This is a genomic window from Ancylobacter sp. (assembly GCF_965279025.1).
In the GTDB taxonomy this organism is placed as follows: Bacteria; Pseudomonadota; Alphaproteobacteria; order Rhizobiales; family Xanthobacteraceae; genus Ancylobacter.
In genome coordinates, this window is the sequence record NZ_OZ257132.1 from 676,816 (window position 1) to 732,608 (window position 55,793).

A 55,793-nucleotide genomic window follows, 5' to 3' on the forward strand; every position below is an offset into this window, starting at 1 on the left:
CGGCGACCACGGCGCTGGTGCCGGGCCCGCCGGCTTCCACCGTGCGGAAGGAGACGTCGCCGGTGCCGCCCGCCACGTCCAGCAGGCGAAAGCCGCGCTCGTTCCGGGGCGGGCGCAGGCGCGAGACGAGGAGGTCCTTCCACACCCGGTGCAGGCCGAGCGACATCAGGTCGTTCATCAGGTCGTAGCGGCGCGCCACCGAGTGGAACACCTCGTCGACCATGCGCTGCTTGTCGCCGAGCGGCACGGTGCGGAAGCCGAAATGGGTGTCGGCGCCACCGCCTTCGCCATGCGTCTCCGCAGCCAATGTCTCGGCAGCCAATATCTCCGCAGCCATCTGCTCGCGGCTCCCGCGTTCGATCTGAAATCGGGCCGGACCATAGCGGAGAGGCAGCGCCCCTCCAAGCGGCCGGCCGGGACGCCGCGTGCGACCCAGCCCTGCGTGAAGGTCAGGCCTCCGGGACGGCGCGGCTCAGGCCGCCCCGCCGCTCACGGACAGCGCACATAGACCATGGTGCCGTAGCGGCTGGAGACTTCCTGGTCCATCCATTTGAGCACTAGGATCTGACCATCGAAGCTGATCACCTGGCGGTCGGACTGGGCGCCCGGGGGCTCGTCCGGCAGGCCGATATAGATCGGGCCGTTGCCCACCTGCTTGGACACCACCTCGGAAGGCTGGGCGTCGTCGGCCAGATACATCATGAAGCCGCCGGAGGGGCCGGCATTGATGATGTAGGGCTGGCGGCAGCCCTGGCGGGCCTGCGCCTCGGTGCGCGCCGCGTCCTCGGGGCGGTGATAGGCGGCGAGCCCCCATTTGCCGATGACCTGCTGCGGCGTGATCGGCGACGTGAACTGGGGCCGGGCCGGCTCGATGCGCTGCGGCGTCGGTGAGCTGGCGCAGCCGGCAAGAACGGCGGCGAGAACGGCGGCGAAGGCCAGGCGGGCAACACGGTGGGGCACGTTCATTGAGCACTCCGGAACGGAAGGCTGGCGGGCGGGTGGGCTAACACTCACGGATCAAGCACGAGCCTGCCGTTTCGGATCCATGGATAGGCATAATGAATGGTCTTTACGCCAGAAGGCCAGCCGAACATAGTCCGCCCGCGCCCCGCCGTCGAACTCTCCCAGACTTCCCCGTGAGAAAATGGACCGCGCCGGGCCGGAGTGAGTGACGTGACCGATTTCCTGATCCGGCCGGCGACCGATGCGGATGGCGACGCCATTGCCGTGCTGATCGCCGCCGCCTTCGCCGAATATGAGGGCTGTGTGTTCGACCGCGCCGCCGAATTCCCCGAGCTCGACGCCATCGCCAGCCATTTCAACGCGCGTGGCGGCACCATCTGGGTCGCCGAGGGGGCGGATGGGGTCATCGGCTCCATGGCGCTGGCGCCCACCCGCGATGCCGACGCGCCCGCTGGAGCGCAGGAGATCTTCAAGGTCTATGTGGCCGCTGCCGCCCGCCGGCGCGGCGTCGCCCGTGCCCTGTTCGACACCGCGCTTGCAAGGGCGCAGGCCGCCGGCGCGCCGGAAATCCGGCTGTGGACCGACACCCGATTCGCCGATGCGCACCGCTTCTACGAGCGCTGCGGCTTTGCCCGCCTCGGCACGGCACGCGAATGCCACGACCTTTCTGCCACCTGGGAATATTCCTACCGCCTGCCCCTCGGGGCCGCCCGGCACCGCGAAGGCTGAGCCATGTTCCAGGCGATCGCGCGCCGCGCCGTTCTCAACGGCCCGGCGCTGGTGACCATCACCGCCATCGGCCTGCTGTCGGTCATGGACGGGCTCATCAAATACATGACGGTGGAGCACAGCGCCGGCCAGATCGCGGCGCTGCGCTATGCGGTCGGCTCGCTGGCGGCCGGCGCGGTGTTCTACGCCACCCGCACAGCCCTGCCGGGCCCGGCCATGCTGCGCCCGCATCTGTGGCGCTCGGTGCTGGTGTCGGTCACGGCGGTCACCTTCTTCTATTCGCTCTCCGTGCTGCAGCTCGCGGTGGCGCTGGCCCTGTCCTTCACCTCGCCGCTGTTCATCGCGCTTTTTGCCGCGCTCTTTCTCGGGGAGCGGCCGGGCCGCTCCATTCTCATGGCGCTGGGCCTCGGCTTTGCCGGCGTGCTGGTGGTGCTGTGGAACGAATTGGATGTCAGCGCCGGCGGCAATCTCGCCAATGGGCCGGGCATCCTCGCCGCCCTGGTCGCCGCCGTCACCTATGCGCTCGCCATGGTGACGCTGAAGAGCCGTGCGGCGCGCGACCCTATCCCGACCATCGTGCTGCTGCAGAATGTGTTCTCCTGCCTGCTGGTGTCGCCGCTGGGCCTGCTGCACTGGACCCCGCTATCGAGCGGCGATCTCTGGATGTTCGCCCTCATCGGCGTTCTCGGCACGGCGGGGCATCTGTGCATGGCGTGGGCCTATGGGCGGGCGGATGCCAGCCGGCTCGGCGTGTTTGAATACACCGCCTTCATCTGGGCGCTCGCCATAGGGCTGGTGGCGTTCAGCGAGATTCCCGCGCCCAGCACGCTGGCGGGGGCGGCGCTCATTGCCGGCGGCGCCCTCCTTGCCTCGCGCCGCAGCCGCCTGCGCGAAGCGGAGGTGGAGATCGGGCCCTGATCGCCGGCGCGGGGCTGGACCCCGCGCCGCAAGGCGATAGGTTAGGCCGCGAAACGCCCCCCTCGACGCCCCCTTCGTCGATCCATTCGGAGTTCTGCGATGCGCCCCCACAAGCGCCTGCGCGCGGCCCTGTTCACCGCCGCCGCCCTCGCCGCCGCGCTCGTGCTGCCGGCGCACGCCGCCGACCCGATCCGCATCGGCGAGCTCAACAGCTACAAGGCGCAGGCCGCCTTCCTCGATCCCTACCGCAAGGGAATGGAGCTGGCGCTGAAGGAGATCAACGATGCCGGCGGCGTCATCGGGCGGCCGCTGGAACTCGTCTCGCGCGACGACGGCGGCAATCCCGGTGACGCGGTACGCGTCGCCACCGAGCTGCTGACCCGCGACAAGGTGGACGTGCTCACCGGCACCTTCCTCTCCCATGTCGGGCTGGCGGTGTCCGAACTCGCCAAGCGGCGCAAGGTGTTCTTCCTCGCCGCCGAGCCGCTGACCGACAAGCTGACCTGGTCCGACGGCAACCGCTACACCTATCGCCTGCGCCCTTCCACCTACATGCAGGTGGCGATGCTGATGCCGGCGGCGGTGAAGGCGAACCGCAAGCGCTGGGCTATCGTCTATCCCAATTACGAATATGGCCAGTCCGCCGCCGCCACCTTCAAGACCCTGCTCAAGGCGGCGCAGCCGGATGTCGAGTTCGTTGCCGAGCAGGCCACCCCGCTCGGCAAGATCGACGCCGGCCCGGTGGCGCAGGCCATTGCCGATGCCAAGCCCGACGCGGTGTTCAACGTGCTGTTCGCCGCCGACCTCGCCCGCTTCGTGCGCGAGGCCAATACCCGGCGGGCGCTTGAGGGCACCTTCGTGGTCAGCCTGTTGTCGGGCGAGCCGGAATATCTTGATCCGCTGAAGGACGAGGCCCCGTCCGGCTGGGTGGTCACCGGCTATCCCTGGTATTCCATCACCATTCCCGCGCACCAGACATTCCTCGACGCCTACCGCGCCGCCTATGGCGATTATCCGCGCCTCGGCTCCATCGTCGGCTACGCCACCATCAAGTCCCTCGCCGCCGGTATCGCCAAGGCCGGCAGCACCGATACGGAAAAGCTGGTGGAGGCCTTTGCCGGGCTGGAGGTGGACGGCCCCTTCGGCCCGTTCGTCTACCGCGCCAGCGACCACCAGGCGACGATGGGCGCCTTTGTCGGCACGCTGGCGGTGAAGGACGGGCGCGGGGTGATGGTCGATCCCATCTATGTCGATGGCGCCAGCGTGCTGCCCTCTGATGCGGACGTAGTGAGGCTGCGCCCGGCGGCGGACTGAGCGCGGCGCGAGGCGGGAAGACGCGATGTCGTTCGAATCGCTGCTGTTTCAGGCGGTCAACGGCCTCGCCTCGGCCTCCGGCCTGTTCCTCGTCGCGGCGGGGCTGTCGATCATCTTCGGCGTCACCCGCATCGTGAACATGGCGCATGGCTCCTTCTACATGCTGGGGCTCTACCTCGCGGTCACCCTCGCGCCAAGGCTGGGCGAGGCCATCGGCGGGCCGCTGGGCTTCTGGGGCGGCATTCTCGGCGCGGCGCTGGTGACGGCGGCGCTGGGCGCGCTGGTCGAGATCGTGCTGCTGCGGCGCATCTATGCCGCACCCGAGCTCTACCAATTGCTCGCCACCTTCGCTTTGCTGCTCATCATCAACGATGCCGCGCTCTATCTCTGGGGGCCGGAGGACATTCTCGGGCCGCGCGCGCCGGGGCTGTCCGGCTCGATCGAGTTCCTCGGCCGCCGCCTGCCGCAATACGACATTTTCCTCGCTCTCATCGGCCCCATCATCCTCATCGTCCTCCACACCATCCTCCTGCGCACCCGCTTCGGCCGGCTGGTGCGGGCCGCGACGCAGGACCGCGAGATGGTGGCGGCGCTGGGCATCAACGAGGCGTGGCTGTTCACCGCCGTCTTCGCGCTCGGCACCGGCATTGCCGGCCTCGGCGGGGCGCTGCAGATGGCGCGCGAGCCGGCCAATCTGGCGCTCGACCTCTCCGTGCTGGGCGATGCCTTCGTGGTGGTGGTGGTCGGCGGCATGGGCTCGATCCACGGCGCCTACCTCGCCGCCCTGCTGGTGGCGGAGGTGAAGGCGCTGTGCACCGCGCTCGGCATGGTTGAGGTTGCCGGCCACGCCTTCAACATGTCGCGGCTGACGCTGGTGGCGGAATTCCTGGTCATGGCCGTCGTGCTGGTCTTGCGCCCGCACGGGCTGTTCGGGCGGCCGCAGCCACTGGTCGCGCGGCACGGGGAAATCGCCGTGCCGCTGGTCCCGCTAGGTCGGCAGGGCCGCTTTATCGTGCTGGCGGTGCTCGTGATTTTCGCCGGCGTGCCCCTGTTCGGCACCTTTGCCAGCTATGCTCCGGTGCTGGCGCTCGACATGGTGATCGCCGCGCTGTTCGCGGCTTCCCTGCATCTGTTGATGGGCCCCGGCGGGCTCGCCTCCTTCGGCCACGCCGCCTATTTCGGCCTCGGCGCCTATGGCACCGCCTATGCGGCCACCGTGCTGGGCCTGCCGACGCCGCTCGCCTTCGCCGCCGGCATGGCGACGGCGGCGGCCGGCGCGCTGCTGTTCGGCTGGTTCTGCGTGCGGCTGGAGGGGGTGTATTTCGCCATGCTGACCCTCGCCTTCGCGCAGATCGTCTGGTCGATCGTCCACCAGTGGGAGGAGGTGACGGGCGGCTCCAACGGGCTGTTCGGCGTCTGGCCGGACGCGCCGTTCGACACCGCAAACGGGCTCTACCTCGCGGCGCTGGCCATCACCCTGGCGGGGATATTCCTCATCCGACGTCTGGCGTTCTCGCCCTTCGGCCTCGCCTTGCGGGCCGGGCGGGACTCGCGCATGCGGGCGGAAGCCTCCGGTATCGCGGTGGAGAAAGTGCGGTGGCTTGCCTTCGCCATCGCCGGCACGCTCTGCGGCGCGGCCGGCGGGCTGTTCGCCTTTGCCAAGGGCTCGATCTCGCCGGAAGCGATCTCCGTGGGGCGCTCTATCGACGGGCTGGTGATGGTTCTGCTGGGCGGCGTGCATAGCCTGATGGGGCCACTCATCGGCGCCGGCGGCCTCACCTTGCTGCAGGACATGGTGATGCGCGAAAGCACTTATTGGCGCGCCTTGCTCGGCCTCCTCATCCTCATCGTCGTGATGCTGTTTCCCGCCGGCATCGCCGGCGGCCTGCGGCAGGTGAGGCGCGCCGCATGAACCCGCCCGTGCTCGGCGTCACTGCACTCACCAAACACTATGGCGGCGTGCACGCGCTCGACGGCGTGAGCTTCCAGATCGCGCGCGGCGAATTGCTGGCGCTCATCGGCCCGAACGGCGCCGGCAAATCGACCTGCTTCAACATCGTCAATGGCCAGATCCGGCCGGATTCGGGCCATGTGCGCCTCATCGGCCGCGACATCACCGGCCTCCCCCCGCGCCGCATCGCCCGGCTGGGCGTCGGGCGCACCTTCCAGGTCGCCACCGTTTTCGGCTCGATGACGGCGCTGGAAAACGTGCAGATGGCCCTCATCGCCGCGCGCGGGCGGGTCTTCGGCCTTTGTACGTCGGCCCGCGACGTCGCCAGCGAGGAGGCGCTCGCCCTGCTGGAACAGACGGGCATGGCCGCGCAGGCGGGGCGGCCCGCCGCCACCCTCGCCTATGGCGACGTCAAGCGGCTGGAACTCTCCATGGCACTCGCCGGCGATCCTATCCTGCTGCTGATGGACGAACCGACCGCCGGCATGTCGGCCGCCGAGCGGCAGGACATGATCGTCCTTGTGCGCCAGCTTACCCGTGCCCGCGGCCTTGCCGTGCTGTTCACCGAGCATTCGATGGACGTGGTGTTCGGCCATGCCGACCGGGTGGTGGTGCTTGCTCGCGGCCGGCTCATCGCCGATGGCAGTGTCGAGGCGGTGCGCGACGACCCCGCGGTGCGCGAGGTCTATCTGGGCGCCATCCCCGCCGCCGGGAGCCGCGCATGATGACCGCGACCGCGCCCATGCTGGAGATGGACGGCCTCGACGCGTGGTATGGCGAGGCGCAGATCCTGTTCGGCCTGTCGCTGAAGGTCGGGGCCGGGCAGGCTGTCGCGCTCGTCGGCCGCAATGGCGCCGGCAAGTCGACCACGATGAAGGCGATCATGGGCCTGATTCGGCGCCGGGCGGGCAAGCTGGCCCTAAGCGGGGTCGACCTCGGGGCGCTGCCGACCCACGCCATCGCCCGCCTCGGGGTGGGTTATGTGCCGGAGGACCGGCGCATCTTCGCCGAGCTGACCGTGCTGGAAAACCTCGATCTCGGGCGTCGCCGACCCCCGCCCGGCAGGGCCATCGCCGAGTGGACGCTGGACGCCGTGTTCGATCTCTTCCCGCAACTGGCTGATCTGCGCCATCGCCCCGGCGGCCAGATGTCCGGCGGCGAGCAGCAGATGCTGGCGGTCGCGCGCGCCCTCGTCGGCAATCCCTCTCTGCTGCTGCTGGACGAGCCGTCCGAAGGCGTGGCGCCGATCGTCGTCGCGCACATGACGCTCGCCCTATCAAGGCTCAAGGCAAGCGGCCTTTCCCTGCTGGTGTCCGAGCAGAACGCGCATCTGTGCGCCGCTATCTGCGACAGCGCCTACCTGATCGAGCAGGGCGAGGTGCGCTGGCAGGGCCCGATGGCCGCTCTGGCGGAGCGCGCCACGGCTGGCCCAGGCGGCAGCCTCGATTCACCCGCGCAATCGACGCCCTGACCGCGAATATCCGGATCGGGCACTTGCGAGCCGGCGCCACTGTGTTCTCATGGACGGCGGTATCATGAGAGGCTAACGGCCATGACTACGGGCGATCGCCATCTGCCGGAAAATGCCGGGCGCGAAAGTGCCTGGCGGATCGAAGGGCAGGTCGGTTTCCTCCTGCGTATCGCCAGCCAGCGCAACACCGCCCTCTTCGCCGCCCGCATGATCGAGGGGTTGACGCCGCCGCAGTTCGCCACGCTCGCCAAGCTCCGCGAAATCGGCCCCTGCTCGCAGAACCGGCTGGGCCGACAGGTCTATCTCGATGCGGCGACCATCAAGGGCGTGGTCAATCGGCTGCAGGCACGCGGCCTCATCGTTACCGCCGCCGACGCGCTCGACCGTCGCCGCCTCGCCGTCGATCTCTCCGAACGGGGCCGCGCGGTCACCGATGCCGCGATCACGGTGGCGAAGGAGATTGCGCAGGCGATGCTCGATCCGCTCACGCCGACCGAGCGCGAGCAGGTGATACGGCTGCTGCGCAAGCTCGGCTGAGACGGCGTCAGCTGTCGCGCGGGGCGAAATCGGCCAGCCGCCCGGCATAGGCCTTGGCGCGCGGCGGCGCATAGGCGCCCGCCTTCGAGGTCATGAGACCAACCCGCACCAGCCCCTCCGCCAGCGCCACGGCGCTGGCCACACCATCCACCACCGGCACGCCGTGCTCCTCGCCCAGTGCCCGGGCGAGATCCGCCATTCCCGCACAGCCGAGAACCACGGCTTCGGCCCGGTCATCGCGCACGGCACGGCCGATCTCGGCGGAAATACGCGCCCGCGCGTCGGAGGCGGGGTCCTCCAGTTCCAGCACCGCGACTTCCGACGCCCGCACCCGCGCGCAGCGCCGGTCGAGACCCGAGCGCATGAGGTTGGCCTCGATCACCGGAATGGAACGCGACAGCGTCGTGACCACGGTGAAGCGATGCGCGATGAGGCTGGCGAAATGAAAGCCGGCCTCGCCAATGCCCACCACCGGCGCGCGGGCAAGGCTGCGGGCGGCGTCCAGCCCGGTATCGTCGAAGCAGGCGATGATGTGGGCATCGACGCCGGACGCCTCAGCCTGCCCGATGGCGGCAAGCAGACCGGGCAGGGCCAGCGCGTCGTCATAATGGCCCTCGATAGAGGCCGGTCCCATTGTCGACGTCGCCTCGACGATCTCGGTGCCCGACGCCGCCACGGCCCTCGCCGCCGCCGCGATCTTCTCGGTCATGGAACGGGTGGTGTTGGGATTGACGACGTGGATGCGCACGGAGCAGCCCCGCATTCGAGGGTGGGATCCCGCTTCTAGAACATATTCCACGTGAACTGAATGATGCGCCGCTGCGGAAAACCCGCTTTCCTGAGGGCAGGCGGCACCCCCCATCTGCCGGCGGCGCCGCGCGAGCGCCAACGCGCCTCGCATGAACACACCCGTCTTGGCGCCGCCGCGAGGAGTCCAGAAGGTGTATCCGACGGGTGAATTCTCGTTTCCCCATCCGCCCCGAGCGACCAAAGCTGCCGCACCGACAGCAACGCAGGGGCACACAGATGTCGCCCGCCCTCCGGGGCAACCGACCCTCACTCGGGGAACAGGCTTTCCCCGCAAGTATCAGACCCGCCAGCCCCCGCGCGGGACGCGGACGAGACTCTCCGGGACAATGCCGCTCCCCATAGAGGAGGCGTCCTTTCCCAAGTGAAGGGAGGATAACAAAAATGGCTGGGGCGGGAGGAGCCCAAGCACGAGCACACTCAAAAGACCAGATATCAACATCTTCATGGCCTGCCAAGTCTCGCCTGTACTAGAAATGTGTACTAGATCAGCTCCACTGAGGAGCGGTCAGAATGGCAAGGCGTGGAAGGTGGCTCAAGCAGCGGGGCGCGGTCTGGTGGTTCCAGCTCGCAGTGCCCACGTCGGTCCAGTCGATCATCGGCAAGGCCGTGATCCAGGAGAGCCTCCGCACGTCGGACCGAAAGCTCGCTGAGCATCTCGCGCTTGAGAAGGCCGCAGCCTGGAAGCGGACCTTCGACCTGCACCAGGGCGTCATCCGGGGCAACGAGGCACCGCGCAATGTCTTCCTCGAGGTCCAGCAGCGCATCACGTGGCTCAAGGGCCGCTTCCGGGAAGACGCCGAACTGGACGTCCAGCTGGACCTCCTGTGGGATGAGTACGCAGCCCCCGAGATGCACCGCCTGCACGTGGACGATCTGTCAGAGGCAGACGAGGACGACCTCGCCCCCGAGGTGGTCGCCGCGTTTGAGGCTATCCGGCGCGCGCGCGAGGGTCGCCAGGACGTGCCCAAGGAGTACGGCACCCCCTTCTCCCAGGTGGCGGCGGACTTCATCAGCGACCGCCAACGTGACAGATCAAGCAGCCTGACGCTGCAAACGGTCTCGCAGATGGAGGTCGTCTACCGTCTCTTCCGCGATCACATCGAAGACGCCCCGCTGGTGACGGTGAACAGGAAGACGGTCACGACCTTCTTCGACAAGGTGAAGCGACTGTCGCCGAATTGGGGCCGTTCTCCTCAGACCAAAAGCCGGACCCTGGACCAGCTCCTCGCCACCTACGGCACCGCAGGAGGGTCGAAAGTCTCCAACAGGACCGTGAATCGCTACAGCTCCGCCCTCTATGGGCTGTGGGAGTGGGCAAGGAACCGGGACGACGCACTTGGCGAGAACCCCTTCGATGGGCAGTCGCTGAAGGTGAAGACGCCCAAGGACGCCAATGCCCCCTGGAGCGAGGAAGCCTTGAAGGCCGTTCTTGCCCTGGAAAGCTCCCCAGGCATCCCCGGAGAGCCCAGCCCACTCCACTGGCTGCCTCGGATCGCGCTGCTGTCCGGCATGCGCCTCAACGAGATATGCTCCCTGGAGGCCGCAGATATCCAGGAAGCCGATGGCGTCCGGTACTTCAACATCCCTGCTGGCAAGACAGAAAGCAGCGTCCGCGTTGTGCCGATCCACAGCAGCCTGCAGGCCTTCCTGGAGCTGTGTTCGCCGTCCGGCTTCCTGTTCCCCCACCTCAACGCCGGGGGCCCGGACAGAAAACGCAGCTGGTACATCGGCCGCGACTTCGGCCGCAGCACCAAGAAAATAGAGGGGCGATCCACCTTCCACGGCTTCCGGAAGAATGTGGTCGAAACCTTCGAGCGCCGCCGCATCCCGGAGACGGAAGTAGCCCAGCTTGTGGGGCACGGCAAGAAGGGCCTCACCTACCGGGTGTACTCTCCCAACGGCCTGACGATTGGGCAGAAGCGGGAGCTGATGGAGTTGCTGAAGCTGCCGGTGTGACAAGTTGCTGAAGCTCACAGGCCGCGAGCAACCCGAGCGCTGCAGCCGAGCAACGATCGCAACCACTGCGAAGATCCATTCTCATCATAAAGCTCAGGGACGACGTTGACTCCAGTAGAGATGGATCACTGGGCTGATTCCTCAGCGGCATGTTGCGTGTGCTTGGTAATGATGTCCTGTACGTCACTCGGCTTAAAGGCGACATCCCAAGCCCACTGACCGAATCCTCCAGTGCCGTTGATTGCTCTGACCCACTCGTCCATTGCAGCGCGCTTGGCTTTGTTCTGGGGGCTATCGGTTCCCTTGATCTCAAGCGCGAGCGTCTTGCCGCTCGACAGTTTTACCAAGAAATCAGGCAGATACCGGCGGCGTGATCCGGCCCATAGATATTGGACCTGGAAGCCAAGATGATCGTTCTTTGCATAGGCGTCGACGTCGCTCCGCGCCTCGAACACATTCGCCGCGTGCCCCTCCCAGGATGAGTCTCCGACAAGGTGACTGATGTGGGACTTGATCGCAGGAAAGCAGGGCTTGGTTGTATACCACGTTCGCATTTGGCCCGTGGAGCCGATTGGGCTTTCTTCATCGAAGACGGGAGTGAGCCGCTCGGTATTCTGTTCGCTCACATGACGCATAACATGCTGGACAACGAGGTCGATGTTTAATGCGATCAGAATCCGTCGACGCAGGGGGTCCGAGTGGAACAGTGACGGAATGTTGAGAAGCTTGGAATTAAGAAACTGCTCGACGATGCACACTAACTGTGCAGCAAGGTACTCCTCTGTTCCAGAAAATCCGTGCCTGAATTCCGCGAAACCCTTTCGAGCAGCTTGAAAGACGATCCTTTGCAGGCGGAAGCCATCGGGAAGGCGCTCGAGATCAATCGAGGTGACCTTCTCCATGTCAGTTGCCCCGCCCAGGGCTGGCGCCAGCTCGGCACTAATTGGCGTTGAGGCAGGATCAAGAACCAGAGGGGGCACATGGTCCCAAGCCATGGCCAGCTTCGGCCGAACCACCGTTTCGACGCGCAGCACGTTGGGCCACTTGATTTCGAGGTGCGACCGATCCTGAATAACCTCGATCTGGGTGGTCGGCCTTGGAGGCGGGGGCGCGTCACCACCTTCACCGGTCTCCGAGATGGAAAGGGGAACGCCGAACACGTTCACATATTCCGGTATGAACAGCCCATTATCGTCCTTGTCGTAGGAGACGCGACGGAGGCCGCGTCCGACCACTTGCTCGCACAAGAGCTGCGAGGTGAAGGCACGCAAGCCCATGATATGGGTAACGTTCTTCGCGTCCCAGCCTTCCGAAAGCATGGCGACCGAGATGACATTCTGCAGGTCCTGGCCAGCCGCGCCGCGCTTGCCGACGTTGTCGACGATCTCACGCAGCAGCTCTTCCTTTTTCATTCCCTGAAGCCGCTGCTTTCTGGTCTCCGGCAGGTCTGCGGCCTCGATGATGGACTTCAGCCTGCTCTCGTAGCCCTTGTCAGAGGTGGCGGCTTCACCGATTTCCGCCTTCTCCAGTACCTTGGAGTCGACACGCAAAGTCCTGTCGGGGGCGTGCATCTCCGGCCAATGCGCGTCACCCTTATTGAAGTAGTGCTCGACCCGCGCCGCCGTCTCGGTGCGGTTGCAGACGGTCAGCATGACCGGAGGCGAATGATGCCCGGCTTCCCGCCACTTCCTTTGCGTCTCCCGCCAGTCGGCGCCCAGAAGCGTGTAGGCATCCTGCACCAGCTTGGGCAGCGCCTCGTGGGGCTCGGCCTTCGCTCTGTTCAGGTCCTCGGACACGGAAGGGTCGCGGTAGATGTGGTACAGCTTCGACCGCAGCGTTCTTGCGTCTGGCAGGGCGTCGTCCCGCACCACCACACGCGGCGTCTTTACAAGTCCCGCCTCAATCGCGTCGTTCAGGCCGAAGTCGGAGATGATCCAATCGAAGAGCGCGGTATCGGTGCTCTTCTTGCCGGTCGGCGCAAACGGCGTCGCCGAAAGGTCGAAACAGCGCTGAATACGGCGTGTCTTATGGATTCGGTCCAGCCCTTCGATCCAACGAGTTGCCTCGTCGAGATCGATCCCTTGCTCAGCTGCTATCTTTCGGCTGATCTTTACCTCAGGTGGCTGGCGATAGGCGTGATGAGCCTCGTCGTTTATGACGATGATGTCCCGGTGAGCGGCCAGCTTGCCCAGCACCCGTCGAGTGAAGGCTTCGTCCGATTCACGGCCCTTCTTGACGACGGAACGCTCTTGCTCCTTCAGCGGCATCAGGGTGTGCCAGTTCTCGATCAGAACGTCGGCCTGGTTCAGCTTCTGGCGCAGCGCCTCGGATGGGCAGAGGTTGAATTCGTCGTAATAGCTTCCCTCGCGGGGCATGAGCACCTGGAGGCGTTCCTTCACCGTCAAGCCGGGCGCCACGATGAACACGGCGCGACTGAAACTCTTGTTCCGCTTCGGATAGGTCAACGCGTTCAGGACCTGCCATGTGATGATCATCGCCATCACCGTCGTTTTGCCGGTGCCGGTGGCCATCTTGTTGCAGAGCCGCTCCCATGCCCCGCCGTCCCAGGGAATGGCGATGCCCTGCTTGAAAGCCTCCGCCCCCTCGGTCCACCAGATCAGCGTTTCAATCGCCTCGAGCTGGCAGAAGTAAAACGGATGCTGACGGGCATCCGTATCGTGCCAGTGTTCCAGCAGCTTGCGGGTGACGATGGTCACGCCGGGCCATCCAGCCTCGCGCCAGGCATCGACCCGGGCGCGGATGGTGTTGACGAGTTCCAGCACCTCGGTCCGCTTGGTGTTGTTGCGGGCGTCGAAGACTTCGTAGCTCGCCGGACGACGCTCGGGCTTGATCTGAAGCTTGCCGCCTTTGCCCTCGACCCAATGCTGAGCCGGGCAGACGAATGGCGTGTTGATAATGAGGGACATGGGTTCAGCCCTCGAGCGGCATGATTTTCAGGGACTCGATCCCGCGATCATCGACGATCTTCACCGCGATGCGCCGGTTGTCACCGGCCGCAAAGGGTAGCGAGACGGTTCCGTGGAACTGCTCCAGCAGGTCCTCGTCCAGTTCCGCCCGCACCGTGGCTTTCAGCCGGTTCCAGCCACCCTTGTCATCTGCCATGGGAAAGAACACCTGATGCGGCATAAGGGACCGACGATCGTAATCGGTGTCGAGCGACCACATTGCGATCTGCTTCTTGCCGCCCGACATCAGATCTCCCGCCCGAGGATCGAAATAGTCGAAGCCGTTGACCTCGACCTCCCACATCCCATCCTTGCGCCTGCGCAGCTCCACATCGGGCTGCCCCATCAGCCAGAAGGACTGGTTTGACGATCGGGCCTTCTTCAGGTCCTCCGTCAGAAGGTCTGTGTTCATCTGGGCTTTCAGCAGGGTCACGCCGGGCCAGTTGACCTCGTCAATGTCCTTGGCGGCTTCGGGATCAAAGGTGAAGGCGCAGAACAGGATGAACTTGGGCGCCGGGCGCAGGGTTTCAGCCTCCGACAGCGCCAGTTCGACCTGCCGCTGCTCGAGGGCGGCATGTTCGGGGCCGAAGCTGACGACGACGCGCTCGCCCGTGTCGGCGAGTGAGCCGCTGGCGTGAAGATGGCGCAGGCCGGGCAAGGTCTCGAATTCGGCAAAGCGCAGGATTGCCCCGCCCTTGGCACGGACACCGGTCTTCAACAGTTCGTCGCGCCAGAGCGACTGACGCGAGGTCTCCCCTGTGCGGGCTATGCTGTCATCGGCCTCGGCGGGCGGCAAGCTGTCATCCAGCGACAGGACGGTCGGCGCCGGCACCGCCTCGACCGAGAAGGGGCCGGTGATGCGCAGCTTGGACTTGTCGATGCGGGGCTTGTCGTAGAGCGTTTCCTGCTCGGCATGATCGGCGATGGACTGGTCCATGCGACGCTGCATCGTCTGCCGCGCGTTGTGGAAGGTGTCAAATGGCGCACGGGCGGCGGTGGGCCAGCCCTCGGGCCAGCCGAAAGGTACCTCCCATTCGTGCAGCGCTTCGCCCTTGGCGAAGTCCACGAGCTTTCCCTTCCGCACGCCTTGGGCAGACTTGAGCGGCTTTGGCGGATTTACGGCCAGCGCGGCGTTCAGGTCTGTCAGCGCCGCCGCGATCCTCTGGTGCTCATCGTCGTAGATCGTGTCCACATCGGGATTGTTGGCGATGCTTTTCAGCGTGATGTGCGGCACGGTCTCGTAGTCGAAACCGCCCTTTAGGCCCTCGTGGGGATAGCGCAGGGCGTAATAGTCAAAACTGGCGGTCATCAGCCGCTGCTTGGCCAACGTGATCGCGACGCGCGAAGTGTCGCAGGTGATCCAGCGGCGCCCCCATTTTTCGGCGACGAAGGCGGTGGTGCCGGAGCCGCAGGTAGGATCGAGCACCAGATCGCTGGGATCGGTGGTCATCAGGAGGCAGCGTTCGATAACTTTTTCTGAAGTTTCAACTACATATCGTTTATCAGAAGTGAAACCTGCCACCCCCGTGTCACCCCAATAGTTGCTGATTGGGAAAACGGGGAAATCTTCATGAAATCGGACGTAGTAAATGAGCGCTGACGATGCTTCGATACGAGATGACCGTGAAAGTCGACGAAATCCTTCTAAATGCGTTTTCCAGTATCCCTTGCTTGGTATGTGGTCCTTCCCACGAAATGGAACAGGAAAAAATCCCGGAGGTTTCTGGCTGGTGAAGTCGCTGATTCGATAAACTTTAGATCCTTCCGGAATTTCGACGGATCCAAATTTCTCTTGCTTCGTAAGTCTTCGAGCATCTCCGTTGAGAAGCCGCAGCTTTGAATAGGCGCCACCTCCAGCCCCCCCGACCACCTTTTCAGAGTAAAGCATCCGAAATTTAATATTGGCTTTAGCTTTAGCATACCAGACAATGTAATCAGCGACGTTAGATACTAGTTCGCTTGTCTGGCCGGAGGTTTTTGCGAAGGCGATGTTCGAGACGAAGTGCTCAGCTCCGAATATCTCATCCATCATTTCCCGCACATGGTGCAGGTTCTCATCCGAAATCTGCACGAACACCGACCCGCTATCGGTTAGCAGCTCCCTCGCCAGCATCAACCGGTCACGCAGATAGGTGAGGTAGGAGTGGATGCCGAGGTCCCAGGTGTCCCGGAAGGCCTTGATCATCTCGGGTTCCTGGGTGAGGTCGTCGTCCGAGCGGTCCTTTACGTCGCGCTTGTTCGTGAAGGGCTGGAAGTTCGACCCGTATTTGATGCCATAGGGTGGGTCGATGTAGATCATCTGCACCTTGCCGCCCATGCTTTCCTTGGTCAGCAGCGAGTTCATGACCAGCAGGCTGTCGCCCGCAACCAACCGGTTCGACCAGCCCTTTTCGTGGTGGTAGAAATCCAGCGCCTGGCGCAGCGGCAGGTTTTCGAACGGGGCCGCGAACAGGTCTGGCTGCTGCCACTGTGCCGCCGCATCCTTCCCCCTCAGCCGCTTTGCCGCGTTAGCCAGGATCGTCGCTGGGTCTACCCGTTCATGGACATGGAGCGAGACGGTGTCGACCTCAAACGACGTCCGCTCCGCCTTGCCCGTCCAGTTGAGATAGGGCGCCTGCAGCCGCTTGAGCTCCACCAACGCATCCTTCATCATCTCCGGATTATCGCTCGCCAGCGCGTCATCGATCAGCTTTTCCAGCCCTGCGCGGGCGCTGTCGAAGTTGAGCACCGGGTCCAGATGCGGGTCATAGGCCCAGCGAGTGCGTGCGCCATCGGGGTCCGTCCCGGCGTGGACCATCCCCACCTCTGGGTTGTTCACCCGGGTCTCGCCGTGGCGGTAGGAAAGAACCTGCGCCGGCTCACCCGACCGGCGTGGCGCGGACTTTACCTTGCGCACCGTTCGCTGCTGCCGGTCTACTTCTTCGGGGGCGGTCAGCGTGAAATCGCCGTCCTCCTCGTCGCCGTCCTCCTCTTCGTCGGCCTCGTCTGCGCCGATCCGATAGATCGCCCCCCCGCGCGCCCTGCCTCGGCCCAGGACGCCCTCGTTCACCAGCGCATCGCGTGCCGCCACGTAGGCCTCGTCCGCCAGCCCCGGCACATGCTCGCGAAGAAGGGCAAGCATGGCCCCATTGCCGATGGTCGAGCCGTCCTCGGGCGTCAGGGACAGGATCAGATCGGCAAGGCTGTCGGACATGGGTGGCGTTCCACTTTTGGCAGAAAGAGGTTGTTTTCTGCGACCCTATCGCGCGTGCATTGCGTTGGCACGCCCGAAACTGAATTCTGGCTGGTGATCCGCGAGCAGGATTACCACAGGAAGCGTTTGCGTCTGCCCCCGCATGCCGCCTCCAAATTCAACGCTGTGAGGGCATCCATCCAGCACCTGCCCGCTTCTCCAGTCATCAGCGGAGCACCTCACTCCTGCCCATGAGACCATCAATGGACGTTTCGAGATGGTAGTCCCTCCAAAACCGAAGGCATCCTCAACCAGCCTGAGAGGAATGACAGACCTGCAAGCCACCACAGCAAGCCGTTTGGTAAACAGCGGGATCAGAAAATGGCCGCGCATTTACAGACACATATGCCCCACCGCGAAGTCGCGCGCGTCCCCCGTGACCCCCTGCCGAATGCTCAGCGGGGCAAGCCCGTCCATGAATGCGGCAGGGGTGGTGTAGAGGGCGCATCTCGCAGCGTCGACTGAGAACCCAGCGACCTCTTGGTTTCGCCGTCTCAGCTCTCGCCTGCCTCGTCGGGTTTCGGCCCTGCATCGCCCGCGTCGCGTCCAGATGACCCTGCCCATGTGGACGTGTCCGCTTTGGTGCTCAGAGGCGTCCATTGGGGTGGGTATTGACATTCTGGACGCGCGCGACTCTCATGCCTTGACCTTTTGGACACTCAGGGCGACGACATGAGCACGACCACTCACCCCGCTGGCCAGCTCGTTGGCTATGGCCGAACCTCCACCGCAGAACAGGAGGCTGGTCTGGACGCCCAGCGGCGCGACCTTGAAGCAGCTGGCTGCGGCAGGGTGTTCGTTGAGCAAGCCTCCTCGGTCGGCGTGCGCCCTGTGCTGGCACAGGCCCTCGACTACGTTCGGGAGGGCGACACCCTTGTCGTCACCAAGATCGACCGACTGGCACGCTCCACGGTCAACCTGTGGGAGCTGGTGAAGGAGCTAGACGCAAAGAAGGTTGCTCTCAGGGTGCTCAACCTCGGGGGCGAACCCGTGGACACACGCAGCTCCACCGGCAAGCTCATCCTCAACATCTTCTCCGGGTTCGCCCAGTTCGAGCGGGAGATGATGCTGGAACGCCAGCGGGAGGGGATCGCCAAGGCCAAAGCTGAAGGCCGCTACACGGGCCGCAAGCCCACCGCCCGCCTCAAGGCGGACGAGGCGCGGCGTCTGTATGCCGAGGGCAAGACACCCACCGAGATCGCCAAGGCGCTGGGGATCGGCCGTGGCAGCGTCTACAGGGCGATCCAGACCCTGGATGCCGGTTAGATCTCTGAAAGTACTAGATATTTCCTGGACGCATCTGAGAGGGAACTGCCGGTCTGCATTTCTTGGACGTATCTGCCCAGGCAAATTCGCCAAGGCGTCATGTCAGCAACCAATGGCAGGTAAAAAATGGATAATGTGACCACTCTCTCCCCGGCACGGTCTGCGCGCGCCGAACTCACGGCGGCGGGCTTTACGGCCGATCAGTTCGACGTTGTCATGGACAATGGTGTTGCCAAGATTGCCCTCACCTCGGAAGGTCTTGTGGATTTCTGGAAGCGTTGCGGCACATCTCAGGCAAGAAAGGCGCTTCGGTTCTATGATCGGGCGCTGAAGGATATGGAACGTGGCGGACATTCGTCGGCATATGCGAAGGCCGCAGCGATCAATTACGCCCTCAGAGCGACTGGCATGACTCCAGAAAGGTGGGGCCGCTGAGTGATCAAGGTATCTCCCGGCCGTTGTACAGCAGCGACCGCTGACGCGATAAGTACAATCCATATCGCGGGAGGACTTGAAGCCCTTTCGGCAGGCGAACTTTTACGGAAGCAGTTCTCGCACCGCCCCTTTATCGTCGACCCTTGGCTTCGCCGGGGCGAGACAGCCCTCATCTGGGCCGCGTCTGGTGTCGGGAAGACGATGCTCAGTCTCAGCCTCGCGATGGCCATGGCGACCGGCGGAAGCGTTGGTCCCTGGAAGTCTGGGCGGGCTTGCCGTGTCCTCTACATCGACGGTGAGATGCACGAGGAGGACGTGAAGGATCGCCTTGTCACCCTCCGAGACACCGGTGCTGTGACCTTGGGTGACGCGGCGCTTCTCGCGGACAACCTCGTCTTCGTCAACAGGCAAGGCCAGCAAGCCGACACGGTCTTCTTCGATCTGACGTCGGAAGAGGGTCGTGCGGCGATCCTGCGGGCGGCGGACAAGCTCGAAGCCGACGTCGTCATCCTCGACAACTTCACGACGCTCAGTGAGGGGCTGGAGGACGAGAATGCAGCCACGTCGTTCAAGAAAATCCAGAGCTTCCTGCTATCGACCAAGCAGAGGAACCTCACGACGATCCTGATCCATCACGCCCGTAAGGACGGCAACGCCCTCAGAGGCAGCGCCTCGATCGAGGTCACCTTCGAGAGTGTACTGGAACTCAGGAAGCCCAAGCTGCCCCGCATGGACGCCGCCAGCTTCGTCCCTGTGTTCGGCAAGTTCCGCCAGAAGCGGTCAGAGGCGCTTCTGCCTCGGCAGTGGTCGCTGACGGAAACAGGGTGGCAGATCGACGACGAGATCGTCCAGGAGGGCGACAGTGCGGTCGTCATCTGTGTGCGGTCGAGGAAGTTTGTCAGTCAGCAGGACATCGCGCAGCACCTTGGGCTGTCGAAGGGCACGGTCAGCAAGCAGCTGGCTGCTGCAAAGCTCGCCAAGCAGATCACCGACAAGGAAATCAGCGGGTGCTTTGATGACGCTCGGCAACTGCGGGATCACCCGGGGGATGCCGAAGACGGCACCGAGGAGATGGACGGCCAGAACGATGAGGCCGACTACTGACCCCCCATAAGGACACTTCCGGGAGAGCGTAGCTCCCTGCAGTAGGGGAATGGAGATCGGTCGGTCGAGTTTCCCTGTTTCCTCTCTTAGGGGAAACGAAACCAGAAACCGGGGTGTGGACGACCGTGTGGCTCGATGAGAGCTGTGCGCGTCGATCCACGCCCCTGTTTTTTCGCAAACGCTGGCAAATCAGTCGCAGCCCGACGATGAAGGGCAAGCCCACGTGGCACCCCGACAGCGGGATGACTGCAGCCATCAGTCTCATGCGCGATGCTGTACTAGAATTCTGTACTAGAACCAGCCGCACCAACCCACATAAGTCATTGAAAAACAACAAGTTATAGGCGGTGGCTGGGGCGGGAGGATTCGAACCTCCGCATGGGGGAATCAAAATCCCCTGCCTTACCGCTTGGCGACGCCCCAACGGGTCGCGGCCCGTTCGGGCGCGTTCCGTGGGCGCGGACATAGCCACAGCTTGCCGCCGCTTTCAACCTTGTCGCACGCCCGTGGCCCACGGCTTATCCACTGATCCGCCGACAAGTGGACAAGGCCCCCTTGCAGGCCTGCGCATCCGCATGCTAGTTGCTCGCGCCGCGGCGGAGTGTAGCGCAGCCTGGTAGCGCACCTCGTTCGGGACGAGGGGGTCGCAGGTTCAAATCCTGCCACTCCGACCACGCGATCCTGAGACATTTCAATGTCTTAGGATATGGGCACACCAGGGCCCAAGATACCCGGCCCATGAAATGGCCCATGAAAAGGCAATTCCATGGGCGGCGAGACCCGCATACAGCTTCGTTGCCCACAATGCGGCGCCAGCGGAACTGCCACGGTCGCAGCACCGAGCTCCTCAGCTTTCACACAAGTGCGCGTGCCGCTGGGATTCGAGCGGGTGGACAGGCCGACTGCCGATTGGGATTTCGATATTTGGTGCGAGGACTGCCCAGCGTCCGCGATCGAGCCGCCGGCTAGTCATCTCCGTCTTGTTCGTTGACGGATCATTCCGCTGCGTCTGGCTTCACCAAGCGCAAGCCCACCGGCGGAAGGTCCGGCGGCGGCCGCGATCCTCTCTGCAAATCAGGAAGATAGATCCCGCACCTGGCCGCGTACTTCTGCGGCTTGCGATGCTCGCAGCCCGGCCGAGGTAGCGGACAGCTCCACGCCACGTTGTTGAGCAGATCCTGGATCGAGATATCGGCGCCGTACTTTTCCGCGAGGCGGGCAAGCCGCATCCGCCCTCGCCTGCGGCAATAGGCGCAGGAGAACCGCACCACGACATAGGGATAGTCGACAAGGCAGCCGACCATTGGTCACTTGCCCTGCACGGCGTCCAGCCTGGCGAACGGCAGCCGGCGGACATACCCGGCCGACACTTTCTTCTGCATGGCGGCTTGCATATAGACTTGGCCGACCAGCAGCGCCCGCACGGTCGCGCGCAGATCGCCCTCACAGGCGGCGACGGCCCGATCCACCTCGGCATCGCTGACGGCGAACTCAACGGCCGGAAGGGTCTTCGCGGCGATCTCCATGGCATCCTCCATCACTCGACCGCGGCATTGATTCCACGAGAACGAACAGAGAACAAGCGGGTTCGATCTTCCTATTGATTAAGGGGAGCGCATTAACGCTGTTCCACCCGCAAAGCTGCGTATCCTAGCTAAGGCTGATAGCGCACCGCCCTTGCAACTAGGCCCACATTGCGCCCCAATTCCGGGCATTCAGACAGTCGCGAGCTACGCCTGAAAGGGGATGCTATGAGCCGCTTGCTCGGAGGCACCGGAACGCGATCAGGCATCTTCGACGGTTTCCTCTCTGTCGATAGCTTGACCGGCGATTCGGCGCTCATACCTGGAGATGATCGAGGTGATCTCAGGATCAGAAAGGCGCTCTTCCGCCGCCTTTAGACGCTCAATTGCCTCGTCGAAGATCGCGTATTTCCCGGTTAGCCGGTAGTACTCAATGCCAACCTCCGCGTACTCGGTGAGAATGTTCCTATTGTAAGGAAACCTATCGGCGCCGACGATTGCGAGGTCTTGCGCTTGCTCCAGGATGACAATCCGATCTTCATCCATAATGCCACGTGTATGCACAGCTCTGGCTGTGAGCAAGCGCACCTTGTACCTGTGCACTGGGCCTTCGGCGCCAAAATCTTTATTGAAAATACGGATCTCTGTCTCCGCCTTTTCGAAAGCCTTCTCGTCGATCAGATTACGAATGAGGCGATGCCGAGGAACCCGCTCACCTGGCGCGTTGGATATCATCTTACGCAGTAGCCGGTTCTGGATCTGTTTGTCTTTAATCCGGACGAGGCCGCCCTGCAGGCTGCACAACTCGCGCAAGGTCCTGATCTCGATGGTGTAAGCTGGCGAGATGCCGTCAATGATCCTTTCGAAAAGATCGATAGTCAGCTCCATATCGCTGAACTTGTATTTCGTTATGATAGCCGAAATCACGGGATGGCGGCAGCGCCAACCGTAGATGCCATATCGCTCGTCAACCGTGTATTCGTCGACAATTTCATCAAGGCGCCCCAGCGCCGTCCTGACTTGATCAGATGGGAGTCCGAGGAGCCTAATCACTAACTGCCGGTGTACGCGAACGCCAGCCGTTTCCATTGCGGCGACATGCTTATAAATATTCTGATCTTCTCCACTCAAAGTCGCATATTCACGCAGAATTATGTCGTCGAACGCCTCGGACGCGAAAATATTCTTGAGGCAAACGAACATGTCTGCTTCACACCGGTCAACCAGACGCCGGCGCCGTTCACCGCGGCTAAAGCCGCTGAAAGTCTGCTCGACCAGAGTTCGCACATCTACGTTGCGATCGATAAGATTGAGAAGGCGGTCAATCTCTTCCCCAGAGAGGCGCGATAGCAAAAACTCCTTGCCAAAGCGAGACAGGTTGGGAGTTTTGATCCGGGGATACCAATGGTTCTTTGTGGAAGCTATAACAAGCTTCAGATGGGCATTATCGTCTGCGACCAACCGGTCAACTAAATCGTTAACTTCGAAAAGATGCATGTGTGCGTCATCTATGAATAACGCACCGACTAATCCCTCTGCCTTGAGATGGCTGGCGACTCGGACCCAGCTATCAACACTGAGTGGAGAGTCGGGTAGATGCTCCCAGCATCGAATGCTGGCGCGTCTCATTTTCTGAATGGCCTGTCGGGCGGCGGTGGATTTTCCGACGCCCGCTGCACCAAGAACGATTGCACACAGAGTGCTTGACCCATCAAAGAACTGGGAAATATTGTTCGCCTGACTGCGCTCAAAGGTGAGGCCGGCGTCAATGTCACAATAGGTTGCCGGCCACCCGGCGAACATCGAAGCCACTGACGCGTTGTTGGCGTCAGTACTGTTCGCCACCTCAAGCGTAGCTGTCACAAGAGCCGCGTGCTTACTAAAGTAGTCGGATGTTACGACTTCTCTAGGAGCTTGGATAGATAACTTTTTCTTGGCGAGCGCCAGGAAGAGCTCATCGATGCCACCAAAGGTGACCCTTAGGCCTCTTCTTTCGAATAGCGTTGCCCGGTTATCGTCCGGGGTATACAGTAGAAGTCGCATTGAAGCCGGGGAAAGCGCTTGTAAGTTTAGCTTCAACGCCCGTTTGACGATGGAATCAAGGTCGGGATCGGCTAGGGAATGGCCCACGATAAGGAGGTCAGCCCCAGCGAGATCGCCCTTCATGCGATCAAATAGCTGCTCTCGAAACTCCTCGCTTACGTCGAAATCGGCTTCAGTTAGGATGATGCGCGACCGGTGGCCGTCGCATTCATCCTTTTCGATGGTCCCGTGGAGCTTGAAGAGCTCACAATCGAACGTCTCATCTGGAATACCGAAGTCGAAATTTGAAGAAAAAGGTCGACATGTTTTCCGGTGCGCGGTGTACGCATCTTCAACCAGATGGTCGTAGTTGGTCGTGAAAATGCTCTTCCATTCGTAAAGCGGTAGATGCTGCAAGCCGCCGCCTGGCTTCAGGTCTTTGAATAGCTTACGCAACTCGGCGATCAGCCGATGCCTGTTAGTCTTAGCTTCGGCAAGGGAGGCAATCTCGCTCAGCCGGTAGCCTTCCGCTGGAAGCTGAAACTCTGTCGAAAAATGAGACACCAGTTTGTCGGCGCTAGGCGCTCCCGACGGGATAGAGGAGCCCGAGCCCAGCAGCAGAACGGTTCGCCTCGGCACAAGTTCACTGACAAGCTGTTCGATTGTTGTCGTCATATGTACCTCCGGCTGCAATTTGGAGGCTTTGCACTAGGTTACGCAAGGCCGGGGCGTAACAATCGTCCAAATATCCAGCGGTATCCCGAATTGCGTCGACGGCGGCCGGCTGCCCCCCAAAAAGCCGGATAGTCCGCTCCCGTTCCATACCGGACGTCGAAGCACTCACGGCCGGGCCTGGTTCTGCCGCTTAACTCCAGCGACTAAGCGATTGCAGCACAATTCTGCTTGCACCAAGGGGATATCATGTCCTACATTTTGGACATGTGCGGATGGGGATGGCCCCGCCGATACCGGGTAGGAGACCCGCCATGAAGACCATCAGCAGCCAGCGTTTCCTCGATGACGCGATCGTCGAATTCAAGCGTGGCGCCACGACCTATATTGTCAAGGTTTCCCCTGCGTTCGAGATTGACGGCGAGACCTTCCGCGTTGTCCTCGACGGGCATCACACCCTTGAGGCGGCCAAGCTGGATGGAGTTGAGCCGGGATATGAGGAGCAGACCGCTTCGCAGAACGATTTCGTTGGCTTGCTGAACGCCGGCAATATCGACGATTTCCTCGCAATGGCGCACTTTGGTGCCGATTATTTCGACGTCGAAACCGGCATTGATGTGTGGTGAGGACGAATGGACAGCCTGCTCCAGGAATGCGGCGAGGCTCTGTACGGGCCTCGCTGGCAAACCGATCTTGCAAATGCTCTCGGCGTGTCGGATCGGACCATGCGCCGTTGGGCGGCGGAACCCGGGTCCGTGCCGCAGGGCATCTATACGGATTTGCACAGGATGGCGCTGGAGCGTGCAATGGCGCTCGACGCGCTCGCGGAGCGCCTGAAGGAAGTCGGCTGATTGGCCCGGGTCGCTCAAATCGTCGGCGCCACCATCGACCTGTGGGGCGATAAATGGGACGTGCGCGAGCGCCGGGCAACGGCCCATGGGTTTTCCGTCGCGATAGGCTGGCCGCACGGCCTGCCCCGCGGGAAGGCCGGAACGGGAGGCCCGCGCGTGATTGTCACACCAGACCTCGCGGCGCATCTGCAAGCCGTCAGTGATCGGCCGGGCGCGCACGGCCTGCCGATCGGCAACACGGCGGTAAAACGCTTGCGGCGGCTCCTCGGCCTCGACTGGCGGGATGATCGGGCAGCATGGTGGGCCGCGCGCGCCGATGATCTGGCAGACCTCACCGTCGAGGAATTTGGCCGGCGCCATGGGGCTTCCGCTGGCGCCATCATCAATGCTCGCCACGCCCTGTTCGGGCCCACGTCGCGCCCGGCCGGCTGGTGGCGGGCGCCTGACGTCCAGGAGCTTATCCTCGCAGATCGCCCGCGTGCCCTGATCGCGGAAAATCTCGGCCTATCGGTCGGGGCTATTGGCCGGCTGCGGTATGTGCTGCGTGCTCGCGTTACCGATCAGAACTCAGAGACCAGCGCCGCCGGCTCCGGCCACTTGCCCTCGTAGGCGTCCAGCCGCACGCGCTGGATCGCCGCATCGATCTCCCGGCGCCTTTGCTCCCACTCCTCCAGCGTGCCTATCCCATGCCATCCGGGGCCGCAAAGCATCAACCGCCCGGTCTGCGCGTGCCAGGCCGAGCGGCGGGGCTGGGGACCGTTCGTCATGCCCCGCCCCTGTTTCGCGGGTGTCGGCGCCGAGGCGGCGGGGCGGGCGGGTCGAGCTTACGCGCGATCTCGGCCAGCAATTCAGTCATACGCTCGCTGTCGTTAGTCCGCTCATAGGCGAGGTGCTCGCGCATCGCGCCCACCACCTCGCGCAGGGCGACAGCTACGTCCCGAAATGTGTCGGTGTCGACCATGGTGGCGCCCATGATCGCGTATTCGGTGGGAGGCCGCGGCTTGGCTTTCGCCGCCGCGCTGCCATCCCTGCCGCCACGCCACGCCGCCAGAAGGGAAATCAGAAGAGTGCCGACGAGCACAGCGTCAGCGACGGTGATACCGAACATCGAATGCCGCCCTGTAGATATTGACTGAATCTGCGAGGGCGAGCAGCGCATAGACGCCGACACCGGTGGAGATCGCGCCGGAGGCGGTCGACCCGAGATATTGTAGCCATGCGATCTGGCCCCAGATCACACAGCCCGCCATGGCCCCGCTCATCCGGAACAGCGGCGAGCGCGGCCACCGGCCATTGATGATGAGCGCCACGATGCGGGCGCCGCCTACAAGGCCGAAGATGGCCGCCAGACGGGTCTCCGAGAGCCCGGACCGGACGAACTCGGAGAAGGACGGCGAGAGGGTGAGCGTGTCGCCCGGCTGCGCCAGCACGAGGCACCACACCAGCATCGCCGAGGCCGAAAACCACTCCATCGAGCGATCGGCGTGCGCGTTGAGGAAGCGAACCAGCATCAGCGCCCCCCGAACTTGCGCACGACAAGAGCGCCGGCGTCGCCGAGGATGATCGCGGGGATGAGGATCAGCGCCATATCGTTTATGGCGGTCGGAACCGCCTGCACGACGAAGGTCGTCCCGAGATTGGGGTTTATGATGCTCACGGCATAGATGAGCGCCCAATGGATGCCCCACGGCGTCACGATCAGCCAGCGGCCGATGCGCGTAGCGGACCAGCGGTCACCCGCCTCCGCCAGCGCGATATCACGCGCGCCCTTCTGCGCCTCCACCTCGGCGCGGATGACCTCTTTCGTCACCTCTGTCTGCAGCCGCTCCTTTTCGGTTTGGGCATCCGCCCGCTTGTCGAGGGTGTCCATCACCCGGCCGACCGTCCCGCTGGTGGCAAAGGACAGCAGCCAGGTGGCGAATTTCCAGAGCAGCCCCATGGCTCACGCCCCCGTGTCGCGGCCGAGGCGAACCGCCCGCACCGTCTGGTCGACGGCGTTGCGCGAGCGCAGCCACAGCACGAGCGAGATGCCGATCACCGCGGCGAAAAACAGCCACGGGCCGGCGGCGAGGAGATCCTCCTTGATCGGCGAGAGGGCCGAGAGCGCATCGCCGGAGGACTGCCACGCGCCGTAGATCGCCATGGCAATGGTGCCAAGCACCGCCTGCACCTTAGCCCACCAGCCGCCCTTGAGCGCCGCCTGCGCGGCCGGCGGCAGTCGGCCGGCCTCGGTAAGGCTTTCCACCGTCGCCTCCTGGCGCTCGGCGGCGATCTTCCGGCGCGGCACGCCATGGGCGAGGATGTAGAAGCGCGTCTCGGCATCCATGTCGCCGCTCGCCGGCAACCCATTGTCCGCCTGGAAGGCGAACAGCGCCGCCCGAGTGCGCGTGCCCATCTTCCCGTCGACAAAGCCGACCTCGGTATAGAGCGCGTCGTGCAGCTGCTGCTGCAGCGCGCGGATCTCGTATTCGGTCATGGTGGCCGGCACCGGGGCGGGTGCGGCGGCCTTCGGCGGCGGAGGGGGCACCCACCCGTCCCATCCCTGCTTCCGAGGGGCGGCCGAGGCCGGCGGAGTCGCAGCAGAAGCCAGCGCCGCCTTCAGCGCCGCCCGCGCATCCACCCGCCGGCCGCTCTTCCAGTCCGGCGTCATCTTGGCCGTGAGGCGGGTGTATTCGGTGATCTTGCCGTCATTCGACCATTTACCGTCGAAGAACAGATCACGCTCTTTCTCGCGACGGGGGATGATCTCCGCCGGCTTGCGCCAATCCATGAAGGCCTTGCGCGCGCCGGAGGTGTCGCCGGCAAGCCACTTCTTCACCCAGCCGGCGCGGGCGATGGCGCCGGTGTTGTAGTGGAACGACAGCGCGGCGGCGAACTGCGCCTGCGTCAGAGCCCGGCCACCGAATGCCTTGCGCACCGCCGGCGCGTACTTGTTTTCGAGCAGCCAGGCGAAGATGGCGAGGCAGTGCTCCAGCGATTGCGGCTTGCCGACATAGCGATCGACGTCATGGCCGCTGACGCTCGTCACGCCGATCGACCACGTCGGGATGCCCTTGCTGTCCTTATAGGTCTGGCGCACCAGCCCCTCATGCGACGCGACTTCGAGCGCCACATCGTCATCGACGCGGTTCATGTCTCTCTCCGATGTCGGGATGCGAAAAAGCCGCCCGGAGGCGGCTGGGGAATGCGACGGCGCAGGCGAGGCAGATGTGTTCCCCAGCGCCACATATCCGGGCTATAGGAACCCGTCCGGCCGTCTCCGCCCGGGTCTGGGTCGGGCTGCCGGGCGCGGTTGCGGGACGCGCCCGGCATTATCTATCCGGACCAATAGCCGCCCGGAGGCGGCGGGGGTCAGGTGGACCAGTACGCAGCGGCCGAATTCTCGACTGCCTGCCGATCGGGCGTCGACAGAGCCGCGCCGTCCCAGGTCACCCGCTCCGGCACGGCCCCGTTGACGACGGCGCCCGGCGTACCTGCCGTGACATCGCCGTAGGTCGTCGTACCCGCCCCGGTGAAGGTCTGGGCGTTGGTAGCCGTGCCGCTGGCTACCTTGTCCAGCCAGATCGCCGCGTTGGTCCCGTCGTAGGACACGGAGACCAGCGTCGCATTCAGGGCGGCCAGCGCCGCTCCGGTTGACTGCAGGATGGTGGTGGTAAGGTACTTCAGCAGTTGGATCCTGCCGGTGGCGGCGATCTCCACGTGGTAGGCCCCAGTGCTACCTGAGGCGATGACGCCCGAGTTGCTCACCGCCAGCAGCCTTACCACCGAAATGACAGACCTGGCGTTATTGGGGGGCACGGCGGTCAGCGCGCCCAATCGGAAGCAGCGACTACCTCCGAACAGAGGCGCCGCGCGGCCTTCCACGGTATTGAGCACTCCGGCCTGCACGAGGATAGGCCACTCTGCCACGCCGCCAGAGACGTACCCCGCGTCCTGGTTGTACCCCCCGCCAGACTGGTCGTAGGCGCGCTTCAGCAGCACGTCCCCGCCCAGTGCCCAGCGCAGCAGCCACTCCACATCGAGGTCGCCCGCCGAGTTGAAACCGATCGGCGCCTCCAGACCGTCCGCCATCCGCCGCCCGAAGTACGCCGGCCCGGTGTAGGCCGACCGAAGCCGGCGGGAGGAGAGGGCCTGCACGGGCGCGGCGGAGAGACCGTCGAGAGCCCGGCCGGAGGGCGTGGCCTGCGTCGAGATGGTGACCGCCGAGGACGCTCCTGCCCCCTTGCAGTTGATCGCCGTCACCCGCACCCGATACGGGGTTGAGGGGGTGAGCCCTGTCCACTTGTACGTCGTGCAGGGATCATAGGTATGAAGCGTCGCCCAGGTCGAGCCGCCATCCGAGGATATCTCCACCAGGTGGTCGGAGGGCGAGTTGGTAGCCGCGTCCCACGTCGCGGTGATGGCAGTGTCCGCCGCTGAGAGAGCAAGATTGCCGACCTGCGACGGCACGGTGGTCGGCGCCGGGATCATGATCGAGCGCGCCTCGCTCGCCATCAGCGGCACGCCTATCCCGCTTGTCGGGTGCCCTCCGCTCACGCTCCACAGGGCGACGTTGTCCGAGGTGCGGACCTTCTCGAAGTCCGTAGGCGAGCGGGAGCGTCCCCAGGGGATGACGCCGGCCAACGTCCCGTCCGCAGCTTTGGTGTCGAACCAATTGTTCAGTTCGTAGCGAATTCCGCCCGGCAATTGCAGCGCCGTGGGCGTCTGGTTGGCATCGGTAGCCCAGTTGTCGGTCGAGGTCGCGACGGGCCACAGCTTGGTGCGCCAGATGCGCTCGACGCCCTCCGCGACGTAGGCGCCCCACAAATCCATCAGGCGACCTTGCAGCCCGACGAGGGTCGCCCCTCCGGTGTCGTTGGTGCCGTACTCGTCGTGCATGTCGGTGCAGTATTTGTAGTACGGCCGACGCGCATCGGTAGAGGGACTGTAGGCGATCACGCCCGTGCCGTAGATGCCGAAATTAATGAACCCGTAGAGACCCGAGAGGTCCCCCTTAAAGTCGATCATCGCGCGCTCGAAGACGTCCGCGAATAGGCGCAGCGGGTAGGTTCCAGCAGCGGTCTCCATGTCGCTGTCGCGAGTGAAGCTATCCCCTGTGTTCCCGAAATGCCGCGTCCCAGCGGTGAGCGGGCGACCAAGAACGATGGCGCCGAACGTCTTGCCGCTGATCAGCGTCTTGCCGGTGGCGTCTAGAGCACCCGTGCCGTCCGCCGTCAGGGTCGGGAATGTCGCGGGGTTGCAGACGTATGCGGCCATGCCGACGTAGGAGGGGCGCCGAGGGACGTTGGCCGGGTAGGTGTTCCCGGAGGGAGCATCGAAGACGATGCGCTCCCAGAACAACGTACCCGCGTCGAACTTCGTCAAAGCGAAGGCGCTCGGGCGGATCGGGTCGGACTGCACGTCAGACGTACCGAACGCGATGCTCTTGGAGCGATTTACCCCGCTGTCAAAGGTCACCGGCACGGACATCGACCCGTCGCCGGCCTCGATGGCGGCGGAGACGACAGTGAAGGCGCCGGACCCGCCGACCCCAGCCCAGACGTTGAAGTAGCTACAGACAAGCTCCGAGGCCCCACCGACGCCAATATAGATCGGACGGCGGGCAATGAAGCGGGTATTTGACCCGCTCGCCGACTGCATGCCGGTCGGGTGCCAGTTCGGAGCGGTCACCACGCGCAGCGGAAGCGGCTCAGCCCCACCCCCCGCCCGCCGGCGCCAGAGGCCGACACCGACGCCGACGCCAATCCTGCTCATCCCGCTCACCACATCGCGACGATGCCGCCGGCGGTCGTGCCGGCGGCATGGATGCGGCTCACGCGTAGGCTCATCTGGCCGATCGCCGCGGGATAGGTCAGGGTCTCGCCGCCCTGCATGGTCACCCGGAGGTCGCCCTGGGTGCCGACCCAGATCGAGCGGGTGACATAAGCGAGATCCTGAGCGTCGTTCGGCGTCACGGCCGCCGCATGCTCCGGCGAGCCGATGGTGCTGGCGGTGTAGGAGGACATAGCGTCAAGCGCGGGCATCGTGATCTCCTTTAGGAAGAGTGAGCGGCCAACGGCCGAGATCAGCCGGTCAGAACGAATAGGGGCCGGACCAGCCGGACGCTTCTTTGCGATAGAGGGTGAGCGCGAAGCCCGTCTCCACCCGCAACCAGAACGACCCCGTCGGCGGCGGCGGCGCCAGCGCGTCGCGCTCGGCGAGCGTGCCGCTGCCGGCGGGCGCGATGGCGCACAGCGACAGGTCGCGGATCACCTTGACGAGGGCATTGCTGGCAAACAGCGCATCGGCGGCGAGAGCGCTCTCGCGCGTCATGACATAGGCGACGCCGGCGACGCTCGGCCCGCGCCAGCCAAAGGCCAGCTTGCCGGCGCCGTCGGCGGTGATCTCGCGGATCGGCGCGCTGTAGCTGACGCCGCCCGACACCACCCAGAGCGTGCCGCCGGCGACGCCATTGACCAGCCATCCGGTGCTGGCGCCGGTGAAATCCACTGAGCCATTGACGAGCGTGATCGTGCCTTCCTCATAGAGGGAGGGTGAAACGGGCATGGCGATAAGTCCTGGTTAGAAGTCGGCCACGTTGGCCACACCGGCATAGGAGGCGATGCCGGAAAATGAGACGGACCCGTCCTTTTGGACCCGATACTGCGTCTCGCTGGCGGACAGCAGAGTCAGCCACTCCTGCGGCGCGCCCGTCGAGGAATTCTTGATCGCGATGGTGCTGACCCAGCCCAACCCCACCCAGGAACTGTTGGATAGGTTCGCCTTGAACATGGTGAAGGGCGTTCCCGCCGAGGCCTGCGCATTGGCGGGGTAGCTGTAGAGGCCCGGCGCGAAGGTGTTGGGATAGATGGTCGAGTAATCCCGGAACTGCAGGGGCATTCGATCGGAGCGAAAGATCCAGTCGTTCTCCCCAGCCTCATCAAAACCGATGTTTTTCTTGGTGACCCCGATGCCGAAGTCATCGGACATGAGGAGACGTCGCTTCCTGACACTGCCAACCCCGCCCGCATAGGTCGGATCGGTGGCAATGATGCCATAGCGATAGGTAACCGCCGTGACGGTGGTAAAGGCCAGCCGAATGGCGATCGTGGTCGCGTTGACCCACTCCGCATAGACCGGGCTGACCGTGCCTGTATTCGAGCGCCAGGCGACGATGGGCGGAAAATCCGGGTAGGCCTTCGAGAGGGTGATTACAAGTCGTTGCTCATTGGCAACCGCTTGCACGCCCCGGGTTGCCGTCCCCGTCTCATGGAATTGAAAGAAGTTCTTCTGCGTCGAGAGCACCAGATCATCGTCGGTACAGGTCAGGACTTCCGTCCCCCGGCGGCTGATGAACAGGCCCGCCCCCCGGCTCGGATGGTCCCCGAAGAGCATGGAGTTCGACAGATTATCCTCAACGGGATCGAAGCTCTCCGGGTTTACAGAGAAGACCCAGTAATAATAGGTGAACTGATTAAGCGCCCCCGGCACGCTTCCCGGATTGGCCATGTAAGGCGCCACCCGCAAAGCGTCCGTATCGATCATGGCCGCGCACTGATACCACCAGCCGAGGCTGTTATGCTTTGCCAAGACGATGGCGGTATGCGTCGCCCCGCTGATACCGGGAATGCTAATGACCTTGTGCTGATAAGTTCCATTCCCCCCGATGAGCAGCCAGTTGCGGGTTATGATCGACCCCGACAGGCTGCTCCCCGCAGCTATGCCGCCGGCGAACCAGCGCAGCGCGCTGCGCCAGGAGCTGTCGAAGGCCACGAAACGCGGGTCGAGATCAGGATCCTCGACGTTGTGTCCGGGGCGGGATGACCTCACGCGAGGAGCGCCATCGAGGTTCCCCATCAGATATCGGCGGATCATGCGCGGCTAGCCCCGTCGAGGCTTGCGCGCCCGCAACACCCGCCCATCACTCGGCCTCGATCCAGATATAGTCGTTCGTGAAGTCCCATCCGGACGTGCCGGTAGAGCCGCGCAGCGTGCCGCTGATGGTGATGTCGTCGGCCTCCAGCCTCTTGATCCACGCCGCCGCCATGTAAACCGTGCTGGTGTCGGTATCGGCGACGAACAGAGGCTCGCGCGCCTCGGTGAACGGATTGATGATGGTGAACTGACCGGCATAGTTGGAGATGCGCGAGAACGGCTCACCGCTGGCAAAGCCCGCCTCCCACTGCGTCCCCACCTCGGTCCATGCGTCGCCAGTGCTTGCCCGCATGAAGATGACGAGCCGGGTAGAGACGTCGCCACCCTCAACCGCCTGCGCTTCCACCTTCCACAAGCCGCCGGCCGAAAGGTTGCCGACCGTCGCCACCACCTCGGTGTAGGATTCCGCGATCGCCGTCACCTGGTCGCCCAGCGTGGTCACCGACGCCGACAAAGCGGTGACCGCCGAGGCCGCCGCGTTCGCTTCCCGAACGGCCACCGAGGTGGCCTTGGTCTGCGCGCCGAAACCCACGGCGACATCCCGCACCAGCGCGTCATGGCGCGAGCGCATGGCGTCGATATCGCCCCGAAGCCGCAGCAGCGCGGCATAGGCATCGCCGGCGATATTACCAAGGTCGATTTCCACATTGTCCGCCGACAGCGGCGGCGCGATCACCGGGATCTGCACATACAGCCCCGGCCGGCCGGCCGCGTTCGCCCCCGCCACCCGCAAGAGCAGATCCTGCGGGAAAATCGTCACGTCGAAGCCCGCCTCGCGCACCTCCGGCAGAGGCGACCAGCTGGCGCCGTCATCATAGGAGACGGCCGAGATGTAGGACGCCGCCCCCGAAGCCGGATTCCACGTCGCCTCAAGCCGGCGCGGTATCTCGTTGGCGACGATGCGGGCGGAGAGACCGGTGACCGGCGCCGGCACCGTCGGGGTCGAGAGCACCGGCCCGGTCGGCAGCGGCGGCACCTCGGTCGAGTCCTCGTCATAGATGGCCGGGTCGTCGAGCCAGGTCTCCAGCGCCACCTGCTCGCCGCGCGGCACGCCACCAATCACCAGGCAACGGGCCTGCCAGTCGGTGCCAAGGCCGACCGCGTAACTCGCTCCTGCCGCGCCCGTCGCCCGCGCCAGCGCTGTGTCAAGCGGCCCTTGCGCCGCCTCCACCACGGCGAGGTCAGGCCCGTCCAGCACGGCGACCATGTCGCTGTCGCCCCGGGCGCATTTCACCGGGCCCCATTGGCGGCCGGTGCGGGTGCGCACCTTGATGTAATGCTGGCCCGTTCCCCAGGCCGGCGCCGGCGACAGCACCAGGCTGTTGCCGCTGCGCCGCGCCACCTCTCCGGCGCTCCCCCAGCGCTGCGGCAGCGAGGATTGCACCGCGATCGAGGAGCCGATCGCCAGCAGCCGGCCGTCATGCTCGGTCGAAAACCGCACCTTCACCCGGCGCCCGTTGAGGGTGCGCCAGAAATGATCGCAGATCAGCTGCGCATTGGTGCGCTTGACGATGCCGGCCACGCGGCGGCGGTCGGGCCGCAAGGGTGTCGCGCCGCGCGGCGCCGTCACCGTGGCCACCTTCCACGTCGTCTCGTCGATATATTCCAGCACCACGCCATCCGGCCCGGTGGCGGGCATCAGGTCATATTTGAGGGAAAGGCTGTCGCGGACGATCTCATTGTCGGTCAGCAGCATCTCCGGCATCGGCGACCAATCCTCGCGCGTCAGCGAGAGCAGGTCGCCGAGCCAGCGCGTGCGGGCGCGGGCCGGGGCGAGGATGGTGTCGAGCACGTCGAGGCAGGCCTGCCCGTCGCGGAATTCATAGTCAAAGGTCTCATCGCGAGCATCGTTGAGGGCGGCGAGGTCGACAAAGCCTTGCAGATCGACCTTGGACAGGGGCCGCTCGCCGCCATAGGTGGCGTTCGTCGCCATATCGAGCGCCGCCCAGGCCGGCCGCCGCGTCGGCTGGTCGACCCACGCCGTGCCGGTCCACACGGGGAGAACGCGGGTCGAGATCACCGAGAGCTGCGACAGGGCCTCATTGCTCAGCTGGTTGGTGGCCTTGGCCCGCAGCGTGATGGTGGCGGCTGGAAAGCTCTGCGGCCCGGTGATGACCGCCCGCAGGCCGTACCAGTTGATCTGATCCTGTATCTTCGGGTCGTTGAGTTTCACCGTGGTGCGCCGCGCCCGCACCGCATAGCGCCCGGCCGGCACCTCGATCAGGCGGCTGAAGCGGATCGGCGACGGATTAGCCAACAGCAGCGCCTGCGTCGGCGGCGAGAAGGCGGGCACCCAGTCACCCGTGGCCGCGCCGGCGGCGTCGACCGGCTGGTACTCAGCCGTATAGCCCAGCGCCCGGATCGTCATCTTGCCCTCGTCATTGAGGGCATAGAGGCCTTGAGGCATGAGGAAATCGAGCGCCAGCTGCGTCGCCGTCGTGCCGGCCGAGTTGACGATGAAACCGCCCGTCCACGTCCCGAATTGTAGTTCTTGCCCAGACACTTCGGAGGAGGTCTGCACGTTAAGAGGGAAATCGGTAATGGTCGCGCCGGGGTCGTGGAAGGCGATCGAAACGCCGGTGAAGCTGGGGCTCACCCCGTCGGCGGCCGACCACAGCACCGTGTCGTCGATCAGCAGCTGCTCGACCTGGTGCTTTCCCTCGCCGAGCGACAGCACGACATGCCGATACTCCGACTGGCCCTCGAAGGAATTCCAGGGCGCGGTCGCATAATCGAGCGTGCGCTTGGTCCGCCCATAGGCCGAAGGCACCGTCTGCAACGGGCGGGCGGAGTTGATGCCGCGGCCCCAGCCATAAATCGGGTCCTGCGTGCCATCCGTCTGCCCGCCGGGCGAACTGCGCATGAGCGTCTGCACCGCTGCGCCGGCGCCCACAGCGACGGCGACGCCGGCGACCGCCGCCGTGACCGCATAGGCCGTCGTGCCCGCTGCAAACAGCGAGCCGGCAATCGCCGTACCGATCCCCGGCGCCAGCGCCGAAATGGCCACCATGCCCAGCAGGGCGATCAGGTTCTTCGTGCCGCCGGCGCCGCCCCGCGGGCGGGAGAGGAACACGATCTGGTCGCCCTTGCGGATGCGCTGGCGCCAGTCCGCCCGCATCACCGGGCCGGTCTCGCCGCCGCGTATCCGCACGCAGATCGTCGCCCACTCATTGATCGGCCAGCCGGCGCGCTTGATGAAACGGCCAATGCTCTCGCGCGGCTTGGGCACCAGGCGCGCGACTTCGCCGCCCGGCAGCATCACATGCAGCACCGGGTTCATCGTCGTGGCGGTCATCATCAGTCTCGCGGCTCGAAAAACTGCATGCGGCCCCAGCCGCGGGCGCGCAGCGTGGCGATATCCTCCGCCACCACGCCAAGCCGCTGGTCGCAATGGATCACCCGGCGCTCGGGGGCGAGCCACACGCCGATATGCGCGGCGCGGTCCATCCGGCCGAGGCCGACCAGCGCGCCGTCCGGTGCCGTCACCAACCCGGCGTGCAGCGGCACCACCTCGGCCCAGCTCTGCCGCTCGTCATGCTCGGCGATAGTGGAGATCATCCAGCCCCACGACGGGTCCGGCGGCACGTCGACATGCGGCAGCACGCGGCCGAAGAGCCGAAGCTGCACCAGCGCCGCCACATGCCAGCAGGTGCGCTCCGGCGCCCAGCGCTGGCCGAGCAGTGAGGTGAGAAAATCCGTCCGCTCGCTCATGGCACCAGCCCCGGATAATCCTCGAGGGTGTAGACCCGGCTCGGCACCTTGCGTTCGCCGAAATCGACGATGGTCGCCGTGCCCTCCACGCCGGTGGAATCCTTGGTGATGTCGGTCAGCACCAGCTCGATCGGCCCATAGCTCGGTGCGGCGGGATAGTCCGAACGATAGCCGCGGATGATCACCTTCAGGTCGGCGCGGAACGCCTTGGCGTTGTCGAGGTAGATCACAAGCTCTCCGCTCACATCGTCGACCCGCAGCCGCGCCACCGGCGGGCGGCCCTCCGCCATGGTCGGGTGCTCGCACTCGAAGCCGGCCGGGGTGAAGGCGACAATCGCCTCGGCATCAAAGGCCGCGCCCTCCTCGATGCCGAAGGACCGCGCCACCACATCCAGCACATAGCGCAGCGGGATCGGCTGGTTAGCGGCGTCGACAAAGCCCGGGTGCTGCATCTCGACGGTGATGTACTGCTCGCCGGCGGTCACGCAATTCGCCTCGCCTTCGGCCCAGGCGTCGGTAAAGGTTGCGGCCATTACAGGATCTCCGGCGTCCAGTCGGCGGTGAGCGCAGGCACCAGCGCCACCCGCTCCGCTTCCGTCAGAAGCGCCTCATAGGCCTCCCCGGCGAGCGCGATCTGCGCATCGTCCGGCGTCGGCGGGATCATCAGCGCGCCGCGCCCGTCTGTGGGATGCGCAGCACAGAGCCAGAGCCGGTACGTGCCGTCGGCGGCGAACCCGCAATCGAGCCAGGCCTGCGTGCTGCGCGCCATGGCATCTTCCATCGTCGGCAGGATCAGCCAGCTCATGGCATCACCTGCAGCTGCGCGGCGTTGAGGGCCGTGATGTCGAGCGCCGACTGCGCCAGGATGACGGTGGAAATGCCGCCGGTGAGCGGCAAGCTGCCGGACGTGAACATGCCAATGCGCACTCCGATCAGGCTGTCGGCGTTGGGCGAATTCTGCACCGGCGACAGGGCGGCCGAGACGACGGTGCCGTTGACCGCCAGTTCCGCCAGCCCATCCGCGTAGCGCGCACGGCTGATCAGCCGCGACCAGGCCCCGGAGGTGACCGTCGCCCCGGTGAGGGCTGTGAGCGCGCCGGCATCCGTGTTTCGGGCTTGAAACACCGGGGCCGTCGAGTTTGGCGAGTAGGCCAGCAGCGCCCGCGCCACGGCCGTGGACGCCGTCCCGGAGGTGGAGAGCACACACTGCCCAGTGGCGGCGGTCGCGCGCGAAATCGCCGCATAGGTCGCCGCCGCGATATTGCGCAGGAAGCCGGCGGCGTTCTGTGGCTCCAGATACTGCGCGCCCGAAAACACCAGCACCGGACGGCCATTCGGCCCGACATCGAGCACGCCGGCATTGACGATGCGGGGCTGGGCCGACGCCGTCGCCTGCACCGCGTCACGGGTGGCGCCTTTTTGGCCGTACCAGCGCGCGACATAGGCCGGCCCGATACCCGCCCATTCGGCGATGCCCATGCCGGTGCTGTCGACCAGCCAGGGCGACACGGTCAGGGCGTAAAAGTCGCGCTCGGCATTGTCGAAGCGCCGCGCACGCACCACGGCGCCCAGCCAGGCCGTGAGCAGCCGCGAGGTGGAATACCCATCCCAGAGCGCGCCCGACATCGCATCGAACAACCCGCCCGCCGCCGCCGCGATCGTGTAGTTCTGCGCGACGCCGTATTCGGCCCCAACGTGGCGGATGCGCACCGCATGGGTTCCGACCGTCAGGAACGCCCCATCCAGCGCGAAACGGCCATTGCTGCCGACCGTGGCAGTGCGGGCGACGCCGTCGACCTCGATCTCGACCGGCCACCCCGCAATGCCGGTGCCGATGATCAGGCGGTCGAAGATGGTAATGGCTGGCGGCGCCACCATCTCGGCGGGGAACACCAGCAGCGAAAAGCCGACCGTCAGCCAGCCGCCGCCCGGCGTCGCCTGCTCGGATAGTCCGCCGGTGATCTGGACGAGGCGCGTCTCATAAGTCGAGCCATTGAGGCAGACCGGCATGAGGAATCGCTGGGTGCCGTCGTTGATGTCGGCGATGAACGTCCGGAAAGCCGTCACCTCGTCCGGCTTCAGATCCCGGCCCCAGCGCACGATGGGCACCCGGTCGCCGGCGTAGCGACGCAGCCGAACATTGGCGCCCTGCATCTGGGTTTCGGCGGCGTCGCGTACCGGCTTGACGCCCCACATGTCCCGCTCCGGGCGATAAGGCACGGCCGGCGGCCATTCGGCATAGCTCATCGGCCGCGCCCTCGCATCGGATCGAGCCGGTAGCTAGACTCCATGGCTGGCGCCAATGCGCCACGCCGATTGGCAAGGTTCTCGGCCATCCGGCCTTCGAACTGATCAAAGATGACGTCGATGTTCAGCTGGCCATCCGCGCCGAAGGAGGCGCTCGACTGAGCGGAAGCACCCGCAGGCGCGCCATGGATGTTCACGGTCACCTTGGGGACCGCGGGCGTTGCCCGTCCATTGCCGCTGGCTTGCCCCGTGGCATGGCGGAGCGCGTCCATCACCCCGACGCCACCGCCATCGGCATAGCCGCGCAACCCGCGATGCAGAGCGTCGAGGCTCCCGACGCCGGCGGCGCGCGTGGCTTCGGAGGAGAAGACAAACTCGCCTCGGTGGACCGTGCCGGCCGCCTGGTACTTGCCTCCGGAGCCGGTATAGCCGCCCCCCGCATAGATCGCGCCGAGCCCGCCGCCGGCGGCGTGGCTACCGACCCCGGCGCTGCCGCCACCCGTGAACGCCGAGACGATGCTGCCGAGGATATTGCTGCCGCCCGTGCCGGGACCGAACAGGCTCGCGGCGAGGTTCTGCATCGCCATGTCGAGGATGACGTCGAGCGCGCGCTTGGCGGCATTTTCCAGCGCCGTCATGGCGTCGGCACCGTCGAGGATATCGCGGGCAAAACCGGACAAGGCGTCGCCGGCAATGTCGCGGGTAATGCTGAGCGTCGCGTTCAGGCGCAGCGCCGAGGCGTCGGCCGAATCGAGGTCGACCTTGAGGCCGGCCGAGCGCAGGGTCGACGCGATCTGCTGGTCTACGGTGCCACGCCCGAGCTGGTCGCGCTCGAACTGAATATCTGCCATCAACTGGGCACGGGCGGTCAGCTCGACCTTCCGGCCCAGTTCTGCATTCTGCGCCTTCAGCAGGTCCAACTGCCGCTGGTCGACTTCGGTGCCGTTGTCGATCGCCTCGCGCTTGAGATCCCAATACGCAGCATAATTGGCGCGCAGCGTGGCAACCTCGCCCGCCGTCTTGCCGATCAGCTGCGCTTCGAGATCCTGTGCCGCGTTGCTTTCCTGCGCGCTCAGCAGCCTGTGGCGCCCGGCCAGGGTCATCTGCACCTGCGCCTGCAGCATTTCCTGCTGCGCCGCCGCACTCGCCTTGGCCGCCGCCGTGGCGCTGTCAGCCCCTTCCGCCTCGGCTCGATAGCGCTCCAGCGCCGCAGAGGCCGCTGCACGCTGCGCCGGTGTCACGGCTACCAGAAGATTGTTCTGCAGTTCCTGCTCACGGCGGACGATTTCGGCCTGCGGGATCAAATTCCCATAGGCGTCGGTCATCTTGCCGATCTGATTGGTGAGCCCCTCCAGCGCCCGCTGCTGAGCGTCGGTATCCCCGACCCCCTCCCTCAGAGCGCCGCTGACCTTGGATTGTTCCTTCTGCAGGTCGGCGAGCTGCTGGATGCGCGGATCGCGCGACCCAACGATGGCTCTCGCTTCGCTGTCCAGCAAATTGCGCTCGGCCTGCACCTGACCGGTCTGGATCGTTGCCCGCTCCGCATAGAGGCGCGAGAGCTCCGCGTTGATCGTCTTTTCGAGATTGACGCGGGCATTGCCAAATTGGCCATATCGCCCGCCTGCGCCGGCTTGGCCAGCGTCAAGGTCGGCGAGCTGCTTTTCAAGGATCCCGATCCGCTCCTCGAGCGACGGACCACTGAGGAGACGATCGATTCCCTGGCCAATGGCCGTGTATGCACCGGATGCCGCATCCTTAACACTGAGCCAAGCCCGCCCAAGCAGGGTGAGATTGCTGGAGGCTGCCGGCAACGCCTGGGTAAGGCGCTGAAGCAGGACCGCGGCCGCCTCATGGGTGCGGTTCGACGTCGAGAGATCGCGGATGTACTTGATCGTAGACCCGTCGAGAAAGAGCAGCTTCTCGTTGAGCGTCTCCGCTCCCTTTGCCGGATTCGCAAAGGCCTCGGCCATCTCGGTGGAGGCGGCGCCGAGCTCCTGCTGCGTTACCGCAGCGTAGCGTTTCGTCGCGTCCACAAGGCCGGAATAGAAATCGGTGCCGATCTTCCCGGTCGAAGCCAGAGCCGCGACGATTGCGCGGGATTCCCCGACGGTCGCGTCCGACGCCTCTGCGGCGGCGACGGCAATCGCCTTGAGATCATCCACCGTCGCCTGGGTTGCGCGCCCCCTGCCCTGCAGCGCAGCCTGCAGCTGCTTCTCCCCGGCGACCCAGCTGGCATAGGCGGCCAACGCTGTGACACCCACCGCCGCGAGAGCCGTGACCGCAAGGCCGGTCGGCGTCACCAAGGCGGACATCGTCCCGCCGAGGGCTCGCATGCCACCGATCAACCCACCCTGCTGATTGGCGAGGATTTGGTAGATTTGTCCAGCTTGCGAAGCGAACACCTGCATGGGCGGAGCGCCCATCGCCAGCATCGTGATGATGTCGTTGACCTGAAAGGACAGGTTCGACAGATCGAAGCTGCTCAGCGTGTGCCCGGCCTGCTGCAGGCCGCGGATCACGACGACCTGTTCCGCGAACGCTGTTTTGGTCCGCGAGATGGCATCGGCGCGCTGGACCTCGGTCAGAATGCCGACTTTGGCAGCCTGATTGATCTCCTGCAGGGTTTCAAGATAGCGGCGCTGGACTGCGGCGAGCGGTAGGTACTTCTCTCGCAGCCTCTGGATCTCGTTGCCCGCAGCGGCAATGTCAGCCGCGCGCGCGTCAGTCCCGAAATTGTCCTGCACACCCAACAGCGCATTGTAGCGCTGCTGGGCGGCGGCGGCCTCCGAGATCGCCTTTGCTTCCTGCTGGACACGCCGCGCCATCTCCGCTTGCGCCTGGGCGACGACGCCATAGCGGGCGTGCATCAGGTCGAGGGTGCGGGCGTATTCCTCTGCAGTGAGCCGCCCCGTCTGCAGGGCGCGGTCGAGCTTCTGGTGTTCGCGAGCCAGCGTCTGGAGGGTGCGGTACTCCTCATCATATTTGCGGCGGACCGTGTCGGCGGCCTTCCCGGCGTCGAGTTGGCGCTTTGTCACCGTGTCGGTAACGGTCGCCATCGTCGCGCCAGTCTGGGCGACATTCCCCTGCGCGGCGGCGACGACGTTGAGGTCGGCCGCCGACTTGTCGGCGCCACGGCTCTCATACTGCGTGACGACGCGGCGGATCTTCTCGACGGTAACAGCCATCGGAGCCTCGCTTCAGAATGTCAGGGAGAGGGTACGCGCGCAGCCGCAGCCTCATTGAGGGCCGTCGTCAGGGCGGACAGAAGGTCGCGAAAGCGATCAAATTCGTCCGCGCCACGGATGCCGTAGCGCTCGGCGTACCGGTCGATCGACGAAAACGGGATCGCCGCGTGAGGTCCGGCCGGACGGTCCGACAAAAGCGTGAAGAAGGCGCGCCACTCGAATTCGAGATGCGGATGCACCGACGGCCGTTCGGCCAGGGCGCGGGGGATCTCGCCGGTCTCTTCGGCGAGATCCGTCAACCAGGTGATTTGCCCGCCCCACGCAATGAGCCAGCGCAGGGCGTCGGTCAGTTTTTTGCGTCGGCCTCGAAGGAAGCCACGCCGCGCCTGGCCACCTCGCTGGCCGCATAGGTCGCCGCGCCGCGCAGATAGATCCCGATATCGGGATCAAGCAGCAGGGCCTTGCTGCACGGCTCATCCAGGCTCCAGCCTGTGACGACCGTCGACGCGAGGATTTCCGCGAAGATGTCATCCGACACATCCGCCGGCAGGTTTTCCCTCTGCTCGACGGTCAGCGCGCTGACGAGAGCGCTGCGCAGGCGGGTCGCATCGGGATTGTTCAGGCTGCGCGCCCGGATGGAGATGGAAATGCCGAGCTCATCGAGCCGGATATCCTTCACCCACACGCCAGCGTCGGCCCTCGCCTTGGCGGCGCGAATGTCCTGCAGATTGATCACGTTCGACGGCTCAGGCGTCACGGGTCGTCTCCTTGGTGACCTTGTCCTCGCGCGCGTGCCCCTTGCCGACGATGAGTTTGGCAAAGTCGAGGGGCACGTCGCCGGGAATGGTGAGGGGCTGGCCGGCGACGAAGTCGCGGCGGCACCCTTCGGGGTAGCCCGTGAAGGGCTCCACGACGGTGATGGATTTCATGATGACCATTATGATGATGGTGAAGGGAGGGTCAGGCGACGGCGCGCGTGATCTTGACCGAGCAGGCCTCGGTGGCATCGAAGACGGCGCGGAACGGGATGGAGACCATCACGTCGTCATTATTGCCGCCGATCTGCTTGGCGCCGTCGAGGAAGATGATCTTCGGGCAGAGAATGGTGTACTTCTTGTTCGCATCCTTGCCGATGGTGGCGCTGAGGGCGCCGCCGCCATGATCGAGCACCGCCTGATAGAGTGCCTGGGTCTCGAAATAGGCCTCAAGCGTGCCCGTGGCGTCGAAACGGCCGGAGCCGAACTCCTCGCTGTAGAGCCCGCCGACCACAGGGCGCGCCCGCAGGCTGTTGTTGAACTCGAAATTGACGCTGCGGAGCTTCGGCGCGGGGTTGAGCCCGGCCACAGCCAGAGCGGCAACATGCGCCGAAGAGGTGAGGATCGGCTCGGTGCTTGCGGCCGTATAGGTCGCGCCGGCGATGATGGCAGAGGCCAGCGTTTCCTTCTGGCCCATCAGCCCGACCGAACCCGTCACCTTGGCCCGGGCGGCAATGGCGAGCGCGAACGTATTGACCGCGCAGCCGGTGAAGCGGTTGAAGCTGTCGGTCGCGCCGAGTTCCAGCGTCTCTTCGACGGTGAAGTATTTCGGCGTGATGCCATTTTTCAGCACATTCGTCGTCCAAGTGCCGCGCAAGGCGGACTCGAGCATGTCGTCGAAGGTGCCGTAGGAAAATTCGAACGGATAGGCACCGCTGACGTCGAGGCCAAGCAATCCCTCATCCGGCACGTTGCGATCCGCGCGGAGCTCGTCGCTGGTCTGGGTGGTCTTGTTCGTCCGGACGCCGCCGCCGGTCGTGCGGAACACCTTGAAGGTTGGGGTGGCAGGCGTGGTGCCGAACGCCGCCTCGGCGACGTAGGCAATCCGCGCCTCGCTGGAGTTCGCGAAGGGCATAGCAGGGCTCCGATGTGAGAGTGGATCAGCCGAGGAAGTCGGCGTCGTATTCGACGGCGGATGTCAGCAACCAGAGCGGGCCGTCGTCGTTTCGGTCGTCGAGGACGGCCGGAGAGGCCTCATAGGTCCGGACCTGCTCGAAATGCTTGGCCCGAAAAAGGGACCGCAACTCGTCCATCCATGCCAGCCAGGGAGCGATCTCGGCGCCGCGGGGGATCGCGAGCACGAGGCGGATGACACCAGCCTCACGGAAGATGTTCTGCCCGGGGGCGCCGATCGACTTCTGCTCCTCGGTAGCGATGGGGAACAAGACAGCCACCCAGGCGGGCTCCGGGGCCTCAGTGATCGAGTTGAGCGCAATGATGGGGCAGCGTGACCAGTTCGCCGCGAGGCGAGCCTTTACGGCGTTGAAAACTGCAGCGGACGCCATCGTTACCTCGTCTGGATCACAATGGCCGGCTGTCGAGTGGCGTGTTCCTGCGCGCGCGCCGCGGAACGTGCGGAACCTGAGGCGAAGCGCCCTCGCCTATCCCGCCCCACCGGTGCGCCGGCTGGAATGTAGGCGGCAATGCCCCCGCTCTGGAGCGAGCGGAACGAGAAGCGGATCGTTGCGAGGTTCCCGAACCTTGCCTTCGCCATCGCTGCGACGGCTTCGTAAACACCGTCCGGGGCTTGCGGAGAAAGGCCACGTTCGATTTTGCGAGCGTAGGGCACCGTGGAGACGAAGACATATTCTTCGGCCGGCGGAAGCGCTCCACCCGGCTCTACCGCCACCCCATCCGCGAAAAAGACATGGCTGTCCTGATACTCGCCAGTCAGCACCGGCGAGTGCCTGACGAGCATCTCGGCGATCCACTCGAACAGGTCGTTCAGCAGGTCGAACTCGAAGACGATCACGCCGTCCGGCTTCACGCTTTCCAGAGGCGCACCCTTGCGCCCATCCACGAACGTCTCATGGGGCGGCACTCGCCCGGTTGCCCGCCGGTTGGTTTCCTGGGCATCCAACAGTGCCGCGCGGGCGTAGCCGGCCAGGCGGTGACCGCGATCCGCCGGCGGCTCACCCTCCTGAATGGCAAGCACGATATTGCGGTCGAGCGGCTCGATCCGCGTGGAGACCTTGGCCATCAGCCGCGAACCTGCAGGTTGATCCGGACGAGGGTGTCTCCGATAAACCGAGGATCCACCCCAACGACGGAGCGCGGTCGGCCGGCGGAGACGATGGTGTCGCCCTGCCGCGGCAACTCGGCCTCACCGCTGGGCCATCCTTCGGCACGCAGCTGCGTCGGCGCGAGAACGACCTCGCTGTCACCCTGCATGATCCCGCCGATGATCTCATCCGGGCGATATCCGCGCAGAGTGATCCGTACCCCCACCTCGAAGTCGGCCCTTTCCGTCCCAGACCAGGTCGAGCGCCGCAGGATGGCATCGTGGCCGTGTTTGCGGAGCTGACGGTTCAATGACCCGATGGCGGCGTCCGGGGTCATAGTATTCAACCCATCATCGGCACGATGTAGGGCCGCAGCAATTGCGCTGCCGTCGGGCTGGTCAGACGATCATCGCCGCCCGGCACACGGTACGAAAAAGCACCGATATCCTCGACGGTCTCCGACTTCAGGAGTTCGTCGCGATCCCGCGAAGCGTGGTATGCAGCCGCTTCGAGGGCAACGGCACGCTCGACCGGCAACGGCAGCGTGCGGGAACCATCTGTCGAAAGATTGAATCCGGCCTTGTAAGTGACATCGACCGCCTCCCCCCATAGTCGGCAGCCGCCCGCTCGGCGGAGCCACTGCCCATCCGCTTGGTAACCAGTCGGCGGCAGCGGGGTACAGCCCAGAATGACTGTCGAAATTTCGATTACAGGCCCGCGGCCGAGCATGAACTCGGCTCCGCGGATATCTTCGCAATCGAAGGTCTCGCGATAGGTCTGGAGAGGAAATATACGTCGGCAAACGTCCGAAACGGCCGCGGATGCGTGCTCAATAAGGAGGGAGATTGCCTCATCGGACAGTGACCCGAAGTCTACGAGGGCCTTTGCACGCTCGACCGTCGTCAGCGCCGTGGATTCTGCAGGCGTGACGACGGTCAGCATGTTGATCAGCCCTTCTTGGCGCGCGTGGTGACGAAGTCCGCCTTGTCGGCGGCATTGAAGGCGTTGAAGGCCTCGGCGTCCGCCTTCGACAGCTTCTCGGCGACTTCGTTGCCGGCGGCGTCGAGAACTGAGTAGCTGCCACCACCACGATGAACGGCCTTCAGGTCGGTGGGAGCCGCATGGGACGTGTTGCCGCTGGCCCCGCCGACCTGATCGGTCTGCGCGGCCGCCGGCGCAGAGGGCGGCGTCGGCGCGCCGGGAGCCGAAAGCGGCTGTTCCGTCACGCCAGAGGCCGGATCGATCCCCATGATGGGCTCGGCGCCCTCCATCTCGCGCACCAATTGGGCCTTCGCGGCGGCGACGAGTTCGGCGTGCACCAGATTGCCGCTCCACGGCGTTCCGGAGCGCGCGATGATGGACTTGAGCTCTTCGTCGGACACCACGGCGAGCTTGCGATCAAACGCGGCGACGATGCGGCGATCAAGATCGACCTTTTCGGCCACCTCGGCGTCGTCATCCTTGCCCGAAGCGATGTATCCCGCGTCGCGTAGGCCGGCGAAATGCGCGTCGGCGATGGGATACTCGCGGTCGACGGCGAGATTTTCGATATTCACGCCGTCCACCGCATAGGGGAACGACTTCAGCACCTTGCCCTGGCGTGCCATGGGGCGGTTCTCCTCTGTCTCGAAGCGAGATGGCCGGCGCCGGTCAGGGCGCCGGGTTCATCAAGCCGGCGGGTTGGCAGTGGGACGGAAGTTGGTGCGGCCCAGGATCCAGACAGCAGCGATGAAGGCGTTGCCGGCGTTGCCGGTCGGCGTGATCGTCGCCCGGACATACTGCTTGCCACCGACGTACCCGATCTTCCGGATGGTATCGTCGGCCGCGAAGGTGAAGCTGGCGTTCGCCAGCGAGCCGTTGAGCTGATCAGCCGGCACCGCGGTGGCGTCGGACAGGTTGGCCTGGTCGCCATGCTCGAAGGTCACGGCGAAGGTCGCATCGGCATCCGCAAGCGCCCCGATGAGGATCGCGAGCGCAATGGCTTCCACCCCGATCCGGTTAAGGATCTGGGTCACGAAGGGGGTGTTGTCCGCCACGGCGGCAGCCGGCGAGATCGCCCGCTTCAGGTCGATATTCGAGATCAGGTCCCGCATCGCAGGAGCCTCCATGAGCAAGACGGTGCCAGACGCGCCGGGGCCGCCGGCGCGCTGGTTAGTTCCGTCGATGAGAAGGGATCAGCCCGCCGAAACGACCTGAAGGGCGAAAGCTTCGAAGTCCACGACGTCGCCGCCGACACGGGCACGGGTGTAGAACTCCACGAAGGGCTTCGAGGAGTAGGGATCGCGCAGCACGCGGATGCCGAGGCGGTCCACGACGGTGTAACCGGCGCGGAAGTCACCGAAGGCCACCGGCAGCGCGCCGGCGGCGACGCCGGGCATGTCGTCGGCGCGGCGGATGGAATGACCGAGCAGCATGGACGGCTGGCCCTCCTGCAGACCGGGGCGCCAGATGTACTGGCCCTGGCTGTCCTTGAAGAGCATCACCGAAGCAACGGTACCGCGCTTCATCAGCCAGTTGGCGTTGGCCAGATAGCGGTCCTTGAGGCTGAACATCAGCTTCACGAGACCGTCCGGCGTCAACGTGGTCGCATTGCCGGAAGCCACCTGCAGGATGGTGCCACGATCACCATTGGCACCCGCCGGATAGGTCAGAATGCCGCGCGGCTTCTTGATGCCGTTGCCGAGGATGAAGGCCAGCGCCCGCATGCGAGCGAACTTCTCCGAGACCTTGCGCGCGAGCCACGCCTCGACGTCAATGCCGGCGTCTTCCAGCAGCTGCTGGGTGACCTTCGGCTTGGCATAGATTTCGAATACGGGAATCCGCTGAACGCCGACCTGCGGGGTGCTGGTTTCCGGGCGGGCCTCCGTCTCGCCGACCCAGCCGGCTCCGGCCTCGTCGGTATCGATGGCGACCTCGAGCGCGTCCGTGGAGACGGTCTCATGCGTCGCCAGTTCATCGATCGGCGAAGTCTCGTAGACCTTGGTGATGATGCGCGAGGACACGGAGGTCGGCACGAGATAGCCGCCGTCCGGGTCGGAGCCGACCATCATGGCCTTCTGCTCATCCTGCGAGAGGAAGTTGACCTCGCGCCGGAGCGAATTGCCGAAGGCCGCCTCGTAAGCCTTGTATTCATCGACGTTGACGCTGTCAGGCGTGAGGACGGTGGTCGACTTCAGTTCGCCGCGCCGGGAAAGCGCCACGCGCTTGAACTGAAGGGCATCCTCGACGCGCTTCAGGCCGGCGTCACCGCCGGTGCCGGGACGATTCAGGCGCTTCTCGAAGCCGTCGAGACGGTCGGCACCGGCCTTCGCCTCGTCAATGATCTTCTGGACCTGCTTCTCGATCGCCTCGTGCTTCGCCTCGATGCCGGCAGTGAGCGCCTTCAGGTCGTTCTTGAACTGGGGGCTCTCCAGCAGCGTGGCGCCGGCCTTCTCGGCGAGATCACGGACCTCCTTAAGGTCCTTCTCCATGCTCGTCTTCAGGCCGGTGACGTCGTCGCCGAACTTCTTCACTTCGCGCTGAACATCCTTCAGCACGTCATCGATCTCGGGCATTTTGCCCTCCTGGTGAGGTGGATTAGCGGATCTGGGAACTGGTCGAGCGGATCTGCTCGAGCAGGGCGTCCAGGCTCTTGCTCGCCCCAGCCTCACGCTGTGCGATGCGCACCACTCGCGACACGAGCGCGGTGGCGGTTTTCCGGGAGAAGCCGCCTGCATCACGCAGGAGCCTCTCCGCGTCGGAAAGGGTTTGAATATCGTCGACTGACTTCACGGAATCGACGAGGGCATCTGGGTTCATGCCGAAGAGCACGACGCTGACCTCCATCAAGTCGAGCTTCTTGATCGTGCGGTAGGGCTCCTCGGGCTTGGTCCCTATCGTGTATTCCTTGGCTCGGTAGCCGATCGAAAGGCCATCGAGCTCGCCCTCGCGCATAGCGGCATGGATCATCTTGCCGCGTTCGCTCTCCACGAACAGGCGGCCTTCGACACGAAGGCCCACGCTGTCCTCGGACATCTTGGTCCACTTGCCGATCGGCACCATGTCCTCGGCGGAACCGCCCCAGCCTCCACCGTGCTGAAGCAGCATCTTCGGCAGCTTGCTCTTGGTGCCCCAGTCCTTCAGCGTGGCCTTGAAGGCCCCCGGCTTGATGACGTCGCCGCCGTAGTCCTCGACGTTGAACACCGAGCCGTACCCGGCGAAGGTGCCGTCGGTGGCGCCATCGGCGAACTTGACCTCAAAATTGACGGTCAAGCGGCCGTCGTCGGCCGGCACCGCCTTGAACTGCATGTGCTCACGGCTCATCGGTCGGGCGCTCCGGCTTCGGTTGCGTGGCCATCATGGGGGTTCCGTCCTCGCGCACGATCGCGGAATTGGCCGGCATCCGCGGCCGGTTGATCCCGGCCACGTACGGCATATCTTCGAACTCGCGGGGCTCTTCCGGCAACATCCACCCGGCATCGATACCGGACTTGTAGTATTCAGCCCGGGTCTTATGGTCGCCGCGCAGCATCTCGGTGTCGACGAACCTCATATAGAGGCCCTGTTCGCGTCGCTCTTTCTTCGAGAGCAACCAGCGGTCAGCGCTCGATTCCACCCGGCGGTGCAGCGGCCGGACGGTGTGATCGTGATGCATGAGCTTCATCTGTTCAGACGAAGCGAAGGTTGCGTTTTTGTCGCCGGTGTAACCGACCATGATGGGCAGGACACCGAAAGCGCGACAGGTTTCCTCGATTTGGAAGCCGCGGGTCTTGATGTGCTCGGCATCGACGCCGGTCATCTGCTGCGACTGCCACTTCGCCGCCCGGTCGAGGATCATGGTTCGACCGGTATTGTGGACCCCGCGATAATGGGCTTCGATCCATTTCCGGTAAAATTTGAACCCGGTCTCGTCCATCGGCCCTTCAACCGAGAGAATGCCTCCGGGCCGCGCGCCGTTGGCGTGCAAACGCGCGTGGCTCGCCTCGGTCGCGATGGCCAACCCCAGCGCCTCGCGGGCCAGCTTGATAGTCTCCAACCCCATAAAGCCGTTCCATGAGCGGCCGCGCAGGTGCCAGATCTCGCGGGACGTGAAGGTCTGCTGCTCGCCATCCGGCGCCGTGACCTTATACGTGCACGTCCAGTCGCGATTTTGCGTCACCTCGACGTGGCCCGGCTCGAATGGAATCAGCTCGACGATTGCCCCACGCACCTTGTTCACGAACACGAAGGCGTTCTGGCAAAGCGCCAGGTGCAGGCCGATCGTCTCCCTGAATTCGAAGCCGGACTGAAACTCGTTCGGCTCAGTCGACATGATGTCGTTAAGCGGATGTTCCGGCGCCTCGCGGCGCTCGACGCGGCTGTCGACGGGCACCTTGCGATAGGGCTTAAACGGCACCGAGCAGATGCTCTCAGCGATGATCGAGGCACAACGCAGCGCCGTGGTGACCTCAAGCGCGCGCTTCCATGTCACCGCCACGCCGGATGCCGTTTGATGGCCGCCGAAGAGATCGCGCCAAAGGTCCTCTGCGGCGCCGTAGCGCGTGCCGGACTGCTCTTTGGCCTCGGCACCGAGCACCGTCGAAAGGAAGCCTCGCATCAGCCGCGCCTCGCGCCGAGCACGGCCGTGGAAAAGAGGATGACACCTCCTGCAATGAAAGCGGACGGGGGGTGGATCATCGCTATACCCGCCACGACCAGCAACACTCCCACAGCAGCGAGTGCGTCCCACACGAGCGCGCCCGCATTCCCCCGAGCAGATGCACGCTCAGCTTCACCCGCCATGATCATTCTCCAAGGAGGCGCTCTACAGCGTCTTCCGCTTCCCAGAACGACCGCCCCTTGGGCTTCACGTTCTTGACGGCGAAGCCGGCGGCCATTGCAATGGTGACCATTCCATCGATGCGGCCGCGCGATCGTTTCTTGTCGAATGCCCGATTGTTCATGCCATCGGAAATGACGTGCGCGTTTGCGGCGCAGGAATAAGTCAGGGGTGAACTGTCGATAAGGATCGATTTGTTCAGGATCCGGTCCTCAAGTGTCTCGATAGACCGGGGCATACTCAGGCGCTCGATGGGCTTCTTCTGCTCGTCCAATTGCCGGTAGAAAAGAACTCTCGTTCCTTGCCCATGAGGCACAAGCATCAATCCCGTCCCTCGAACGGCCTCCGGTCCTTCGTAAACCCAAGCGGCGAGGCCAATCTCCTCGCAAGCGTTGACGAACTCACCCATCCCCGCCGGGTCGAACGCCAAACCCTGAACGTTGTGTCCCGCACAGAGCTCGGCGACCTTGGCGGCGATAAAGGTCTTGTCGATGACCGCACCATCAACGGCCGAAAGATGCCGCTCGAGCACCCATCGGTCGTAGGGCGCCTGATCTGCGCGAGAGCGCTCGGCTATCCCATCCTTCGTCGTCCAGTACCAAGTCTTCGCATAGAGCTTGCCATCTCTCAGCCACACCGCGGTAAGCGCCGTAAGGTCGTTCTTCTGTGAAAGGTCGAGAGACAGCCAGCAAGGGCAACCCTTGAGTTCCTCCGGCTCCACCTTCCCCTGAACCGCCGCCCAGGCTTCCTCCGCGATCCAGAACTCAGTCGCGCCGATGGGGATGCCAAAGTACAGGCGCTTCAACGACAACGCCGTCGACAGCATGGACTTCGCGGTCTTCACCTGACCGCGGATATTCTCGATTGGGAACGTCACCCCCAACGCCGGCAGGGCCTTCGGCCAGCAATCCTCGTTGTCGAAGACCGTCTCTCGATCGGCCTTATCGACACGCGCCACGAAGGCGAAGGCCTCGTCGTCATCGACCTCGCCCAGGGCGACCTTCTGATAGAATTCCGAATATTCGGTCCCGACGATCTGCGTCGACGACGGCGTGTTCGTCCCTAGCAACATGAGGGCATCGCCGGGCATCTTGGCGATGGCGGCCATCCAAAGCTGGATCGACGTGTTACTCTTGAACTCGTGGATTTCGTCGGCAGCGACCAAGCTCGGCTTCGGGCCCGAGATCGCTTCACCGTTGGCCAGCGACTGGAAGATGGATTCGCTCTCCGGGAACTCCAGCTTCCAAGCGTTATCCCCCTCGCCGCGCACGACGACGTGGCCATTTGCGACGAGGGTGTCTTCGTCATCTCCGCCGGGGATTTTCGCCCGGCACATCGCCACCGCATCCTTGAACAGCACGTTGGCGGTGTTTTTGTCCTGGCCAATGGCGAAGGCGCGAGCGCGTTTAATTCCGTAGAAACCCGTCATGTAGAGCCCGGTGGCTGCCATGAACGGGCTTTTCGCCTGACCCTTCCCCGTCTCCAGCCAACCGCTGCGAAACCGCATCCGGCCACTGTCCTTACGCCATCCGAATAGGGAGCCTGCAACGAACGTGTGCCACGGAAGAAGATGAAAGGGCGCCCCTTCCTTTGCTCCTTCGGTGATGGTCAGCATCGCCGGGTAAAACCCGAGGGCATGGGCCGCCTTCTCCGGCCGCCAATGAAGCCCCCTCGCTGGTCCGTCTCTCAGATCGCGAAGATGACGCTCGGCAGCGTGGCGTACCAGCTCGCCCGAGACGATCCGGCCGTCGACAACCTCGCTGGCCCAATGGCTGGTTGGGTCATTTGGAAAGCGAGCCGAGGTAGCTGTCCGCGGCGCGCGGGGCTTTCTTGCCACGTTGCACCTTCCCGGCCTTGCCACGTCGAACCGGCGCGATGCCGAGTTCAGCCTCGAGCACTCGAATGTGCTCATCGGCCTGCCGCATGATCGTCCAATAGGGACTGACCTGCGGAACCTTGGTTCGACGCGCTTTAAGGATGGTTCCGTGCTCGGCGATCTGGCGAGCGGCACGACGGTATTCGACATAGAACTCGACGAGGCGCTGCATAGCGTGGCCGTTGACCATCGCCAGCGTCGCCGCGTCTTTCATCTCGCGCTCGAGGATGCCCCAACGCTCATGCGCCTCGGCGATATCGAGCTCATCGACGAATTGAGACGTCCAGTCCGGTTCGGGCGGAACGCCCTCACCTCCTCCCAAAGAGGTAAGTGTCATGTTCACCCCCTACGGGGGTGCGCGAAACCCCCCTTCCAAAAACTGCTCGCAGTGCGAACGGAGCTCCCCATGCGGTCCGGGGCCCCTACCCCCTAGAGATCAGATACCCCCCCGGAGTAGTCACCGAGCCCGGTTCCAAGGATGGTTCGGATCGATGGGGCGACCGTCCGGCGTGCAGCCGATCATGCCGCCGCCGCTCCGCTCTTCCTTCTGCTTCGTGCTGACGTGGTGATCCACGCAGAGCGCCTGCCAGTTGCTCTTGTCCCAGAACAGCCGACGCGCGGCAGCCACCGCCTCAGGCGTCTTAGCTTCGGCAAGTCGGTGGGGAACGATGTGATCGACGTGGGCTGCCTCTCCGCTCATCCCGAGCATGCGGCAACGCTCGCATTTGGGATGCGCCTTCAGAAAGGCGCCGCGAGCCTTGTCCCATCGGCTGTCATAGCCACGTTTACGAGATGATGGACGAGGTGCGGATATGCCCTGCACGTCAACCTCTCAAATGCTTGCGTCCCGCAGGGTAGTGAGGCGTGCGTGACGACGATGCAGCCCCGGAAGGCGGCGGAATGGAAGGTCACGAGAGCCAAGCCATCAGCGAGCATGACGCGGCTATGATGATCAGCACAGCGAGCTGGATGACATCGCACGGCTCCAGGTCTTCCATGCTCACCTCACGAAAAACCCGCCGCGCGTGAGCGGGCGGGCGATGTTTACGGAAAATGCAAAGCTCTCTGGACTAGGGCCTATGGCCCTGCGACCTTTCCAAGCACCAGCTTTCTGAGGCGGAGGGATGCATGGCGACGATGTCTGTCCAGTTGAGGACCCTACCCGACACCCGAGCGGCGGTCGGGCGTTCAGGAGCCCATACAGTCGTGGTCGACAGACCGGATGGGAAGGCTGGCGGACAGGGGCTTGGCTTCAATGGAGGCGAATTGCTGGCCCTGGCGATTGGAGGGTGCCTCTGCAACGATCTCCAATACGTCGCACATGAGATGGGCGTCGAACTGGCCTCGATCGCCATTGATGTTCATGTGACGTTCGAAGGTTCGCCCGCCCTCGCCACTTCTGCCTCGGTCACCGTTAACGCGACCGCTCACGATGGCTACTCTGTCCCGGAAGAACTCATCCGCAAAGCGATAGAGAGCTCGACGGTGAGCAACTCCATTCAGCGCGGCGTCACCGTTCGCACGAACGTGGGCTCTATCGCACCGGCAGTCCGGCCCTCGTAAAACGCAGATTGCAAGCTCCGACGCGGGCCATCGCAACCTGCCGGCGGGCTTCCTATCCAGTCAGAGGCGCCTTGGCCTTTCGGCGATCAGAGGGCACTTGCTGGCGTCGGCCCCTGACCCGGGTTCCTGTGCCGTCAATTCGGCCGCCGCGTCGAAGGTGGTTGCAGGGGCGGGATTTGAACCCGCGACCTCTTGGTTATGAGCCAAGCGAGCTACCGGACTGCTCTACCCTACGTCGAATTGTAGACCGGAGCACGGTGTCCCGGCTCCTGTGCACTAGGAGGCGGTTCACACAGGTTTGCGCCGTTGACCTGCGCCGAATGCGGGTGCGGACCTGTGCCGTTTCACTGCGTCAGTCGGGGGCTTTGCGTCTCCGCGTGCCCTTCCGTGCCGCCGGTCATCTCGTTGCCATTCACGGCAAAAAACGTACTGAGTTAGCTAGTTTCTCGTTGCAATCGCGTACTGAGTACGCTACAACATTCCTACCGGGTCGCTGTGGCCCGGCACGGAAGGAGGTGAGACGCAGTGAAGTTTCCGAAAAGGTTCGAGATCGAAATCAAGTTCCTCGGCTGGACACTGAGACTTGAGATCGAGTTCTGAGAACCGGGAGTCGGGCGAAAGCCCGGCTCCCACGGAAACGGAAAGCGTCTCACCTCCCGCTGGAGGAAAGATATCATGACACCGGACGACTTCAAGGCGTGGCGCACAACTATGGGCCTATCGCAACAGGCTGCCGCTGATGCCCTGGGCATCTCAAAGGGTAGCGTTGAGCTGTACGAAGCCGGCAAGCGGCGCGATGACGGGCGCCCCGTCGTCATCCCCAAGACGGTGGCGCTGGCCTGCGCTGCGCTCTACCACCGACTGGAACCGTGGGCCCATCCTTGACTGGCCACCAAACGCAAAACGCCCGAAGCGTGAGCCCCGGGCGCAAAACGTTCCGATCATGAATTTAATCGGCATATGGCCACATTGGCAGTCCATTTGCAAGAGGGCATTACGGAGATGGCCGACATCCATGCAGACCATCCACTACGGCTGCAGATGGCGTTCACCGCGACTGGAAATTACTTGGTGACCACCGGCTTCTCTGGCGGCTTATTTGGAGGGGAAGGCGACTTAGCTGCATCGTCAGCCATCTCATTGATCTGCCTTCCGATACCTTCAATACGATCTGCGATTTTGTTAAAGGCGGCGATCAAGCCGTTTTCCAAGTCAGCCCCATTGGGAAATGAAACAGTCTGAATACAACTTTGCCCGCCATAGAATCCGCTACGAATCGCACGCTCGCATGCATTTATAACCTGGATAGGGATATATATAGAGGTCCTCGCACGGTCACCGCCATCTGATATCGAGATCAATTTTCCGGTTCTAGTGCAATACATACTTGTCGAGAAATCTCTCGTATGGACATAGGGCGGCCTGCATCCGGCGGGCGGTCTATTTCCAAGCCCCGGAGGGGAATAGAATTTACTCAGAATCGGACCATATAGCGCACCTATATCCTCAAAACCTGCATCCACCTTGTTACTACCAGCTACACCATTCACAAATTCTATTTCATTAGGGAGCGAATAGTTAATACAATCAACAATTTCATCTTGTACACATTTTTCGTCTAAAATGTTAACATTATCTGCAGCAAAAGCTGAATAGATACTCGTTATGATAATTATGATAAACGTCCATAACCGAACTATATTCATTCCCTCCTCCTACCGTACAGAGCTATAGATATCAAAA

57 protein-coding genes and 3 tRNA genes (2 of these 60 only partly in view) are annotated in these 55,793 nt (G+C 64.3%); 17 read left to right on the top strand and 43 right to left on the bottom strand.

Features of this window, described 5'->3' with window-relative positions:
- Positions 1-337, bottom strand: partial view of a bifunctional demethylmenaquinone methyltransferase/2-methoxy-6-polyprenyl-1,4-benzoquinol methylase UbiE gene (gene ubiE / locus ACQY76_RS03075; RefSeq protein ID WP_428031452.1) — the 5' end (the start) only. It extends 473 nt beyond the left edge of the window; only the first 337 of its 810 coding nucleotides appear in the window; the start codon lies at positions 335-337; the stop codon falls past the left edge of the window.
- A gap of 152 nt (positions 338-489) precedes the next feature.
- Entirely contained in the window at positions 490-966 is a 477-nt protein-coding gene (locus ACQY76_RS03080) for a hypothetical protein (protein WP_428031453.1), read from the bottom strand.
- 207 nt (positions 967-1,173) lie between these two features.
- On the opposite strand from ACQY76_RS03080, the gene ACQY76_RS03085 reads away from it, so the two are divergent.
- The 7 genes from ACQY76_RS03085 (at position 1,174) to ACQY76_RS03115 (ending at position 7,883) form a co-directional block, all read left to right on the top strand.
- Entirely contained in the window at positions 1,174-1,692 is a 519-nt protein-coding gene (locus tag ACQY76_RS03085; protein ID WP_428031454.1) for an N-acetyltransferase family protein, read from the top strand.
- Positions 1,693-1,695: 3 nt separating this feature from the next.
- A complete protein-coding gene (locus tag ACQY76_RS03090; protein ID WP_428031455.1) occupies positions 1,696-2,610 on the top strand; it encodes a DMT family transporter in 915 nt (304 codons plus the stop codon).
- Between the two features lie 99 nt (positions 2,611-2,709).
- The gene (locus ACQY76_RS03095; RefSeq protein ID WP_428031456.1) at positions 2,710-3,924 is read left to right on the top strand and encodes an ABC transporter substrate-binding protein; all 1,215 of its coding nucleotides are present in this window, start codon (positions 2,710-2,712) and stop codon (positions 3,922-3,924) included.
- 25 nt (positions 3,925-3,949) lie between these two features.
- Positions 3,950-5,836, top strand: a complete 1,887-nt coding sequence (locus tag ACQY76_RS03100; RefSeq protein WP_428031457.1) for an ABC transporter permease — start codon at positions 3,950-3,952, stop codon at positions 5,834-5,836.
- Positions 5,833-6,600, top strand: coding sequence for an ABC transporter ATP-binding protein (locus ACQY76_RS03105; RefSeq protein ID WP_428031458.1), 768 nt, complete (start codon positions 5,833-5,835; stop codon positions 6,598-6,600). The genes ACQY76_RS03100 and ACQY76_RS03105 overlap by 4 nt, the downstream gene beginning before the upstream one ends.
- Positions 6,600-7,346 carry an ABC transporter ATP-binding protein gene (locus ACQY76_RS03110; RefSeq protein WP_428032918.1) on the top strand — a complete coding sequence of 249 codons (747 nt, stop codon included), beginning with the start codon at positions 6,600-6,602 and terminating at the stop codon, positions 7,344-7,346. Before ACQY76_RS03105 ends, ACQY76_RS03110 begins: the two co-directional genes overlap by 1 nt.
- A gap of 81 nt (positions 7,347-7,427) precedes the next feature.
- The gene (locus ACQY76_RS03115; RefSeq protein WP_428031459.1) at positions 7,428-7,883 is read left to right on the top strand and encodes a MarR family winged helix-turn-helix transcriptional regulator; all 456 of its coding nucleotides are present in this window, start codon (positions 7,428-7,430) and stop codon (positions 7,881-7,883) included.
- Positions 7,884-7,890: 7 nt separating this feature from the next.
- Here the strand turns inward: ACQY76_RS03115 and ACQY76_RS03120 are convergent, their stop codons facing one another.
- Positions 7,891-8,631: an aspartate/glutamate racemase family protein gene (locus ACQY76_RS03120; RefSeq protein ID WP_428032919.1), complete on the bottom strand. Its 741-nt coding sequence runs from the start codon at positions 8,629-8,631 to the stop codon at positions 7,891-7,893.
- Positions 8,632-9,203: 572 nt separating this feature from the next.
- Here ACQY76_RS03120 and ACQY76_RS03125 point away from each other — a divergent pair.
- Positions 9,204-10,649 carry a DUF6538 domain-containing protein gene (locus ACQY76_RS03125; protein WP_428031460.1) on the top strand — a complete coding sequence of 482 codons (1,446 nt, stop codon included), beginning with the start codon at positions 9,204-9,206 and terminating at the stop codon, positions 10,647-10,649.
- Positions 10,650-10,774: 125 nt separating this feature from the next.
- Here ACQY76_RS03125 and ACQY76_RS03130 read toward each other — a convergent pair whose 3' ends face one another.
- Together ACQY76_RS03130 and ACQY76_RS03135 are read right to left on the bottom strand one after the other, a co-directional pair.
- Positions 10,775-13,576, bottom strand: a complete 2,802-nt coding sequence (locus tag ACQY76_RS03130) for a BPTD_3080 family restriction endonuclease (RefSeq protein ID WP_428031461.1) — start codon at positions 13,574-13,576, stop codon at positions 10,775-10,777.
- Positions 13,577-13,580: 4 nt separating this feature from the next.
- Positions 13,581-16,808: a site-specific DNA-methyltransferase gene (locus tag ACQY76_RS03135; RefSeq protein ID WP_428031462.1), complete on the bottom strand. Its 3,228-nt coding sequence runs from the start codon at positions 16,806-16,808 to the stop codon at positions 13,581-13,583.
- Between the two features lie 711 nt (positions 16,809-17,519).
- On the opposite strand from ACQY76_RS03135, the gene ACQY76_RS03140 reads away from it, so the two are divergent.
- From ACQY76_RS03140 to ACQY76_RS03150, 3 genes are all read left to right on the top strand, one after another.
- The gene (locus ACQY76_RS03140; RefSeq protein WP_428031463.1) at positions 17,520-18,113 is read left to right on the top strand and encodes a recombinase family protein; all 594 of its coding nucleotides are present in this window, start codon (positions 17,520-17,522) and stop codon (positions 18,111-18,113) included.
- A gap of 126 nt (positions 18,114-18,239) precedes the next feature.
- Positions 18,240-18,548, top strand: a complete 309-nt coding sequence (locus ACQY76_RS03145) for a hypothetical protein (protein ID WP_428031464.1) — start codon at positions 18,240-18,242, stop codon at positions 18,546-18,548.
- Entirely contained in the window at positions 18,549-19,652 is a 1,104-nt protein-coding gene (locus ACQY76_RS03150; RefSeq protein WP_428031465.1) for an AAA family ATPase, read from the top strand.
- Between the two features lie 348 nt (positions 19,653-20,000).
- Here ACQY76_RS03150 and ACQY76_RS03155 read toward each other — a convergent pair.
- A tRNA-Gln gene (locus tag ACQY76_RS03155) sits at positions 20,001-20,075 on the bottom strand.
- Positions 20,076-20,249: 174 nt separating this feature from the next.
- Here ACQY76_RS03155 and ACQY76_RS03160 point away from each other — a divergent pair.
- A tRNA-Pro gene (locus tag ACQY76_RS03160) sits at positions 20,250-20,326 on the top strand.
- Between the two features lie 321 nt (positions 20,327-20,647).
- On the opposite strand, the gene ACQY76_RS03165 is transcribed toward ACQY76_RS03160, so the two are convergent.
- The 3 genes from ACQY76_RS03165 to ACQY76_RS03175 all read right to left on the bottom strand — a co-directional run bounded on the left by ACQY76_RS03165 (position 20,648) and on the right by ACQY76_RS03175 (position 23,872).
- Positions 20,648-20,956 carry a hypothetical protein gene (locus tag ACQY76_RS03165; protein ID WP_428031466.1) on the bottom strand — a complete coding sequence of 103 codons (309 nt, stop codon included), beginning with the start codon at positions 20,954-20,956 and terminating at the stop codon, positions 20,648-20,650.
- Between the two features lie 3 nt (positions 20,957-20,959).
- Positions 20,960-21,178 carry a hypothetical protein gene (locus ACQY76_RS03170; RefSeq protein WP_428031467.1) on the bottom strand — a complete coding sequence of 73 codons (219 nt, stop codon included), beginning with the start codon at positions 21,176-21,178 and terminating at the stop codon, positions 20,960-20,962.
- A gap of 258 nt (positions 21,179-21,436) precedes the next feature.
- A complete protein-coding gene (locus ACQY76_RS03175; RefSeq protein WP_428031468.1) occupies positions 21,437-23,872 on the bottom strand; it encodes an SIR2 family NAD-dependent protein deacylase in 2,436 nt (811 codons plus the stop codon).
- Positions 23,873-24,183: 311 nt separating this feature from the next.
- Between ACQY76_RS03175 and ACQY76_RS03180 the strand changes: the two genes are divergently transcribed.
- From ACQY76_RS03180 to ACQY76_RS03190, 3 genes are read left to right on the top strand one after another with little or no spacing between them, the layout of a single operon-like run.
- Entirely contained in the window at positions 24,184-24,495 is a 312-nt protein-coding gene (locus tag ACQY76_RS03180) for a hypothetical protein (RefSeq protein WP_428031469.1), read from the top strand.
- A 6-nt stretch (positions 24,496-24,501) separates the two neighbouring features.
- Positions 24,502-24,720, top strand: coding sequence for a hypothetical protein (locus tag ACQY76_RS03185; protein ID WP_428031470.1), 219 nt, complete (start codon positions 24,502-24,504; stop codon positions 24,718-24,720).
- Entirely contained in the window at positions 24,721-25,329 is a 609-nt protein-coding gene (locus ACQY76_RS03190; protein WP_428031471.1) for a hypothetical protein, read from the top strand. It begins immediately after the preceding gene.
- On the opposite strand, the gene ACQY76_RS03195 is transcribed toward ACQY76_RS03190, so the two are convergent.
- From ACQY76_RS03195 to ACQY76_RS03345, 31 genes are all read right to left on the bottom strand, one after another.
- Positions 25,281-25,487: a hypothetical protein gene (locus ACQY76_RS03195; RefSeq protein ID WP_428031472.1), complete on the bottom strand. Its 207-nt coding sequence runs from the start codon at positions 25,485-25,487 to the stop codon at positions 25,281-25,283. The two genes, ACQY76_RS03190 and ACQY76_RS03195, sit on opposite strands and share 49 nt — an antisense overlap.
- Positions 25,484-25,828 carry a hypothetical protein gene (locus ACQY76_RS03200; protein WP_428031473.1) on the bottom strand — a complete coding sequence of 115 codons (345 nt, stop codon included), beginning with the start codon at positions 25,826-25,828 and terminating at the stop codon, positions 25,484-25,486. The genes ACQY76_RS03195 and ACQY76_RS03200 overlap by 4 nt, the downstream gene beginning before the upstream one ends.
- Positions 25,806-26,231, bottom strand: coding sequence for a hypothetical protein (locus ACQY76_RS03205; RefSeq protein ID WP_428031474.1), 426 nt, complete (start codon positions 26,229-26,231; stop codon positions 25,806-25,808). The genes ACQY76_RS03200 and ACQY76_RS03205 overlap by 23 nt, the downstream gene beginning before the upstream one ends.
- Positions 26,231-26,659, bottom strand: coding sequence for a hypothetical protein (locus tag ACQY76_RS03210; protein WP_428031475.1), 429 nt, complete (start codon positions 26,657-26,659; stop codon positions 26,231-26,233). The genes ACQY76_RS03205 and ACQY76_RS03210 overlap by 1 nt, the downstream gene beginning before the upstream one ends.
- Positions 26,660-26,662: 3 nt before the next feature.
- Entirely contained in the window at positions 26,663-27,853 is a 1,191-nt protein-coding gene (locus ACQY76_RS03215) for a glycoside hydrolase family protein (RefSeq protein ID WP_428031476.1), read from the bottom strand.
- 218 nt (positions 27,854-28,071) lie between these two features.
- Positions 28,072-30,474: a fibronectin type III domain-containing protein gene (locus ACQY76_RS03220; RefSeq protein WP_428031477.1), complete on the bottom strand. Its 2,403-nt coding sequence runs from the start codon at positions 30,472-30,474 to the stop codon at positions 28,072-28,074.
- 5 nt (positions 30,475-30,479) lie between these two features.
- Positions 30,480-30,743 (bottom strand): spike base protein, RCAP_Rcc01079 family, encoded by a 264-nt coding sequence (locus tag ACQY76_RS03225; RefSeq protein WP_428031478.1) that lies wholly within the window; start codon positions 30,741-30,743, stop codon positions 30,480-30,482.
- Positions 30,744-30,792: 49 nt separating this feature from the next.
- Positions 30,793-31,266, bottom strand: a complete 474-nt coding sequence (locus ACQY76_RS03230) for a hypothetical protein (protein WP_428031479.1) — start codon at positions 31,264-31,266, stop codon at positions 30,793-30,795.
- A gap of 15 nt (positions 31,267-31,281) precedes the next feature.
- Entirely contained in the window at positions 31,282-32,574 is a 1,293-nt protein-coding gene (locus ACQY76_RS03235) for a hypothetical protein (protein ID WP_428031480.1), read from the bottom strand.
- Between the two features lie 46 nt (positions 32,575-32,620).
- Positions 32,621-35,929: a host specificity factor TipJ family phage tail protein gene (locus tag ACQY76_RS03240; RefSeq protein ID WP_428031481.1), complete on the bottom strand. Its 3,309-nt coding sequence runs from the start codon at positions 35,927-35,929 to the stop codon at positions 32,621-32,623.
- Between the two features lie 2 nt (positions 35,930-35,931).
- Positions 35,932-36,345: a hypothetical protein gene (locus ACQY76_RS03245; RefSeq protein ID WP_428031482.1), complete on the bottom strand. Its 414-nt coding sequence runs from the start codon at positions 36,343-36,345 to the stop codon at positions 35,932-35,934.
- Positions 36,342-36,878 (bottom strand): DUF1833 family protein, encoded by a 537-nt coding sequence (locus ACQY76_RS03250; protein WP_428031483.1) that lies wholly within the window; start codon positions 36,876-36,878, stop codon positions 36,342-36,344. Before ACQY76_RS03250 ends, ACQY76_RS03245 begins: the two co-directional genes overlap by 4 nt.
- Positions 36,878-37,150: a hypothetical protein gene (locus ACQY76_RS03255; protein ID WP_428031484.1), complete on the bottom strand. Its 273-nt coding sequence runs from the start codon at positions 37,148-37,150 to the stop codon at positions 36,878-36,880. The genes ACQY76_RS03250 and ACQY76_RS03255 overlap by 1 nt, the downstream gene beginning before the upstream one ends.
- Positions 37,147-38,592: a hypothetical protein gene (locus tag ACQY76_RS03260; protein ID WP_428031485.1), complete on the bottom strand. Its 1,446-nt coding sequence runs from the start codon at positions 38,590-38,592 to the stop codon at positions 37,147-37,149. Before ACQY76_RS03260 ends, ACQY76_RS03255 begins: the two co-directional genes overlap by 4 nt.
- Positions 38,589-41,777: a phage tail length tape measure family protein gene (locus ACQY76_RS03265; protein WP_428031486.1), complete on the bottom strand. Its 3,189-nt coding sequence runs from the start codon at positions 41,775-41,777 to the stop codon at positions 38,589-38,591. The genes ACQY76_RS03260 and ACQY76_RS03265 overlap by 4 nt, the downstream gene beginning before the upstream one ends.
- A gap of 20 nt (positions 41,778-41,797) precedes the next feature.
- Positions 41,798-42,076 (bottom strand): phage tail assembly chaperone, encoded by a 279-nt coding sequence (locus ACQY76_RS03270; RefSeq protein ID WP_428031487.1) that lies wholly within the window; start codon positions 42,074-42,076, stop codon positions 41,798-41,800.
- Positions 42,077-42,123: 47 nt separating this feature from the next.
- A complete protein-coding gene (locus ACQY76_RS03275; RefSeq protein ID WP_428031488.1) occupies positions 42,124-42,534 on the bottom strand; it encodes a hypothetical protein in 411 nt (136 codons plus the stop codon).
- Positions 42,524-42,706 (bottom strand): hypothetical protein, encoded by a 183-nt coding sequence (locus ACQY76_RS03280; RefSeq protein WP_428031489.1) that lies wholly within the window; start codon positions 42,704-42,706, stop codon positions 42,524-42,526. Before ACQY76_RS03280 ends, ACQY76_RS03275 begins: the two co-directional genes overlap by 11 nt.
- A gap of 31 nt (positions 42,707-42,737) precedes the next feature.
- Entirely contained in the window at positions 42,738-43,667 is a 930-nt protein-coding gene (locus tag ACQY76_RS03285) for a phage tail tube protein (RefSeq protein WP_428031490.1), read from the bottom strand.
- A gap of 25 nt (positions 43,668-43,692) precedes the next feature.
- Positions 43,693-44,097, bottom strand: a complete 405-nt coding sequence (locus tag ACQY76_RS03290; protein ID WP_428031491.1) for a phage tail terminator-like protein — start codon at positions 44,095-44,097, stop codon at positions 43,693-43,695.
- A 2-nt stretch (positions 44,098-44,099) separates the two neighbouring features.
- Positions 44,100-44,792, bottom strand: a complete 693-nt coding sequence (locus ACQY76_RS03295) for a hypothetical protein (protein WP_428031492.1) — start codon at positions 44,790-44,792, stop codon at positions 44,100-44,102.
- A complete protein-coding gene (locus ACQY76_RS03300; RefSeq protein ID WP_428031493.1) occupies positions 44,792-45,151 on the bottom strand; it encodes a hypothetical protein in 360 nt (119 codons plus the stop codon). Before ACQY76_RS03300 ends, ACQY76_RS03295 begins: the two co-directional genes overlap by 1 nt.
- A gap of 5 nt (positions 45,152-45,156) precedes the next feature.
- Positions 45,157-45,756 carry a hypothetical protein gene (locus ACQY76_RS03305; RefSeq protein ID WP_428031494.1) on the bottom strand — a complete coding sequence of 200 codons (600 nt, stop codon included), beginning with the start codon at positions 45,754-45,756 and terminating at the stop codon, positions 45,157-45,159.
- Positions 45,757-45,761: 5 nt separating this feature from the next.
- Positions 45,762-46,421, bottom strand: a complete 660-nt coding sequence (locus ACQY76_RS03310; protein ID WP_428031495.1) for a hypothetical protein — start codon at positions 46,419-46,421, stop codon at positions 45,762-45,764.
- A 60-nt stretch (positions 46,422-46,481) separates the two neighbouring features.
- Complete coding sequence (locus ACQY76_RS03315; protein ID WP_428031496.1) at positions 46,482-46,907, bottom strand: hypothetical protein; 426 nt, start codon at positions 46,905-46,907, stop codon at positions 46,482-46,484.
- A gap of 81 nt (positions 46,908-46,988) precedes the next feature.
- Entirely contained in the window at positions 46,989-48,368 is a 1,380-nt protein-coding gene (locus tag ACQY76_RS03320; RefSeq protein ID WP_428031497.1) for a phage major capsid protein, read from the bottom strand.
- A 22-nt stretch (positions 48,369-48,390) separates the two neighbouring features.
- The gene (locus ACQY76_RS03325; protein ID WP_428031498.1) at positions 48,391-49,116 is read right to left on the bottom strand and encodes an HK97 family phage prohead protease; all 726 of its coding nucleotides are present in this window, start codon (positions 49,114-49,116) and stop codon (positions 48,391-48,393) included.
- A complete protein-coding gene (locus ACQY76_RS03330) occupies positions 49,106-50,389 on the bottom strand; it encodes a phage portal protein (protein ID WP_428031499.1) in 1,284 nt (427 codons plus the stop codon). Before ACQY76_RS03330 ends, ACQY76_RS03325 begins: the two co-directional genes overlap by 11 nt.
- Positions 50,390-50,576: 187 nt before the next feature.
- Positions 50,577-52,226: a terminase large subunit gene (locus ACQY76_RS03335; protein ID WP_428031500.1), complete on the bottom strand. Its 1,650-nt coding sequence runs from the start codon at positions 52,224-52,226 to the stop codon at positions 50,577-50,579.
- 166 nt (positions 52,227-52,392) lie between these two features.
- Positions 52,393-52,824, bottom strand: coding sequence for a P27 family phage terminase small subunit (locus tag ACQY76_RS03340; RefSeq protein WP_428031501.1), 432 nt, complete (start codon positions 52,822-52,824; stop codon positions 52,393-52,395).
- Between the two features lie 120 nt (positions 52,825-52,944).
- Positions 52,945-53,310: an HNH endonuclease gene (locus ACQY76_RS03345; RefSeq protein WP_428031502.1), complete on the bottom strand. Its 366-nt coding sequence runs from the start codon at positions 53,308-53,310 to the stop codon at positions 52,945-52,947.
- Between the two features lie 305 nt (positions 53,311-53,615).
- Between ACQY76_RS03345 and ACQY76_RS03350 the strand changes: the two genes are divergently transcribed.
- Positions 53,616-54,050, top strand: coding sequence for an OsmC family protein (locus ACQY76_RS03350; RefSeq protein WP_428031503.1), 435 nt, complete (start codon positions 53,616-53,618; stop codon positions 54,048-54,050).
- Between the two features lie 158 nt (positions 54,051-54,208).
- Here ACQY76_RS03350 and ACQY76_RS03355 read toward each other — a convergent pair.
- Positions 54,209-54,285, bottom strand: a tRNA-Met gene (locus ACQY76_RS03355).
- 440 nt (positions 54,286-54,725) lie between these two features.
- On the opposite strand from ACQY76_RS03355, the gene ACQY76_RS03360 reads away from it, so the two are divergent.
- Positions 54,726-54,935 (top strand): helix-turn-helix domain-containing protein, encoded by a 210-nt coding sequence (locus ACQY76_RS03360; protein ID WP_428031504.1) that lies wholly within the window; start codon positions 54,726-54,728, stop codon positions 54,933-54,935.
- A gap of 179 nt (positions 54,936-55,114) precedes the next feature.
- On the opposite strand, the gene ACQY76_RS03365 is transcribed toward ACQY76_RS03360, so the two are convergent.
- Positions 55,115-55,756, bottom strand: a complete 642-nt coding sequence (locus ACQY76_RS03365; protein WP_428031505.1) for a hypothetical protein — start codon at positions 55,754-55,756, stop codon at positions 55,115-55,117.
- 9 nt (positions 55,757-55,765) lie between these two features.
- Positions 55,766-55,793 carry the 3' end of a hypothetical protein gene (locus tag ACQY76_RS03370; RefSeq protein WP_428031506.1) on the bottom strand. 3,356 nt of this gene lie beyond the right edge of the window, so the window shows 28 of its 3,384 coding nt (coding positions 3,357-3,384); the start codon falls outside the window, past its right edge; its stop codon occupies positions 55,766-55,768.

Bases quoted from the DNA above. Each gene is read 5' to 3' on its own strand.
- ACQY76_RS03285 (WP_428031490.1), bottom strand. From the start codon at position 43,667: ATGCCCTTCGCGAACTCCAGCGAGGCGCGGATTGCCTACGTCGCCGAG.
- ACQY76_RS03210 (WP_428031475.1), bottom strand. From the start codon at position 26,659: ATGGGGCTGCTCTGGAAATTCGCCACCTGGCTGCTGTCCTTTGCCACC.
- ACQY76_RS03265 (WP_428031486.1), bottom strand. From the start codon at position 41,777: ATGGCTGTTACCGTCGAGAAGATCCGCCGCGTCGTCACGCAGTATGAG.
- ACQY76_RS03125 (WP_428031460.1), top strand. From the start codon at position 9,204: ATGGCAAGGCGTGGAAGGTGGCTCAAGCAGCGGGGCGCGGTCTGGTGG.
- ACQY76_RS03115 (WP_428031459.1), top strand. From the start codon at position 7,428: ATGACTACGGGCGATCGCCATCTGCCGGAAAATGCCGGGCGCGAAAGT.
- ACQY76_RS03300 (WP_428031493.1), bottom strand. From the start codon at position 45,151: ATGACCCCGGACGCCGCCATCGGGTCATTGAACCGTCAGCTCCGCAAA.
- ACQY76_RS03090 (WP_428031455.1), top strand. From the start codon at position 1,696: ATGTTCCAGGCGATCGCGCGCCGCGCCGTTCTCAACGGCCCGGCGCTG.
- ACQY76_RS03195 (WP_428031472.1), bottom strand. From the start codon at position 25,487: ATGACGAACGGTCCCCAGCCCCGCCGCTCGGCCTGGCACGCGCAGACC.
- ACQY76_RS03335 (WP_428031500.1), bottom strand. From the start codon at position 52,226: ATGCTGACCATCACCGAAGGAGCAAAGGAAGGGGCGCCCTTTCATCTT.
- ACQY76_RS03250 (WP_428031483.1), bottom strand. From the start codon at position 36,878: ATGGCCGCAACCTTTACCGACGCCTGGGCCGAAGGCGAGGCGAATTGC.
- ACQY76_RS03350 (WP_428031503.1), top strand. From the start codon at position 53,616: ATGGCGACGATGTCTGTCCAGTTGAGGACCCTACCCGACACCCGAGCG.
- ACQY76_RS03230 (WP_428031479.1), bottom strand. From the start codon at position 31,266: ATGCCCGTTTCACCCTCCCTCTATGAGGAAGGCACGATCACGCTCGTC.
- ACQY76_RS03145 (WP_428031464.1), top strand. From the start codon at position 18,240: ATGGATAATGTGACCACTCTCTCCCCGGCACGGTCTGCGCGCGCCGAA.
- ACQY76_RS03325 (WP_428031498.1), bottom strand. From the start codon at position 49,116: ATGAGCCGTGAGCACATGCAGTTCAAGGCGGTGCCGGCCGACGACGGC.
- ACQY76_RS03165 (WP_428031466.1), bottom strand. From the start codon at position 20,956: ATGGTCGGCTGCCTTGTCGACTATCCCTATGTCGTGGTGCGGTTCTCC.
- ACQY76_RS03255 (WP_428031484.1), bottom strand. From the start codon at position 37,150: ATGAGCTGGCTGATCCTGCCGACGATGGAAGATGCCATGGCGCGCAGC.
- ACQY76_RS03320 (WP_428031497.1), bottom strand. From the start codon at position 48,368: ATGCCCGAGATCGATGACGTGCTGAAGGATGTTCAGCGCGAAGTGAAG.
- ACQY76_RS03080 (WP_428031453.1), bottom strand. From the start codon at position 966: ATGAACGTGCCCCACCGTGTTGCCCGCCTGGCCTTCGCCGCCGTTCTC.
- ACQY76_RS03365 (WP_428031505.1), bottom strand. From the start codon at position 55,756: ATGAATATAGTTCGGTTATGGACGTTTATCATAATTATCATAACGAGT.
- ACQY76_RS03315 (WP_428031496.1), bottom strand. From the start codon at position 46,907: ATGCGGGACCTGATCTCGAATATCGACCTGAAGCGGGCGATCTCGCCG.
- ACQY76_RS03340 (WP_428031501.1), bottom strand. From the start codon at position 52,824: ATGACACTTACCTCTTTGGGAGGAGGTGAGGGCGTTCCGCCCGAACCG.
- ACQY76_RS03310 (WP_428031495.1), bottom strand. From the start codon at position 46,421: ATGGCACGCCAGGGCAAGGTGCTGAAGTCGTTCCCCTATGCGGTGGAC.
- ACQY76_RS03205 (WP_428031474.1), bottom strand. From the start codon at position 26,231: ATGCTGGTTCGCTTCCTCAACGCGCACGCCGATCGCTCGATGGAGTGG.
- ACQY76_RS03140 (WP_428031463.1), top strand. From the start codon at position 17,520: ATGAGCACGACCACTCACCCCGCTGGCCAGCTCGTTGGCTATGGCCGA.
- ACQY76_RS03095 (WP_428031456.1), top strand. From the start codon at position 2,710: ATGCGCCCCCACAAGCGCCTGCGCGCGGCCCTGTTCACCGCCGCCGCC.
- ACQY76_RS03280 (WP_428031489.1), bottom strand. From the start codon at position 42,706: ATGAAATCCATCACCGTCGTGGAGCCCTTCACGGGCTACCCCGAAGGG.
- ACQY76_RS03170 (WP_428031467.1), bottom strand. From the start codon at position 21,178: ATGGAGATCGCCGCGAAGACCCTTCCGGCCGTTGAGTTCGCCGTCAGC.
- ACQY76_RS03290 (WP_428031491.1), bottom strand. From the start codon at position 44,097: ATGGCGTCCGCTGCAGTTTTCAACGCCGTAAAGGCTCGCCTCGCGGCG.
- ACQY76_RS03240 (WP_428031481.1), bottom strand. From the start codon at position 35,929: ATGACCGCCACGACGATGAACCCGGTGCTGCATGTGATGCTGCCGGGC.
- ACQY76_RS03215 (WP_428031476.1), bottom strand. From the start codon at position 27,853: ATGAACCGCGTCGATGACGATGTGGCGCTCGAAGTCGCGTCGCATGAG.
- ACQY76_RS03200 (WP_428031473.1), bottom strand. From the start codon at position 25,828: ATGTTCGGTATCACCGTCGCTGACGCTGTGCTCGTCGGCACTCTTCTG.
- ACQY76_RS03305 (WP_428031494.1), bottom strand. From the start codon at position 45,756: ATGCTGACCGTCGTCACGCCTGCAGAATCCACGGCGCTGACGACGGTC.
- ACQY76_RS03180 (WP_428031469.1), top strand. From the start codon at position 24,184: ATGAAGACCATCAGCAGCCAGCGTTTCCTCGATGACGCGATCGTCGAA.
- ACQY76_RS03260 (WP_428031485.1), bottom strand. From the start codon at position 38,592: ATGAGCTATGCCGAATGGCCGCCGGCCGTGCCTTATCGCCCGGAGCGG.
- ACQY76_RS03295 (WP_428031492.1), bottom strand. From the start codon at position 44,792: ATGGCCAAGGTCTCCACGCGGATCGAGCCGCTCGACCGCAATATCGTG.
- ACQY76_RS03100 (WP_428031457.1), top strand. From the start codon at position 3,950: ATGTCGTTCGAATCGCTGCTGTTTCAGGCGGTCAACGGCCTCGCCTCG.
- ACQY76_RS03360 (WP_428031504.1), top strand. From the start codon at position 54,726: ATGACACCGGACGACTTCAAGGCGTGGCGCACAACTATGGGCCTATCG.
- ACQY76_RS03235 (WP_428031480.1), bottom strand. From the start codon at position 32,574: ATGATCCGCCGATATCTGATGGGGAACCTCGATGGCGCTCCTCGCGTG.
- ACQY76_RS03130 (WP_428031461.1), bottom strand. From the start codon at position 13,576: ATGTCCCTCATTATCAACACGCCATTCGTCTGCCCGGCTCAGCATTGG.
- ACQY76_RS03330 (WP_428031499.1), bottom strand. From the start codon at position 50,389: ATGCGAGGCTTCCTTTCGACGGTGCTCGGTGCCGAGGCCAAAGAGCAG.
- ACQY76_RS03135 (WP_428031462.1), bottom strand. From the start codon at position 16,808: ATGTCCGACAGCCTTGCCGATCTGATCCTGTCCCTGACGCCCGAGGAC.
- ACQY76_RS03220 (WP_428031477.1), bottom strand. From the start codon at position 30,474: ATGAGCAGGATTGGCGTCGGCGTCGGTGTCGGCCTCTGGCGCCGGCGG.
- ACQY76_RS03175 (WP_428031468.1), bottom strand. From the start codon at position 23,872: ATGACGACAACAATCGAACAGCTTGTCAGTGAACTTGTGCCGAGGCGA.
- ACQY76_RS03110 (WP_428032918.1), top strand. From the start codon at position 6,600: ATGACCGCGACCGCGCCCATGCTGGAGATGGACGGCCTCGACGCGTGG.
- ACQY76_RS03185 (WP_428031470.1), top strand. From the start codon at position 24,502: ATGGACAGCCTGCTCCAGGAATGCGGCGAGGCTCTGTACGGGCCTCGC.
- ACQY76_RS03245 (WP_428031482.1), bottom strand. From the start codon at position 36,345: ATGAGCGAGCGGACGGATTTTCTCACCTCACTGCTCGGCCAGCGCTGG.
- ACQY76_RS03225 (WP_428031478.1), bottom strand. From the start codon at position 30,743: ATGCCCGCGCTTGACGCTATGTCCTCCTACACCGCCAGCACCATCGGC.
- ACQY76_RS03105 (WP_428031458.1), top strand. From the start codon at position 5,833: ATGAACCCGCCCGTGCTCGGCGTCACTGCACTCACCAAACACTATGGC.